This window comes from Streptomyces sp. NPDC047880 (assembly GCF_040706515.1).
Classification (GTDB): Bacteria; Actinomycetota; Actinomycetes; order Streptomycetales; family Streptomycetaceae; genus Streptomyces.
This window is the reverse complement of record NZ_JBEZOK010000002.1, coordinates 284,749-342,419: the sequence shown is the minus strand read 5'-3', so window position 1 is coordinate 342,419 and position 57,671 is coordinate 284,749. Positions and strand designations below refer to the sequence as shown.

At 71.8% G+C, this 57,671-nt stretch carries 52 protein-coding genes and 2 pseudogenes (2 of these 54 only partly in view); 36 read left to right on the top strand and 18 right to left on the bottom strand.

The features are described from left to right. The 4 genes from AB0937_RS05455 to AB0937_RS05440 form a co-directional block, all read right to left on the bottom strand. Positions 1-1,444, bottom strand: the 5' portion of a protein-coding gene (locus tag AB0937_RS05455; RefSeq protein ID WP_366709613.1) for an alkaline phosphatase D family protein. It extends 227 nt beyond the left edge of the window; the window shows 1,444 of its 1,671 coding nt (coding positions 1-1,444); the start codon lies at positions 1,442-1,444; its stop codon lies off the left edge, out of view. A gap of 92 nt (positions 1,445-1,536) precedes the next feature. Next, positions 1,537-2,355: a thioredoxin domain-containing protein gene (locus tag AB0937_RS05450; protein ID WP_366709612.1), complete on the bottom strand. Its 819-nt coding sequence runs from the start codon at positions 2,353-2,355 to the stop codon at positions 1,537-1,539. 118 nt (positions 2,356-2,473) lie between these two features. Then, a complete protein-coding gene (locus AB0937_RS05445) occupies positions 2,474-3,166 on the bottom strand; it encodes a hypothetical protein (RefSeq protein WP_366709611.1) in 693 nt (230 codons plus the stop codon). Positions 3,167-3,235: 69 nt separating this feature from the next. Continuing rightward, complete coding sequence (locus AB0937_RS05440) at positions 3,236-4,561, bottom strand: DUF2252 domain-containing protein (protein ID WP_366709610.1); 1,326 nt, start codon at positions 4,559-4,561, stop codon at positions 3,236-3,238. A gap of 216 nt (positions 4,562-4,777) precedes the next feature. On the opposite strand from AB0937_RS05440, the gene dnaE reads away from it, so the two are divergent. Next, positions 4,778-8,317: a DNA polymerase III subunit alpha gene (gene dnaE, locus AB0937_RS05435; protein WP_366709608.1), complete on the top strand. Its 3,540-nt coding sequence runs from the start codon at positions 4,778-4,780 to the stop codon at positions 8,315-8,317. Between the two features lie 90 nt (positions 8,318-8,407). Here the strand turns inward: dnaE and AB0937_RS05430 are convergent, their stop codons facing one another. Further along, complete coding sequence (locus AB0937_RS05430) at positions 8,408-8,572, bottom strand: hypothetical protein (RefSeq protein ID WP_234845049.1); 165 nt, start codon at positions 8,570-8,572, stop codon at positions 8,408-8,410. A gap of 220 nt (positions 8,573-8,792) precedes the next feature. On the opposite strand from AB0937_RS05430, the gene AB0937_RS05425 reads away from it, so the two are divergent. From AB0937_RS05425 to AB0937_RS05410, 4 genes are all read left to right on the top strand, one after another. Beyond that, positions 8,793-10,004, top strand: coding sequence for an NYN domain-containing protein (locus AB0937_RS05425; RefSeq protein ID WP_366709607.1), 1,212 nt, complete (start codon positions 8,793-8,795; stop codon positions 10,002-10,004). A 123-nt stretch (positions 10,005-10,127) separates the two neighbouring features. Then, a complete protein-coding gene (locus AB0937_RS05420; RefSeq protein WP_366709606.1) occupies positions 10,128-11,102 on the top strand; it encodes an ABC transporter ATP-binding protein in 975 nt (324 codons plus the stop codon). Between the two features lie 103 nt (positions 11,103-11,205). After that, complete coding sequence (locus AB0937_RS05415; RefSeq protein ID WP_366709604.1) at positions 11,206-12,027, top strand: ABC transporter permease; 822 nt, start codon at positions 11,206-11,208, stop codon at positions 12,025-12,027. A 56-nt stretch (positions 12,028-12,083) separates the two neighbouring features. Then, positions 12,084-12,782 (top strand): AAA family ATPase, encoded by a 699-nt coding sequence (locus AB0937_RS05410; protein ID WP_366709603.1) that lies wholly within the window; start codon positions 12,084-12,086, stop codon positions 12,780-12,782. Here the strand turns inward: AB0937_RS05410 and ybaK are convergent. The 4 genes from ybaK to AB0937_RS05390 form a co-directional block, all read right to left on the bottom strand. Continuing rightward, entirely contained in the window at positions 12,769-13,269 is a 501-nt protein-coding gene (gene ybaK, locus AB0937_RS05405) for a Cys-tRNA(Pro) deacylase (protein ID WP_366709601.1), read from the bottom strand. The genes AB0937_RS05410 and ybaK overlap by 14 nt on opposite strands. 10 nt (positions 13,270-13,279) lie before the next feature. Next, on the bottom strand, positions 13,280-14,020 hold the full coding sequence (locus tag AB0937_RS05400; protein ID WP_366709599.1) for an LON peptidase substrate-binding domain-containing protein: 741 nt from the start codon (positions 14,018-14,020) through the stop codon (positions 13,280-13,282). 11 nt (positions 14,021-14,031) lie between these two features. After that, positions 14,032-15,063: a hypothetical protein gene (locus tag AB0937_RS05395; RefSeq protein ID WP_366709736.1), complete on the bottom strand. Its 1,032-nt coding sequence runs from the start codon at positions 15,061-15,063 to the stop codon at positions 14,032-14,034. 121 nt (positions 15,064-15,184) lie between these two features. Then, positions 15,185-16,762 carry an oxidoreductase gene (locus AB0937_RS05390; protein ID WP_366709597.1) on the bottom strand — a complete coding sequence of 526 codons (1,578 nt, stop codon included), beginning with the start codon at positions 16,760-16,762 and terminating at the stop codon, positions 15,185-15,187. A gap of 177 nt (positions 16,763-16,939) precedes the next feature. On the opposite strand from AB0937_RS05390, the gene hisD reads away from it, so the two are divergent. From hisD to hisF, 8 genes are read left to right on the top strand one after another with little or no spacing between them, the layout of a single operon-like run. Then, positions 16,940-18,265, top strand: coding sequence for a histidinol dehydrogenase (gene hisD / locus AB0937_RS05385; protein ID WP_366709595.1), 1,326 nt, complete (start codon positions 16,940-16,942; stop codon positions 18,263-18,265). Continuing rightward, complete coding sequence (locus AB0937_RS05380) at positions 18,262-19,374, top strand: histidinol-phosphate transaminase (RefSeq protein ID WP_366709593.1); 1,113 nt, start codon at positions 18,262-18,264, stop codon at positions 19,372-19,374. The genes hisD and AB0937_RS05380 overlap by 4 nt, the downstream gene beginning before the upstream one ends. Beyond that, entirely contained in the window at positions 19,371-19,964 is a 594-nt protein-coding gene (hisB, locus tag AB0937_RS05375; RefSeq protein WP_053671868.1) for an imidazoleglycerol-phosphate dehydratase HisB, read from the top strand. Before AB0937_RS05380 ends, hisB begins: the two co-directional genes overlap by 4 nt. Next, entirely contained in the window at positions 19,961-20,125 is a 165-nt protein-coding gene (locus AB0937_RS05370; protein WP_234849249.1) for a hypothetical protein, read from the top strand. Before hisB ends, AB0937_RS05370 begins: the two co-directional genes overlap by 4 nt. Beyond that, positions 20,116-20,775, top strand: coding sequence for an imidazole glycerol phosphate synthase subunit HisH (hisH, locus tag AB0937_RS05365; protein WP_366709591.1), 660 nt, complete (start codon positions 20,116-20,118; stop codon positions 20,773-20,775). The genes AB0937_RS05370 and hisH overlap by 10 nt, the downstream gene beginning before the upstream one ends. Beyond that, on the top strand, positions 20,772-21,497 hold the full coding sequence (gene priA, locus AB0937_RS05360; protein ID WP_366709589.1) for a bifunctional 1-(5-phosphoribosyl)-5-((5-phosphoribosylamino)methylideneamino)imidazole-4-carboxamide isomerase/phosphoribosylanthranilate isomerase PriA: 726 nt from the start codon (positions 20,772-20,774) through the stop codon (positions 21,495-21,497). The genes hisH and priA overlap by 4 nt, the downstream gene beginning before the upstream one ends. After that, positions 21,494-21,895 carry a RidA family protein gene (locus tag AB0937_RS05355; protein WP_366709588.1) on the top strand — a complete coding sequence of 134 codons (402 nt, stop codon included), beginning with the start codon at positions 21,494-21,496 and terminating at the stop codon, positions 21,893-21,895. Before priA ends, AB0937_RS05355 begins: the two co-directional genes overlap by 4 nt. A 13-nt stretch (positions 21,896-21,908) precedes the next feature. Continuing rightward, positions 21,909-22,664, top strand: coding sequence for an imidazole glycerol phosphate synthase subunit HisF (gene hisF / locus AB0937_RS05350; protein ID WP_184912460.1), 756 nt, complete (start codon positions 21,909-21,911; stop codon positions 22,662-22,664). Positions 22,665-22,730: 66 nt separating this feature from the next. Here the strand turns inward: hisF and AB0937_RS05345 are convergent, their stop codons facing one another. Further along, positions 22,731-23,366: a TIGR03085 family metal-binding protein gene (locus AB0937_RS05345; RefSeq protein ID WP_366709587.1), complete on the bottom strand. Its 636-nt coding sequence runs from the start codon at positions 23,364-23,366 to the stop codon at positions 22,731-22,733. Between the two features lie 84 nt (positions 23,367-23,450). On the opposite strand from AB0937_RS05345, the gene hisI reads away from it, so the two are divergent. The 11 genes from hisI to lgt all read left to right on the top strand — a co-directional run bounded on the left by hisI (position 23,451) and on the right by lgt (position 32,345). Further along, positions 23,451-23,837 (top strand): phosphoribosyl-AMP cyclohydrolase, encoded by a 387-nt coding sequence (gene hisI, locus AB0937_RS05340; protein WP_366709585.1) that lies wholly within the window; start codon positions 23,451-23,453, stop codon positions 23,835-23,837. A gap of 11 nt (positions 23,838-23,848) precedes the next feature. Continuing rightward, a complete protein-coding gene (locus AB0937_RS05335) occupies positions 23,849-25,330 on the top strand; it encodes an anthranilate synthase component I (RefSeq protein WP_366709584.1) in 1,482 nt (493 codons plus the stop codon). A gap of 41 nt (positions 25,331-25,371) precedes the next feature. Beyond that, a complete protein-coding gene (locus AB0937_RS05330; protein WP_366709583.1) occupies positions 25,372-26,013 on the top strand; it encodes a TIGR02234 family membrane protein in 642 nt (213 codons plus the stop codon). 267 nt (positions 26,014-26,280) lie between these two features. Continuing rightward, entirely contained in the window at positions 26,281-26,532 is a 252-nt protein-coding gene (locus tag AB0937_RS05325; RefSeq protein ID WP_366709582.1) for an HGxxPAAW family protein, read from the top strand. Positions 26,533-26,615: 83 nt separating this feature from the next. Next, the gene (locus tag AB0937_RS05320) at positions 26,616-27,050 is read left to right on the top strand and encodes a DUF2752 domain-containing protein (protein WP_366709581.1); all 435 of its coding nucleotides are present in this window, start codon (positions 26,616-26,618) and stop codon (positions 27,048-27,050) included. A 139-nt stretch (positions 27,051-27,189) separates the two neighbouring features. Further along, the gene (trpC, locus tag AB0937_RS05315) at positions 27,190-27,999 is read left to right on the top strand and encodes an indole-3-glycerol phosphate synthase TrpC (RefSeq protein ID WP_366709579.1); all 810 of its coding nucleotides are present in this window, start codon (positions 27,190-27,192) and stop codon (positions 27,997-27,999) included. A gap of 21 nt (positions 28,000-28,020) precedes the next feature. Beyond that, on the top strand, positions 28,021-28,248 hold the full coding sequence (locus AB0937_RS05310) for a tryptophan synthase subunit(beta) (protein ID WP_366709577.1): 228 nt from the start codon (positions 28,021-28,023) through the stop codon (positions 28,246-28,248). 78 nt (positions 28,249-28,326) lie between these two features. Further along, entirely contained in the window at positions 28,327-29,613 is a 1,287-nt protein-coding gene (trpB, locus tag AB0937_RS05305; protein ID WP_366709575.1) for a tryptophan synthase subunit beta, read from the top strand. After that, on the top strand, positions 29,610-30,428 hold the full coding sequence (gene trpA, locus AB0937_RS05300; RefSeq protein ID WP_366709574.1) for a tryptophan synthase subunit alpha: 819 nt from the start codon (positions 29,610-29,612) through the stop codon (positions 30,426-30,428). Before trpB ends, trpA begins: the two co-directional genes overlap by 4 nt. Before the next feature lie 86 nt (positions 30,429-30,514). Next, on the top strand, positions 30,515-31,291 hold the full coding sequence (locus AB0937_RS05295; RefSeq protein ID WP_366709572.1) for a thioredoxin domain-containing protein: 777 nt from the start codon (positions 30,515-30,517) through the stop codon (positions 31,289-31,291). Positions 31,292-31,376: 85 nt separating this feature from the next. Further along, the gene (gene lgt / locus AB0937_RS05290) at positions 31,377-32,345 is read left to right on the top strand and encodes a prolipoprotein diacylglyceryl transferase (protein WP_366709571.1); all 969 of its coding nucleotides are present in this window, start codon (positions 31,377-31,379) and stop codon (positions 32,343-32,345) included. Between the two features lie 113 nt (positions 32,346-32,458). Here the strand turns inward: lgt and AB0937_RS05285 are convergent, their stop codons facing one another. From AB0937_RS05285 to AB0937_RS05260, 6 genes are read right to left on the bottom strand one after another with little or no spacing between them, the layout of a single operon-like run. Then, complete coding sequence (locus AB0937_RS05285; protein ID WP_366709570.1) at positions 32,459-33,271, bottom strand: CoA ester lyase; 813 nt, start codon at positions 33,269-33,271, stop codon at positions 32,459-32,461. Next, positions 33,268-34,467, bottom strand: a complete 1,200-nt coding sequence (locus AB0937_RS05280) for a CoA transferase (protein WP_366709569.1) — start codon at positions 34,465-34,467, stop codon at positions 33,268-33,270. The genes AB0937_RS05285 and AB0937_RS05280 overlap by 4 nt, the downstream gene beginning before the upstream one ends. Continuing rightward, positions 34,464-35,825 carry an ADP-ribosylglycohydrolase family protein gene (locus AB0937_RS05275; protein ID WP_366709567.1) on the bottom strand — a complete coding sequence of 454 codons (1,362 nt, stop codon included), beginning with the start codon at positions 35,823-35,825 and terminating at the stop codon, positions 34,464-34,466. The genes AB0937_RS05280 and AB0937_RS05275 overlap by 4 nt, the downstream gene beginning before the upstream one ends. Then, positions 35,813-36,982 carry an ADP-ribosylglycohydrolase family protein gene (locus tag AB0937_RS05270; protein WP_366709734.1) on the bottom strand — a complete coding sequence of 390 codons (1,170 nt, stop codon included), beginning with the start codon at positions 36,980-36,982 and terminating at the stop codon, positions 35,813-35,815. The genes AB0937_RS05275 and AB0937_RS05270 overlap by 13 nt, the downstream gene beginning before the upstream one ends. 25 nt (positions 36,983-37,007) lie before the next feature. Beyond that, a complete protein-coding gene (locus tag AB0937_RS05265; protein WP_366709732.1) occupies positions 37,008-38,336 on the bottom strand; it encodes an ADP-ribosylglycohydrolase family protein in 1,329 nt (442 codons plus the stop codon). Positions 38,337-38,362: 26 nt separating this feature from the next. Beyond that, positions 38,363-39,385, bottom strand: coding sequence for an ADP-ribosylglycohydrolase family protein (locus AB0937_RS05260; RefSeq protein ID WP_366709566.1), 1,023 nt, complete (start codon positions 39,383-39,385; stop codon positions 38,363-38,365). A gap of 228 nt (positions 39,386-39,613) precedes the next feature. Between AB0937_RS05260 and AB0937_RS05255 the strand changes: the two genes are divergently transcribed. The 3 genes from AB0937_RS05255 to AB0937_RS05245 all read left to right on the top strand — a co-directional run bounded on the left by AB0937_RS05255 (position 39,614) and on the right by AB0937_RS05245 (position 46,780). Continuing rightward, positions 39,614-40,345, top strand: a complete 732-nt coding sequence (locus AB0937_RS05255) for a VIT1/CCC1 transporter family protein (protein ID WP_366709565.1) — start codon at positions 39,614-39,616, stop codon at positions 40,343-40,345. Between the two features lie 380 nt (positions 40,346-40,725). Beyond that, on the top strand, positions 40,726-45,324 hold the full coding sequence (gene gltB / locus AB0937_RS05250; protein ID WP_366709730.1) for a glutamate synthase large subunit: 4,599 nt from the start codon (positions 40,726-40,728) through the stop codon (positions 45,322-45,324). Beyond that, complete coding sequence (locus tag AB0937_RS05245) at positions 45,317-46,780, top strand: glutamate synthase subunit beta (protein WP_366709564.1); 1,464 nt, start codon at positions 45,317-45,319, stop codon at positions 46,778-46,780. The genes gltB and AB0937_RS05245 overlap by 8 nt, the downstream gene beginning before the upstream one ends. Positions 46,781-46,922: 142 nt before the next feature. Here AB0937_RS05245 and AB0937_RS05240 read toward each other — a convergent pair. After that, positions 46,923-47,580 (bottom strand): annotated as a pseudogene (locus tag AB0937_RS05240) (ATP-binding cassette domain-containing protein); the annotation flags it as partial. On the opposite strand from AB0937_RS05240, the pseudogene AB0937_RS05235 reads away from it, so the two are divergent. The 4 genes and pseudogenes from AB0937_RS05235 to AB0937_RS05220 all read left to right on the top strand — a co-directional run. Then, positions 47,527-47,697: pseudogene (locus AB0937_RS05235) on the top strand (ATP-binding cassette domain-containing protein); the annotation flags it as partial. The pseudogenes AB0937_RS05240 and AB0937_RS05235 overlap by 54 nt on opposite strands. Then, positions 47,694-47,825, top strand: coding sequence for a hypothetical protein (locus AB0937_RS05230; RefSeq protein WP_366709563.1), 132 nt, complete (start codon positions 47,694-47,696; stop codon positions 47,823-47,825). The pseudogene AB0937_RS05235 and the gene AB0937_RS05230, both read left to right, overlap by 4 nt. 87 nt (positions 47,826-47,912) lie before the next feature. After that, on the top strand, positions 47,913-48,647 hold the full coding sequence (locus AB0937_RS05225; protein ID WP_366709562.1) for a VWA domain-containing protein: 735 nt from the start codon (positions 47,913-47,915) through the stop codon (positions 48,645-48,647). A 110-nt stretch (positions 48,648-48,757) separates the two neighbouring features. Further along, positions 48,758-50,410, top strand: coding sequence for a cytochrome bc complex cytochrome b subunit (locus AB0937_RS05220; protein ID WP_366709561.1), 1,653 nt, complete (start codon positions 48,758-48,760; stop codon positions 50,408-50,410). Between the two features lie 24 nt (positions 50,411-50,434). On the opposite strand, the gene AB0937_RS05215 is transcribed toward AB0937_RS05220, so the two are convergent. Then, entirely contained in the window at positions 50,435-51,322 is an 888-nt protein-coding gene (locus AB0937_RS05215) for a hypothetical protein (protein WP_366709560.1), read from the bottom strand. 172 nt (positions 51,323-51,494) lie between these two features. On the opposite strand from AB0937_RS05215, the gene AB0937_RS05210 reads away from it, so the two are divergent. The 5 genes from AB0937_RS05210 to AB0937_RS05190 all read left to right on the top strand — a co-directional run. After that, positions 51,495-51,971: a GNAT family N-acetyltransferase gene (locus AB0937_RS05210; RefSeq protein WP_366709559.1), complete on the top strand. Its 477-nt coding sequence runs from the start codon at positions 51,495-51,497 to the stop codon at positions 51,969-51,971. A 20-nt stretch (positions 51,972-51,991) separates the two neighbouring features. Further along, positions 51,992-52,342 carry a chorismate mutase gene (locus tag AB0937_RS05205; RefSeq protein WP_366709558.1) on the top strand — a complete coding sequence of 117 codons (351 nt, stop codon included), beginning with the start codon at positions 51,992-51,994 and terminating at the stop codon, positions 52,340-52,342. 137 nt (positions 52,343-52,479) lie between these two features. Beyond that, the gene (locus AB0937_RS05200; RefSeq protein ID WP_366709557.1) at positions 52,480-53,031 is read left to right on the top strand and encodes a response regulator; all 552 of its coding nucleotides are present in this window, start codon (positions 52,480-52,482) and stop codon (positions 53,029-53,031) included. A 67-nt stretch (positions 53,032-53,098) separates the two neighbouring features. Continuing rightward, the gene (gene pepN / locus AB0937_RS05195) at positions 53,099-55,591 is read left to right on the top strand and encodes an aminopeptidase N (RefSeq protein WP_366709556.1); all 2,493 of its coding nucleotides are present in this window, start codon (positions 53,099-53,101) and stop codon (positions 55,589-55,591) included. Between the two features lie 829 nt (positions 55,592-56,420). After that, positions 56,421-57,671, top strand: the 5' portion of a protein-coding gene (locus AB0937_RS05190) for an aminotransferase class V-fold PLP-dependent enzyme (RefSeq protein WP_366709555.1). Its footprint extends 132 nt past the window's final position; the window shows 1,251 of its 1,383 coding nt (coding positions 1-1,251); the start codon lies at positions 56,421-56,423; the stop codon falls past the right edge of the window.

The window sequence follows — 57,671 nt, the reverse complement described above, 5'->3', positions numbered from 1 at the left end:
CCGTGCCCTCGGGGACCTTCACGATGTCGTCGAGGTTGTCCGAGGTGACGGACGTGACGACGAACTCCGTGGCGGCCGACGGGGACAGCGGATACGTCCCGGCGTCCACCGGCACGTCGTTGGCCCACGCCATGTGGATGTCGCCGGTGAGGAAGACGGTGTTGCGGATCGCGTTCGTCCGCAGGTGCGCCAGGATCTCGCGGCGGTCGTCGGTGTAGCCGTCCCACTGGTCGGTGTTGAGGGCCAGGCCCTCCTGCGGCAGGCCCAGCAGTTTGGCGAGCGGCTTCAGCAGATCGGCGGAGAGCGAGCCGATGGCGAACGGCGAGATCATCACCGAGTTGCCGACCAGTCGCCAGGTCGTGTCGGAGGACTTCAGCCCGGCCTTGAGCCAGTCGAGTTGGGCGCGCCCGGTGAGCGTGCGGTCCGGGTCGTCGACCTCGCCGTTGCCGACCTTGACCTGCTGCGAGCGGAAGGAGCGCAGGTCCAGCAGCGAGAGGTCGGCCAGCTTGCCGAAGCGCAGCCGGCGGTAGGTGGTGCCCGCGATGGCCGGGCGCACCGGCATCCACTCGAAGTAGGCCTGCTTGGCCGCGGCCTGGCGGGCGGACCAGGCGCCCTCCGCGCCCTCGGTGTGGTTCTCCGCGCCGCCCGACCAGGTGTCGTTGGCGAACTCGTGGTCGTCCCAGATCGCCACGACCGGGGCCGTGGCGTGCAGCGCCTGGAGGTCGGGGTCGGTCTTGTAACGGGCGTGCCGGATGCGGTAGTCGGCGAGGGTGACGATCTCGTGGGCCGGGGCGTGCGGGCGGACGACCTTGCCGCGGGTGCCGTATTCGCCGGTGCCGTACTCGTAGATGTAGTCGCCGAGGTGCAGCCAGGCGTCCAGGTCGCCGCGGGCGGCGAGGTGCCGGTACGGGGAGAAGTAACCGGCCTCCCAGTTGGCGCAGGAGACCACGCCGAAGCGCAGGCCCGGGACGGCGGCGTCGTGGGCCGGGGCGGTGCGGGTGCGCGCGGCGGGGGAGTCGGTGCCGCCGGCGGAGAAGCGGAACCAGTAGTCGGTGCCGGGCTCCAGGCCGCGGACGTCGGCCTTGACGGTGTGGTCGGAGGCCGCCGTGGCGGTGGTGGAGCCCTTGGCGACGACGGTGGTGAACGCCTTGTCCCGGGCGACGACCCAGCTCACCTCGGTGTCCGGGCCGACTCCCGAACCGGGTATCGCCTCGGGCACCGGGGTGATGCGGGTCCACAGCAGGATGCCGTCCGGCAGCGGGTCGCCGGAGGCCACGCCGTGCAGGAAGGCGGGTGCCTGGTCGACGGCGCGCGCCGGCAGGGTCGCCGCCAGCGGCCCGGCCAGGACAGCGGTCGCCGCCGCGGCCTTGACGACCGTACGGCGGCGCGGGGTGAGGGAGTTGAGGCCCTCGGACGTCTTCGATGATCTGTATCGACTGGTCACGACCGATCAGGTTACTGGTCGGTATGCATCGGAGCGGGCGAACTCCGGAAGTTCGCCCGCTCTTCATGTGGTGACCGGTCCCTGACCTGCCGTCACTTCTTGAGGGCCTCGCCCACGACCCGGTTGAAGTCGGCCACATTCAGCAGCGGCGTGCCCTGGCTGTCGGCGGTGAGCTGCTTGCCGTCCATGACGAAGCCCGGGGTGCCCTGCACGCCGTCCTTGTTGTCGTCGAAGGTCTTCGACATGGCCATCGCCCAGGCGTCGTAGGTGCCCTTCTCGACCGCGTCCTGGAACTTCTTGTTGTCCTTCAGCTCGGGGACGGAGTCCGCGACCTTGATGAGGTAGCTGTCGTCCTTGAACTTGTCGGTCGTCTCTTCCGGGTGGAACTTCGCCGAGTACAGAGCGGCCTTGTAGTCGAGGAACGCCTTGTCGCTCACGTTCAGCGCGGCGCCCATGGCGCTCAGCGCGTTCTTGGAGCCCTCGCCGTTGTCCTTGTTGTCGATGAAGGTGGCACCGATGAACTGCATCTTGAACTTGCCGTCGTCGATGTCCTTCTTCACGGTCGGACCGACGGTCTGCTCGAACTGGGCGCAGACGGGGCAGCGCGCGTCCTCGTAGACCTTCAGGGTCTTCTTGGCCGAGTCCTTGCCGATGACGACCGTGGTCCCGTCGGTGCCCGTGGTGTTGGCGGGGGTGACGACCTTCTCGTCCTTCACAGCCTCCCAGTGGGTGGGCTTGTTGGCCTGGACGACTGCGTAGCCGATGCCGCCGGCTATCGCCAGGACGCCGACGATGGAGCAGGCGACGACGACCTGCCGCTTGGTCTTCGCCCGCTTGGCCTCGCGCTCGCGCTCGATGCGCAGCCGCTCACGGGCCGCCGTCTTCGCCGACTGGCTGTTGCGCTTGCTCATGGTGATCTTCTCCGTGGGGGACGCGCACACCTGTGTGTGCGGGATACGTAGGGGACTGCCGGTGCTCGGAAGTGCCGCAGGGGAAGGCGCGGGGCCTCCCGCGGCGGCGGGTGCCTTCTTACGTGAAGGCGGGGGAGCACGGCGGTCCACGCCGTCCCAGGGAGTGCGCGAGGATCCGGTCGCGGGCGGTGGGCGTGCGGTCGGTGGCTCGCGCCGGCAGGTGCCGGCCGGCCGGAGCCCGATCCACCGCGACCGCGGCGACCGCCAGCAGCAGCGGCCGGAACGTGGTGGCCGTCACCGCCCGCAGCAGCTGGGCCAGGGCCCGCTCACCGCGGCGCAGCCAGACGGCGGCCAGGAGCCCGACGCCGATGTGCGCGCCGAGCAGCAGCCAGGCGGTCGCCGGGTCGGCATGGGCGACCGCGGCCGCGAGCCGGTCGCTGCCGGTGGCTCCGGCCATCCGGGCCAGGGGCGTGCCGACCTCGCTGCCGCACAGGACGTCGAGGCCGACCGAGCGCAGGGGGCCGGCGACCGGGCCGCCCGCCCGGCCGTAACAGGCGTGCTGGCCCGTGGTGAACACCGTGTCGGCGGCCAGTTCCAGCGGGATCAGCAGGGCCGCGATCCTCCCGAAGGAGCGCTCGCGGCCCGCCAGGGCGAACGCGATCACGAACACGGCGGCGGCGACCGCGGCCACCGTGCTCACCGGCAGCGGGGCTCCGGACAGCAGCACGTGCGACGCGGTGCTGAGCGTCACGACCACGGCCGTGAACAGCGCCGCGCGTACGGCTCTGAGCGGGATCCCGGATATGTCCATAGCGATAGGAGAGTGTGTCACGGGGGCCTGTAAGGGACCCCTAAAGGATGCCTGTGAGAGGCCTCGCCGTCACAGGCCCGGAATCCGTCCGTTGCGGAACAGGTCCACGAAGGTCTGGTGATCGGCACGGGCGCGGGCGCCGTAGCCGTGCGCGAAGTCGACCAGCAGCGGCGCGAAGCCCTCCTCGTCGGCCGCGATCGCCGCGTCGATGGCCCGCTCCGTGGAGAACGGCACCAGGGACTCGCCGGACTGGTCGTCCGCCGCCGCGTGCATCGCGGCGGTCGCACCGCCCAGGTCGGCCACCACCTGGGCGATCTCCTCCGGGTCGTCGATGTCGCCCCAGTCCAGGTCGACCGCGTACGGCGAGACCTCCGCGACCAGCTGGCCCGCGCCGTCCAGCTCGGTCCAGCCGAGCCACGGGTCGGCGTGCGCCTGGAGGGCCCGCTGGGAGATGACCGTGCGGTGCCCCTCGTGCTGGAAGTAGTCGCTGATCGCCCGGTCCGTGATGTGCCGGGACACCGCCGGGGTCTGGGCCTGCTTGATGTAGATCACGACATCGTTCTCCAGGGCGTCGCTGTGGCCCTCCAGGAGGATGTTGTACGACGGCAGCCCCGCCGAGCCGATGCCGATGCCGCGCCGGCCGACGACGTCCTTCACCCGGTAGGAGTCCGGGCGGGCCAGGGAGCTGTCCGGCAGCGTCTCCAGGTAGCCGTCGAAGGCGGCGAGGACCTTGTAGCGCGTGGCCGCGTCCAGCTCGACCGAGCCGCCTCCCGAGGCGAAGCGGCGCTCGAAGTCACGGATCTCCGTCATCGAGTCCAGCAGGCCGAAGCGGGTCAGCGAGCGGGCGTCACGCAGCGCGTCCAGCAGCGGGCCCTGCGCCGTGTCCAGCGTGAACGGCGGCACCTCGTCGCTCTTCGCGCCCGTCGCCAGGGCGTGGATCCGCCGGCGGTACGCGCCCGCGTACACCCGCACCAGCTCGCTGATCTGCTCGTCGCCGAGCGCCTTCGCGTACCCGATCAGCGCGATGGAGGCGGCGAAGCGCTTCAGGTCCCAGGTGAAGGGGCCGACGTAGGCCTCGTCGAAGTCGTTGACGTTGAAGATCAGGCGGCCGTTGGCGTCCATGTACGTGCCGAAGTTCTCCGCGTGCAGGTCGCCGTGGATCCACACGCGCGAGGTGCGCTCGTCCAGGTACGGCCCGCCCTGCTTCTCTTCGTCCAGATCGTGGTAGAAGAGGCACGCCGTCCCGCGGTAGAAGGCGAAGGCCGAGGCCGCCATCTTCCGGAACTTCACGCGGAACGCGGCCGGGTCGGCGGCCAGGAGCTCGCCGAAGGCGGTGTCGAAGACGGCGAGGATCTCCTCACCGCGGTGCTCCTCGTCGAGCTGCGGGAACGACATCGCTGGGTGCCTCCTGGTGCATGCGTGTCAGGGCGGCTGGTCCGCCCTGACGGCTAACGTGCGGCGGCCCGCGGGAGTGCCCGCGGCCCTTGCCAGAAGGTACGTGGGTCAGGCCTCCGGGTGTCAGTGCCGAGGCATAGACTTCGACGCTGTCCCCCAGGCTGTCCGCAGCCTGCCGGGCCCGTCCGACCCCTGTTCCCCCTGGAGGCCGCAGCCGTGTCAAAGCCGCCGTTCACGCACCTGCACGTCCACACCCAGTATTCGCTGCTGGACGGTGCCGCGCGGCTGAAGGACATGTTCAACGCGTGCAACGAGATGGGCATGACGCACATCGCCATGTCCGACCACGGCAACCTCCACGGGGCGTACGACTTCTTCCATTCAGCGCAGAAGGCCGGGGTCACCCCGATCATCGGGATCGAGGCCTATGTCGCGCCCGAGTCCCGGCGCAACAAGCGCAAGATCCAGTGGGGCCAGCCGCACCAGAAGCGGGACGACGTCTCCGGTTCCGGTGGTTACACCCACAAGACGATGTGGGCCGTGAACAGCACGGGTCTGCACAACCTCTTCCGGCTGTCCTCCGACGCGTACGCCGAGGGCTGGCTGCAGAAGTGGCCCCGGATGGACAAGGAGACCATCTCCCAGTGGTCCGAGGGGATCGTCGCCTCCACCGGCTGCCCCTCCGGCGAGGTCCAGACCCGGCTGCGTCTCGGTCACTTCGACGAGGCCCTGAAGGCCGCCGCCGACTACCAGGACATCTTCGGCAAGGACCGCTACTTCCTGGAGCTGATGGACCACGGCATCGACATCGAGCACCGGGTCCGCGACGGCCTCCTGGAGATCGGCAAGAAGCTCGGCATCCCCCCGCTGGTCACCAACGACTCGCACTACACCTACGCGCACGAGGCGACCGCCCACGACGCCCTGCTGTGCATCCAGACCGGCAAGAACCTCTCCGACCCGGACCGCTTCAAGTTCGACGGCACGGGCTACTACCTGAAGTCCACGGACGAGATGTACGCCATCGACTCCTCGGACGCCTGGCAGGAGGGCTGTGCCAACACCCGCCTGATCGCCGAGATGGTCGACACCACGGGCATGTTCGAGAAGCGCGACCTCATGCCCAAGTTCGACATCCCGGAGGGCTACACCGAGGTCAGCTGGTTCCGCGAGGAGACCCTGCGCGGCATGCACCGCCGCTTCCCGGACGGCATCCCGGACGACCGCATGAAGCAGGTCGAGTACGAGATGGACACCATCATCTCGATGGGCTTCCCGGGCTACTTCCTCGTGGTCGCCGACTTCATCATGTGGGCCAAGAAGCAGGGCATCGCGGTCGGCCCCGGGCGCGGCTCCGCGGCCGGCTCGATCGTCGCCTACGCCCTCGGCATCACCGACCTCGACCCCATCCCGCACGGCCTGATCTTCGAGCGGTTCCTCAACCCCGAGCGCATCTCCATGCCCGATGTCGACATCGACTTCGACGAGCGCCGGCGCGTCGAGGTGATCCGGTACGTGACGGAGAAGTACGGCGCCGACAAGGTCGCCATGATCGGCACGTACGGCACCATCAAGGCCAAGAACGCGATCAAGGACTCCGCGCGCGTGCTGGGCTACCCGTACGCGATGGGCGACCGCATCACCAAGGCCATGCCCGCCGACGTCCTCGGCAAGGGCATCAACCTGGACGGCATCACCAACCCCGAGCACCCCCGCTACTCGGAGGCGGGCGAGGTCCGGGCGATGTACGAGAACGAGCCGGACGTGAAGAAGGTCATCGACACCGCCAAGGGCGTCGAGGGCCTGGTCCGGCAGATGGGCGTGCACGCCGCCGGCGTGATCATGTCCAGCGAGACCATCACCGACCACGTGCCCGTCTGGGTCAGGCACACGGACAAGGTCACCATCACCCAGTGGGACTACCCGAGCTGCGAGTCGCTCGGCCTGCTGAAGATGGACTTCCTGGGCCTGCGCAACCTGACGATCATGGACGACGCCGTCAAGATGGTGAAGTCCAACAAGGGGATCGACATCGATCTCCTGAGCCTCCCGCTCGACGACCCCACGACCTTCGAGCTGCTCCAGCGCGGCGACACCCTCGGCGTCTTCCAGTTCGACGGCGGCCCGATGCGCTCCCTGCTCCGGCTGATGAAGCCGGACAACTTCGAAGACATCTCCGCCGTGTCGGCCCTGTACCGCCCGGGCCCCATGGGCATGAACTCCCACACGAACTACGCGCTGCGCAAGAACGGGCAGCAGGAGATCACGCCCATCCACCCCGAGCTGGAGGAGCCCCTCAAGGAGGTCCTGGACGTCACCTACGGCCTGATCGTCTACCAGGAGCAGGTGCAGAAGGCCGCCCAGATCATCGCCGGCTACTCGCTCGGCGAGGCCGACATCCTCCGCCGCGTGATGGGCAAGAAGAAGCCCGAGGAACTGGCGAAGAACTTCGTCCTCTTCCAGGAGGGCGCCCGCAAGAAGGGCTTCAGCGACGAGGCCATCCAGGCGCTGTGGGACGTGCTGGTCCCGTTCGCCGGCTACGCGTTCAACAAGGCGCACTCCGCCGCGTACGGACTCGTCTCCTACTGGACGGCGTACCTCAAGGCGAACCACCCCGCCGAGTACATGGCCGCGCTGCTCACGTCCGTGAAGGACGACAAGGACAAGTCGGCCGTCTACCTCAACGAGTGCCGCCGCATGGGCATCAAGGTGCTCCCGCCGGACGTCAACGAGTCGATGTCCAACTTCGCGGCCCAGGGCGACGACGTGATCCTCTTCGGCCTCTCCGCCGTGCGCAACGTCGGCACCAACGTGGTCGAGTCGATCATCAGGTGCCGCACGTCCAAGGGGAAGTACGTCTCCTTCCCGGACTACCTCGACAAGGTGGAGGCGGTGGTCTGCAACAAGCGCACCACCGAGTCGCTGATCAAGGCCGGCGCCTTCGACGCCATGGGCCACACCCGCAAGGGCCTCACCGCGCACTACGAACCGATGATCGACAACGTGGTCGCGGTCAAGCGCAAGGAGGCCGAGGGACAGTTCGACCTCTTCGGCGGCATGGGCGAGGCCGAGACCAGCGAGCCGGGCTTCGGGCTCGACGTGGAGTTCTCCCCCGACGAGTGGGACAAGACCTATCTGCTCGCCCAGGAGCGGGAGATGCTCGGCCTGTACGTCTCCGACCACCCGCTGTTCGGCCTGGAGCACATCCTGTCCGACAAGGCCGACGCGGGCATCTCCCAGCTGACCGGCGGTGACTATTCCGACGGCTCCGTGGTCACCATCGGAGGCATCATCTCCGGCCTCCAGCGCAAGATGACCAAGCAGGGCAACGCCTGGGCCATCGCCACCGTCGAGGACCTCGCCGGTTCGATCGAGTGCATGTTCTTCCCCGCGACCTACCAGCTCGTCTCGACGCAACTCGTCGAGGACGCCGTGGTGTTCGTCAAGGGCCGCCTCGACAAGCGCGAGGACGTCCCGCGGCTCGTCGCGATGGAGCTGATGATCCCGGACCTGTCCAACGCGGGCACCAACGCGCCCGTGGTCCTCACCATCCCGGCCACCCGGGTCACCCCGCCGCTGGTCAGCCGCCTCGGCGAGGTCCTCAGCCACCACAAGGGCGACAGCGAGGTCCGGATCAAGCTCCAGGGGCCGACCAAGACGACCGTACTGCGGCTCGACCGGCACCGGGTGAAGCCGGACCCGGCACTCTTCGGCGACCTGAAGGTGCTGCTCGGACCGTCCTGCCTGGCCGGGTGAGACGGGCTCTCGATGCGCTTGAGGGGCGTACCCGCAACCGGGTACGCCCCTCCTGCATGTGCGCGGGATCAACATCCCGTCACACAGGCGTCAGTTGTGGCCGAAGCTGCGCTTTCGCTTGGCCGACGCCATCTCGCCGGGGGTCGTCTCGACCTCGGGCTGGGGCTCGGTCTGCGAGGCGGGGCTGCGGTCGGCCCGCTGGCCACGCTCGGTCGGACGCTGCTGCTTACGGTCACGGTTCTTGTTCTTGGCCATGGTGATGCCTCCTGTGGGGGACTAGGGGCCAGGGCCGCGACCAGATTCACACAGGCCGACAACGATCGCATGTCGGACAATTACCGTGCGTGACAGGGTGGTCGGAGCGGGAGGCGCCGAAACGCCACGCCGAAGATCGAGTTCGGGCCGTTAACCTCCGCGCCGTCGGGCAGACTCGAAGCAAGCCCGAAGCAAACCTCCTGGGAAGAGGGTGAGTCGCGTGGACCGCTGCATCGTCCTGGTGGACGCTGGGTATCTGCTGGGAGCCGCGGCGAGTCTCCTCGCCGGGGAGCCCTCACGGTCCCGCATCACCGTCGACCACACCGCCCTCATCCAGGGGCTGCGTGAGCGCGCCGAATCCGACACCGAGCAGCCGCTGCTGCGCATCTACTGGTTCGACGGCGCCCCCGACCGCGTTCCGCAGCCCGAGCACCGCAGACTGCGCGTGATGCCCCGGGTCACCGTCCGGCTCGGCGCCCTGACCCGCAGCGACGGCCGCTGGGCGCAGAAGGGTGTGGACGCCGCGATGCACGCCGAACTCACCGAACTGGCCCGCAACCGCGCCTGCTCCGACGTCGTCCTCGTCACCGGCGACGGCGATCTGCTGCCCGGCATGATGGCCGCCAAGGAACACGGCGTCGCCGTCCACCTGTGGGCCGTCCAGGCCGCCGACGGCGACTACAACCAGTCCGAGGACCTGGTGGCGGAAGCCGACGAGCGGCGCGTCCTGGACCGTACGTGGATCACCAAGGCCGTCCGCGCCAAGGACCACACCGGGGTGTGCGCACCGCAGCCCGCGCCCCGGCCGGAGATCGCCGCCATCCTCTCCGCGCCGCTGCCCGAGTCCGCCCTCGGCGCCGCGACCGACCGCCCCGCCCCGCAGCCCCGGCACCAGGAGGCCGCCCCCGGGCAGAACGGCACCGAGGAGCGTGTTCCCGCCGCCAAAGGGGTCCCCACGCCCAAAGACCTGGCCGCCCTGCGCGCCCCCGGCACCCAGCCCGCCCAGCACCCCGCCTCCGCCACCCTCCGGTGGTCCTCCGACAAGGGCTGGGTCGACCGGCCCGCGGCCGAGCCCCCCGAGGCCGCCTCGATGCCGACGCTCGCCCAGCTGACCACGGCGGAGCAGCGCTGGGCCGACCGCGAGGAGGACATCACCACCGTCGGCGGTGACCCCTTCGAGGTGGGACAGGTCTTCGCCCGGCGCTGGGTCGAGCGCCTGGGCGACCAGAGCCACCTGCAGAAGCTGTCCGGGATGTACCCGCGCATCCCGCACCGCGTCGACGGTGAGCTGCTGCGCTACGCCGCCCGCTTCGGCCTGCTCGCCCACAAGGACGACCAGATCGACGAGCGGGACCGGTACGCCATCCGGGCCGGCTTCTGGCGGGAGATCAGCGTGCGCACGGGAGTGGAGCACCCGCCCGTCGACGCCTGAGTTCCGTGCCGGCGGATTTCCCGGTACGGACCGCCCCGAGGACGGACCAAGGCCGCCGACCCCGTAGTCTCGTCCCTTGTGAGTACGCGCGCGGCACAGGCATTTCGGCACGATGGTGACGTCGTGTGCGCGGTGCGCGGGCTGACCAAGACCTACCCGGCCGTCCGCAGCCGGCGCGGCACCCCGGGAACACCCGAGGTCCGGGCCACGGACGACGTGACGCTGGACATCCGCCGCGGCGAGATCTTCGGCCTGCTCGGTCCGAACGGCGCCGGCAAGTCCACCCTCGTGCGCCAGCTCACCGGGCTCATGCGGCCCGACCGGGGCGGCGTGGAGATCCTCGGCCACGACATCGTGCGCCATCCCGAGCGGGCCTCGCGGATCCTCGCCTACCTCGGGCAGGAGTCGACCGCCCTCGACGAGCTGACCGTGTCGCTCGCCGCCGAGACCACCGGGCGGCTGCGCGGCCTCGACGTGCGGCAGGCCCGGGCCGAGCGGGACGCCGTCCTCGACGAGCTGGGACTCGCGCCGCTCGCCGGCCGGCCGTTGAAGAAGCTCTCCGGGGGGCAGCGGCGCCTGGCGTGCTTCGCCGCGGCCCTGGTGGGGGAGCGGCCGCTGCTCGTCCTCGACGAGCCGACCACCGGCATGGACCCGGTCGCGCGGCGCGCCGTGTGGTCCGCGGTCGACCGGCGCAGGGCCGAGCACGGGACGACCGTGCTGCTCGTCACGCACAACGTCATCGAGGCCGAGACCGTACTGGACCGGGTGGCCGTCCTCGACCGGGGACGGGTGATCGCCTGCGACACCCCCGCCGGGCTCAAGGAGCAGGTCGCCGGCGAGGTGCGGGTCGACCTGGTGTGGCGGGACGCGGCTCCGCTGCACGTGCCCGAGGTGGCCGCGCTGCGGGACCGTGTCGTGGAGTCGGGCCGCCGCTGGACGCTGCGGCTCGGACCGGAGGAGGCCAGGGCGGTCGTCGCGACCGTCACCGGCGGGTCCGCCTTCGCCGCCCTGGACGACTTCACCCTGGCCACGCCGAGCCTGGAGGACGTGTACCTGGCCCTCGGCGGTGCCGTGCAGCAGGGGCTGGTGAAGGTGTGAGCACCACAGCGCCGGGCGGGCGGGCCGTGAGCACACCGGACGTCGTATCCGTACCGAAAAGGCGACTGCCGCAGTGGACCCGAGCGAAGGGGAGCAGCGCGACGTGAGTGTCGTACCCGCCGAAGTCCTGCCGGGCAGTGCCCTGGCCGCCGACGGGCCCGCCCCGGGCGCTGCCGAGCTCGGGCCCCGGGCGCGGCTCTGGCCGTCGCTGGCGGCCGTGTACCGGGCCCAGCTGTCCCGGGCACGGGTGGCGCGGATCCCGCTGCTGTTCGTGGCGACCTTCCAGTCGGTCGGGATCATGATCCTGATGCGCGGGGTCGTGGACGACGGGGCGGAGGCGCAGGCCGTCGTCGCCGGGTCGTCGGTCCTGGTGGTCGCCTTCGTCGCGCTGAACCTGCTCGCGCAGTACTTCGGGCAGCTGCGGGCCAGTGGCGGGCTCGACCACTACGCGACGCTGCCGGTGCCGCCGGCGGCGGTGGTGCTGGGCGCGGCGGGGGCGTACGCGTCGTTCACCGTGCCGGGGACCGTGGTGACCGCGGTGTTCGGCTGTGTGCTGTTCGGGCTGCCGATGGCCCATCTGTGGGTCCTCATGGCCGTGATCCCGCTCGCGGGCGCCGCGCTCGCCGGGCTCGGCGCGGCGCTGGGCCTGCTCGCGCCCCGGCCGGAACTGGCCACGCTGCTCGGGCAGCTTGGCATGTCGGCGGCGCTGCTGCTGGGTGTGCTGCCTGCGGACCGGATGCCGGAGATCGTGCGCTTCGCGCGGGACCTGCTGCCGTCGACGTACGGCGTGGAGGCGTTCGCGCGTACGTTCGGGCCGCACCCCGACTGGGTCTTCGTACTCGGGGACCTCGCGGTGTGCGGGGCCGTGGGCGTCGTCTCGCTGGCGGTGGCGACCTGGGCGTACCGCCGGGCGGCCGTCCGTTGAGCGCGGAGCGGTCGTCCGGTGACGCGGCGCACAGGCGGGCCTGGCACGATGGCAGGGTGACCGCACCACTGACTCCGCCTCCGCCACCGCACGAACACTCCGCACAGGACGCGTGGCAGCCGCCGGACGCCGGGCCTGCGGCTCCCGGGTCGCAGCACGCCGAGTACGCCGGGCACGGCTGGTACGGACAGGACGGCCCCGGGATGAAGACGGAACTGCGGGAAGCCGCCGTGATCGCGGTGGCCGTGGCGCTCGGCGGCGTGCTGTTCGGAGTGCTGTGGTGGTGGCTCGCGCCGCACGTGCCGCTGGTCGGCGACCTGGTGGAGAAGAACTGGGTCGTCTTCCTCAAGGACACCGAGGGGGAGCAGGCCATCGGCGTCGACGGCACGTTCACGCTGCTCGGGCTGGCCTTCGGGGCCGTCAGCGCGCTGGCCGTCTTCCTGCTGCGGCGGCGCGGGGGTGTGCCGCTGGTGGTGGGGCTGGCCCTCGGCGGACTGCTCGGGTCGTTGCTCGCCTGGCGGATCGGGGTGTGGCTCGGACCCGCCGATGACGTGATCGCGCAGGCGCGGGAGGTCGGACGGGGCGTGACCTTCGACGCGCCGCTGAAGCTGGGCGCGAAGGGAGCGCTCCTGGCGTGGCCACTGGCCGCGCTGGTGCTGCACCTCGGCCTCATGGCACTGTTCGGCCCTCGCGACCCGGAACCGGAGTTCCCGGCCGGGCCGTACCAGGAGTCGTCTGCGGCTAACGGCCGATAGGCGCCAGGACCGCCCCGGTCAGCCGCCGCAGGTCTTCCGGGGCGAGTTCCACCTCCAGGCCCCTCCTGCCCGCCGACACGCAGATCGTCGGGTGGGCCGATGCCGAGGCGTCGAGGACCGTCGGCAGCTTCTTGCGCTGACCCAGGGGTGAGATGCCGCCGCGGACGTAGCCCGTCGTGCGTTCCGCCAGGGCCGGGTCGGCCATCGCCGCGCGCTTGCCGCCGACGGCCGCCGCCAGGGCCTTCAGGTCCAGCTGGCCCGCCACCGGGACCACCGCGACGGTCAGGGCGCCGTCGACGTCCGCGACCAGGGTCTTGAAGACGCGGTCGGGGGAGACGCCCATGGCCTCGGCCGCCTCCTCGCCGTAGGAGGGGTGTGCGGGGTCGTGGTCGTAGGAGTGGACCGTGTAGCTCGCGCCCGCCGCCGTGAGGGCCACCGTCGCGGGCGTGCCGCCCGGCTGTTGCTGCTTCTTCGACTTCTTCGCCATGCCGATCCGCTCAGTTGAGGCTCATCGGGCCGCGCGTCAGCTCCGACGCCGGCAACGACGGCAGACTACGGATGATCGCCGTCTCGGAGCGAAGGAGTTTCAGCTCGTCGCGCAGGCGGGAGGCCGTGTCCGGGGACTGGAGCAGGCGCTGCTTGGTCGGCGTGTCCAGCATCATGGCGGCCGCCACCAGGTACGACACCACGCCCGGCTCGTCCGGCAGGTCGGCCCCCGTCGTCAGGGACCGCTCCCGTGCCCCGGCCAGCCGCTTCTGGTACTGGCGGAACGAGCGCAGCACCCCCTCCGCCAGGGGCGCGGCCTCGTCGCCCGGCTCCTCGTCCAGCGGCTCCAGCTCGGCCGTCAGGAACGGCCCGGACGCCTCCACCGACAGCAGCTTCACCCGGGTTGTGCCGGTCGCCAGCACCTCGAAGGAGCCGTCGGTGCGCTCCCGGATCGTCGCCGCGTCCGCGATGCAGCCGACCCTGTGGAACGCCTTGGCCGGCTCCGCGCCGAAGCCCGCCGCGGGCCCCCGCTCGGGCACGGCCGTCGGGTCGGGCATGCCGGGCGCGCTCGGGGCCACCTCGTGGCCGTCGCGGATCGCCACGACGGCGAACCGGCGCGGCTCGTCCTCGGGCGTCTTCAGCAGCTCGCGCATCATCGCGCGATACCGCTCCTCGAAGACGTTGAGCGGCAGCACGAGCCCCGGGAACAGCACCGAGTTCAGGGGGAAGAGGGGGAGCCGGACGGTGGTCACGACGTAAAAGCCTAATGGTCGCCGGGACGGACTCGTCCGCCCCGTTCACTCCGTGGATGCCCGGACGGGTCCCCGGGCGCTCCGTTCAGGACGTCCTCGCGCACCCGCAGGAAGTGGCCGAGCGGGTCGTCCGACACCTGGTCCCACGGGAAGGAGGTGGCGTACGGGCCGTTCAGGCGCAGTTGCTCCGCGGCGTCGTGCCAGCGCTCAAGGCGCACCAGGACGAACAGCAGCAGGTTGCGCATCCGGGCCGGCCAGGGGTCGGCGGCCGGCAGCGTCGGGGACAGCGCGATCGCCCGGTCGGCGGCCGCGTCCAGCCGCTCGCGGGGCACCTCGGGCCCGCAGCGGTCGGTGAGATAGCCGAAGGCCGCCCGCAGCGGCAGGGCCTGGACGAGCGCACCGGAGGGAGCGTCCTGGGCGGCCCGGTCGGCGAAGTCGAAGCACTCGTGGTGCGAACCGTGCCAGTAGGTGGCCAGGTAGCGCAGGGCCGCCACATGGCAGCCGTAGTGGTGCGGGGCGCGGCGTACGGCCGCCGCCCACAGTTCCTCGAAGTACGTGTGCCCGGCCTGTGCGCCCCGGGCGTGGTCGAGCGCGAGCCGCCAGGGCACCGGGTCCCGCTGGTCGCCCCGGGCGGCGGCCGTGATCAGCGGGCTCACCTCACGCAGCAGCTCGGCCCGGGCCGGTGACCGCCAGGCGCGGTCCACCGCCAGCTGGGCACCGGCCAGCAGTGCGTCGGGGTCCTGCGGAGCGGTCGCGAGCCAGGCGTCCAGCCACTCGGGCCGCGACCGGGCGAAGGCGGCCAGCCGGGTCACGTACCGGTCGCGCCGCTCCCACTCGGAGGCCGCGCGGGTGGCCAGGAGCAGCGTGGCGGCCGGCCCGTGGTCGCCGCGGGCGGCGGCGACCAGCGCCGGGCTCAGCCGGGCGTCGGGCGCGTCGAGCAGCACCTCGTCGTCGGCGTACGGCCTGCCGGCGAAGCGGGAGACGGGCCTTGCCATCCGGGTCGCGCGGATGAACGGGAGCTGCATTGCCATGGTGCCGACCATTGAAAGTCGGCTGGTCATGGCGGCGCCAGACCGTTCATGGAACCTGCGGAAAGTTGTACATCCGATGGTCAAGAGAGCGTAAAACCGCGACAGTTCGACAACTGTGGTCACATCAGCACCATCAGTTGCGCCGCAGCAGCCGCGTGGCCCCCGCGGCCACCGTCGTGGCCAGGATCCAGCCCAGCAGGATCATCGCCGTCGCCAGCCATTGCCAGGCCCCCCGGAGCTGCCAGAAACCCGTCTGGCCCAGGTCTATGACCGGAAGCAGCAGATCGAGGGTGAACAGCGTGGGGTTCCACTCCGGGTGCTCGCCCCGCTTCATCGGCGGATGGCCCGCCTGCGCGAAGGCGAGGGAGCCCGCCGCCCACAGCACCGCCATCCACACCGCGGCCCGGCCCGGCCGGTATCCGTAGGCGACCGTCCAGTCCTGCGCGTAGCCCCACAGCTTGGCCGCCATCGGCAGGCTCTCCCGGTGCCGGCGCTGCTTGGCGAGCAGCACCTCCCGGGCGTCCTCGTCCTCACCGCCCGCCCGCAGCACCGCCGCGAGGCGCTCGTACGGCTCCGGGTTGTACTCGGCGGTCGCGGCCGCCACCCAGTCCAGCCGCTCGGCCAGCGGGAACGGCCCGCGCGGCACCAGGTTCTCGTAGGCGAAGCCGCCCATGTGCAGCCGCCCCGGGCCCGGCCAGGCGTCCGACCGGTCCATCAGGTTGACGACCTTCGCCCCGGACAGCACCACCCGCCCGCGCGCCGGCCGCTCCCCGAGGAACCGCAGCTCCGGCGTCTGCACCCGGCGCAGCGACAGCTCCTGGTCGTCCGTGAGGGTGAACCGGGCCCGCTCGAAATCGACGGCGTCCCCGAACCGGCCGTCGTCCAGGCGGACCCCGCCCGCGCACGCGAAGCGCTGGATCCGCGTCCCCTGCGCCGGGGTCATCCCGCTCATCGCATGGGCGCCGACCCCCGCGGGCGTGAGATACAGACTGCGCTCGACGGTCAGCTGCGGGGCGTTCAGCGCGAGCCGCTCGTAGGGGTTGGACAGACGCGCCCCGCGCAGGCTCAGCGAGACGCCGACGGTGGCGGCGCGCAGGCTCAGCTCGCCGTGCGACTCCAGCAGCTCCGCCTGTAAGTCCTGGCCTACGGTCATGCCGTCCGCGGCGATCGAGCGGCCGCTGTGGTCCCGGTGCACGATCGCCTGGTTGAGCATCAGGTCCGTGCCGATCTGCGCGTCCGTGAGCCGGATGCCGTGGTGGAAGCGGCAGCGCGGCAGATGCAGATCGCCCTCGGTGTGCACCCGGGCCGCCTCCAGCCGGGGCACCGAGCAGTCCACCATCCGCAGCGTCGTGAAGCGGGCCTCCGGCAGCAGCACGTCCCGCTCGAAACGGCACCGGCGCATCTCCACGTACGGCACCACTGTGCCGCCCGCGAGGTCGAGCGAGCCGCTGACCTGCACACCGACCAGCTTCAGCGAGGAAACGCGGCCGGCCAGCGCGGGCGGGCCGTCCAGGAGCAGCCAGCAGACGATCCTGGCCCGAACGGTCCGCTCCACGCCCCAGGGGTGGCCGCCGTGCGGATCGTCCACCACGGCGTCGCCGCTGGTCAGGTCGTACACGGTGCCGTTGCGGAAGGCCTGCCACATACCGGCCTCGGCCGCGGTCAGGTCCTCGGGCAGCTCCCCGGCACGCACGCCGGCCCCCTCGGTCACAGCTCTTCCTTCCTCCCCGGGTACTCGTGAGTCACTTCCTCGTACACCTGTTCATGCCCGCTGAGTGATGTACCGAACACACCACGTGAGGGTGATCTTCCGGCTCCCTGCGGCGTTCTGTATCAGCCATTGATACGCGCGAACGACGCCTCACCGGGTTCTGAGAGAATTGAGCACGTGATCTCCCGAATCGACCTGCGTGGCGACGCCCTTCCCGAGGGCCCCGCCCTGCGCGACCTGCTGCCCCGAGCCGACTTCGACGTTGCGGCCGCCCTGGAGAAGGTGCGTCCGATCTGCGAGGACGTGCATCATCGGGGCGACGCGGCGCTGATCGACGCCGCCGAGCGGTTCGACGGGGTCAGGCTCGACCAGGTGCGCGTGCCCGCCGCCGCCCTCACCCGCGCCCTGGAGGAACTCGACCCGGCCGTGCGCGCGGCCCTGGAGGAATCCATCCGCCGCGCCCGGACCGTCCACCGCGCGCAGCGCCGCGAGACCCACACCACCCAGGTCGTGCCCGGCGGCACCGTGACCGAGAAGTGGGTGCCGGTCGACCGCGTCGGGCTGTACGCGCCCGGCGGCCGGTCGGTGTACCCGTCCTCCGTGATCATGAACGTGGTGCCCGCGCAGGAGGCCGGCGTCGGATCCGTCGCACTCGCCTCACCCGCCCAGGCCGACTTCGGCGGCCTGCCGCACCCCACGATCCTCGCCGCCTGCGCCCTGCTCGGCGTCGACGAGGTGTACGCGGCCGGCGGTGCCACGGCTGTCGCGATGTTCGCCTACGGCACCGAGTCCTGCGCGCCCGCGAACATGGTCACCGGCCCCGGCAACATCTGGGTCGCCGCCGCCAAGCGCTACTTCACCGGCAGGATCGGCATCGACGCCGAGGCCGGCCCGACCGAGATCGCGGTCCTCGCCGACGACACGGCCGACCCGGTCCACGTCGCCTCCGACCTGATCAGCCAGGCCGAGCACGACCCGCTGGCCGCCGCCGTCCTGGTCACCGACTCGACCGAGCTCGCCGACGCCGTCGAGAAGGAACTGGCGCCGCAGGTCGCCGCCACCAAGCACGTCGAGGACCGGATCATCCCGGCCCTGTCGGGCAGGCAGTCCGCGATCGTCCTGGTCGACGGCATCGACGAGGGCCTGAAGGTCGTCGACGCGTACGGCGCCGAGCACCTGGAGATCCAGACCGCCGACGCCGCGGCCGTGGCCGACCGGGTCCGCAACGCCGGCGCGATCTTCATCGGCCCCTGGGCGCCCGTGTCGCTGGGCGACTACGCGGCCGGGTCCAACCACGTCCTGCCCACCGGCGGCTGCGCCTGCCACTCCTCGGGCCTGTCCGTCCAGTCCTTCCTGCGCGGCATCCACATCGTCGACTACACCGAGGACGCGCTGGCCGAGGTCGCGCACCACGTGGTGACGCTGGCCGAGGCGGAGGACCTGCCGGCCCACGGGGCGGCGATCAAGGCGAGGTTCGACTGGAAGGTTCCCCAGGGCAAGTGAACGACGTACGCATCGACGATCTCCCCGTACGGGACGAGCTGCGCGGCAAGTCCCCCTACGGCGCGCCCCAGCTGGACGTCCCCGTACGGCTGAACACCAACGAGAACCCCTACCCGCTGCCCGAGCCGCTGGTCGAGCGGATCGCCGAGCGGGTCCGTGAGGCCGCCCGCAACCTCAACCGCTACCCGGACCGGGACGCGGTCGAGCTGCGCACACGGCTGGCGGAGTACCTCACCGACACCTCCGGACACGAGGTCGGCCTGGCCAACGTCTGGGCGGCCAACGGCTCCAACGAGGTCATCCAGCAGCTGCTGCAGACCTTCGGCGGACCGGGCCGCACCGCCATCGGCTTCGAGCCGTCGTACTCGATGCACGGCCTCATCTCGCGCGGCACCGGCACGGGCTGGATCTCCGGCCCCCGCAACGAGGACTTCACGATCGACGTCGCCGCCGCCGAGAAGGCGATCGCCGAGAACCAGCCGGACGTCGTCTTCATCACCACCCCCAACAACCCCACGGGCACCGCCGTACCGCCCGAGACGGTCCTCGCGCTGTACGAGGCCGCCCAGGCGGCGAAGCCGTCGATGGTGGTGGTCGACGAGGCGTACATCGAGTTCAGCCATGGCGACTCGCTGCTGCCGCTGCTTCAGGGCCGCCCGAACCTCGTCGTCTCCCGCACCATGTCGAAGGCGTTCGGCGCGGCGGGCCTGCGCCTGGGCTACCTCGCGGCGCACCCGGCCGTCGTCGACGCCGTCCAGCTGGTCCGGCTGCCCTACCACCTGTCGGCCGTGACCCAGGCGACCGCCCTGGCCGCCCTGGAGCACACCGGCACGCTGCTGGGCTACGTCGAGCAGCTCAAGGCCGAACGGGACCGCCTGGTCACCGAACTGCTCGCCCTCGGCTACGAGGTGACCGCGTCCGACGCGAACTTCGTGCAGTTCGGCCGGTTCGAGGACTCCCACGCGATCTGGCGGAAGATCCTCGACCGGGGTGTCCTGGTCCGGGACAACGGCGTGCCCGGCTGGCTCCGGGTCACCGCCGGAACCCCCGAAGAGAACGACGCGTTCCTCGACGCGGTACGTGAACTGAAGAAGGAGCAGAGCGCATGAGCCGCGTAGGCCGCATAGAGCGGGTGACCAAGGAGACCTCGGTCCTCGTCGAGATCGACCTCGACGGCACCGGCAAGACGGACATCAAGACCGGCGTCGGCTTCTACGACCACATGCTCGACCAGCTCGGCCGGCACGGCCTGTTCGACCTGACCGTGAAGACCGAGGGCGACCTCCACATCGACTCGCACCACACCATCGAGGACACCGCCCTCGCCCTCGGCGCCGCCTTCAAGCAGGCCCTCGGCGACAAGGTGGGCATCTACCGCTTCGGCAACTGCACGGTCCCGCTGGACGAGTCCCTCGCCCAGGTCACCGTCGACCTGTCCGGCCGGCCCTACCTCGTGCACACCGAGCCCGAGAAGATGGCGCCGATGATCGGCGAGTACGACACCACCATGACCCGGCACATCCTGGAGTCCTTCGTGGCCCAGGCGCAGATCGCGCTGCACGTGCACGTGCCCTACGGGCGCAACGCGCACCACATCGTGGAGTGCCAGTTCAAGGCGCTCGCCCGGGCCCTGCGCTACGCGTCCGAGCGCGACCCGCGCGCGGCCGGCATCCTCCCCTCCACGAAGGGCGCCCTGTGAACGGCACCTCGACCCTGCTGATCGTCGTCGGCCTGTTCCTCGTCGGCGGGATCTACTCCTTCGTCAAGCAGAAGATGCCCAAGGGCCTGATCGTGCTGCTGTCGATCGGCGCCGCGATGTGCCTGACGGCCGGTGTCGTGAGGCTGGAGGTGTGGAATTGAGCGGCTCCCCGGGCAAGCAGAAGAAGGTCGTCGTCTTCGACTACGGCTTCGGCAACGTCCGTTCCGCCGAACGCGCCCTCGCCCGCGCCGGGGCCGACGTCGAGATCACCCGTGACTACGACAAGGCCATGAACGCCGACGGCCTGCTGGTGCCCGGCGTCGGCGCCTTCGCCTCCTGCATGACGGGCCTGCGCGAGGCACGCGGCGACTGGATCGTCGACCGCAGGCTCTCCGGCGGCCGCCCCGTCATGGGTATCTGCGTCGGCATGCAGATCCTCTTCGCGCGCGGCATCGAGCACGGCGTGGAGAGCGAGGGCCTCGACGAGTGGCCCGGCTCGGTCGAGCCGCTCCAGGCCGATGTCGTGCCCCACATGGGCTGGAACACCGTGGAGGCGGCGCCCGGTTCGCGGCTGTTCGCCGGCCTCGACGCGGACGCCCGCTTCTACTTCGTGCACTCCTACGCCGTCCACGACTGGTCGCTGGAGACGCACAACCCGGCCATCGAGGCCCCCAAGGTCACCTGGTCCACGCACGGCAAGCCGTTCGTCGCGGCCGTCGAGAACGGCGCCCTGTGGGCCACGCAGTTCCACCCCGAGAAGTCCGGCGACGCCGGAGCCCAGCTCCTCACCAACTGGATCGGAACCCTGTGAGCAAGCTCGAACTCCTCCCCGCCGTCGACGTCCGTGACGGCCAGGCCGTGCGTCTGGTGCACGGCGAGTCCGGTACGGAGACCTCCTACGGCTCCCCGCTGGAGGCCGCCCTCGCCTGGCAGCGCTCCGGCGCCGAGTGGCTGCACCTGGTCGACCTGGACGCCGCGTTCGGCACCGGCGACAACCGCGAACTGATCGCCGAGGTCGCCCGGGCCATGGACATCAAGGTGGAGCTGTCCGGCGGCATCCGCGACGACGACACCCTCGCCGCCGCCCTCGCCACCGGCTGCACGCGCGTCAACCTCGGCACGGCCGCCCTGGAGACGCCGGAGTGGGTCGCCAAGGTCATCGCCGAGCACGGCGACAAGATCGCGGTCGGCCTGGACGTCCGCGGCACCACCCTGCGCGGCCGCGGCTGGACCCGCGACGGCGGCGACCTCTACGAGACGCTTGAGCGCCTCAACAAGGAGGGCTGCGCGCGGTACGTCGTCACCGACATCGCCAAGGACGGCACCCTCCAGGGCCCGAACCTGGAGCTGCTGAGGAACGTCTGCGCCGCGACCGACCGCCCGGTCGTGGCCTCCGGCGGCGTGTCCTCGCTGGACGACCTCCGCGCGATCGCCGACCTCGTCCCGCTCGGTGTCGAAGGCTCGATCGTAGGGAAAGCGCTGTACGCGAAGGCGTTCACCCTGGAAGAGGCCTTGGAGGCTGTGTCGTCATGACCGTGCGGCGTGTGCAGAGCGGAAGTCCCTGGGAAGAGTCCTTCGGTTTTGCACGTGCCGTCGCGGCGGGCGACCGTGTACTGGTCGCGGGCACGACCGCTTTCAAGGGCGACGTGCTCTACGGCGAGGGCGACCCCTACGAGCAGGCCAAGGTCGCCTTCACCACCGCCCTGGAGGCGATCGCCGAGTTCGGGCTCGCACCCGAGTCCGTGATCCGCACCCGGGTGTGCCTGGCACACGCCCGGGACGTCGACGCCGTGGGCCGGGCGCACAAGGAGATGTTCGACGCCGTACGCCCGGTCACGACCCTGCTGATCGTGCAGGGCTTCATGGACTCCCGGGTCCTGGTGTCGGTGGAAGTGGAAGCATTCAGAGGGACACCCTCCGAAGAGCACTAGAGGAGCGCGATTCATGACCCTGGCGGTCCGAGTCATCCCCTGCCTGGACGTGGACAACGGCCGGGTCGTCAAGGGCGTCAACTTCCAGAACCTGCGCGACGCGGGCGACCCCGTCGAGATGGCCAAGGTGTACGACGCCGAGGGCGCCGACGAGCTGACGTTCCTGGACATCACCGCCTCGTCGGGCAACCGCGAGACCACCTACGACGTGGTGCGCCGCACCGCCGAGCAGGTGTTCATCCCGCTCACGGTCGGCGGCGGCGTCCGCACGGCCGAGGACGTGGACAAGCTGCTGCGGGCCGGAGCGGACAAGGTCGGCGTCAACACGGCCGCGATCGCCCGCCCCGACCTGATCCGCGAGATCGCCGAGCGTTTCGGCCGTCAGGTGCTGGTGCTGTCGGTCGACGCCCGCCGCACCGAGTCGGGCTCGTTCGAGGTCACCACCCACGGCGGCCGCAAGGGCACCGGCATCGACGCCGTCGAGTGGGCCCACCGGGCCGCCGAACTGGGTGCCGGTGAGATCCTGCTCAACTCGATGGACGCCGACGGCACCAAGGACGGCTACGACCTGGAGATGATCCGGGCCGTCCGCAAGCACGTCACGGTCCCCGTCATCGCCTCGGGCGGCGCGGGCCGGCTGACCGACTTCCCCCCGGCCGTCGAGGCCGGCGCGGACGCGGTCCTGGCCGCGTCGGTGTTCCACTTCGGGGACCTGCGGATCGGGCAGGTCAAGGAGACGCTGCGGGAGGCGGGGCACCCGGTGCGGTGACGCCCCGTCTGCCGAGAGCCCCGGCCGCGTGGTGCGGCCGGGGCTCTCGCCTGTCCCTCGGATCCCTCAGATCCCGAGCTGCTTCGACTCGTGCAGCTTCGCGATCGCGTTCTCGTCACCGTCCAGATCGACCTTGGCCGCGCTCTGACGGCCGTAGGAGAACAGGACCAGCTCGGACGGCTCGCCGGTGACGGTGACCACCGGGGTGCCGCGGTGGGCGACCGCCGTCTGGCCGTCGGGGCGGCGCAGGACCAGGCCGGTCGGAACGCCGCGGCCCATCAGACGCGCGGTGCGCTCCAGGCGGGACCACAGGGCGTCCTGGAAGACCGGGTCGAGATCGCGCGGCGACCAGTCGGGCTGAGCGCGGCGCACGTCCTCGGTGTGGACGTAGAACTCGATGATGTTCGACGCCTCGTCGACCGGCTTGAGGGAGAAGGGGGAGAACCGCGGGGGACCCGTACGGATCAGCTGGATCAGCTCCTCGTACGGCTTGTCGGCGTACTCCGCCATCACCTTTTCCAGGCGGGGCGCGAGCTGCTTGATCAGCATCCCGCCGGCGGCGTCCGGGCGGCGCTCGCGCACCACCACGTGCGCGGCGAGGTCCCGGGTCGTCCAGCCCTCGCACAGGGTGGGCGCTTCCGGGCCCGCGGTCTCCAACAGGTCGGCGAGGAGAAGTCGTTCACGCTTGGCATGGGTCGACATGCGGCCCAGCCTACGGCCGCGCCGGGAGTCCGCCCAGCGGACACTCCACCAGCCCTGTCCGTGGCGCCCGGCACAATGGTCACCATGACCAGCACGCCCAGCCCTCTCGACCCGGAGATCGCCGCGCGCCTCAAGCGCAGCCCCGACGGTCTCCTGCCCGCCATCGCCCAGCAGTACGACACCGGAGAGGTGCTGATGCTCGGCTGGATGGACGACGAGGCGCTGCACCGCACCCTCACCACCGGCCGGTGCACCTACTGGTCGCGCAGCCGCCGGGAGTACTGGGTCAAGGGCGACACCTCCGGCCACGTCCAGTGGGTGAAGTCCGTCGCCCTGGACTGCGACGCCGACACCGTGCTCGTCAAGGTCGACCAGGTCGGCGCCGCCTGCCACACCGGCGCACGCACCTGCTTCGACGAGGACGTGCTCCTCAAGGACGGCGGCACCGACCGCCCCGCCCGGGATCAGTAAGGTCAGCGGCCATGGACCTCGAGACGTTCCGCAAGCTCGCCACCGACCGGCGGGTCATCCCCGTCACCCGCAAGCTCCTCGCCGACGGCGACACCCCGGTGGCGCTCTACCGCAAGCTCGCCGCCGAGCGGCCCGGCACCTTCCTGCTGGAGTCCGCGGAGAACGGCCGCTCGTGGTCCCGGTACTCCTTCGTGGGCGTGCGGTCCGCGGCGACCCTGACCGCACGCGACGGTCAGGCCCACTGGCTCGGCGCCCCGCCGGTCGGCGTCCCCACGGACGGTGACCCGCTCGCCGCCCTGCGCGCCACCATCGAAGCCCTGCACACGCCCCACCAGGAGGGCATGCCGCCCTTCACCGGCGGCATGGTCGGCTACCTCGGCTACGACATCGTCCGCCGCCTGGAGAAGATCGGCCCCGGCGAGCGCGACGACCTGAAGCTGCCCGAGCTGACCATGCTCCTCACCAGCGACCTGGCCGTCATGGACCACTGGGAGGGCTCGGTCCTGCTGATCGCCAACGCGATCAACCACAACGACCTGGATACGGGCGTCGACGAGGCCTACGCCGACGCCGTCGCCCGCCTCGACGCCATGGAGGCCGACCTCTCCCGCGCCGTCGCCCAGCCCCCGGCCGTCCTCCCGCCCTCCGAGCTCCCGGAGTACACCGCGCTGTGGGGCGGCCCCGACTTCCAGGTGGCCGTCGAGGACATCAAGGAGCGCATCCGGGCCGGCGAGGCCTTCCAGGTGGTCCCCTCCCAGCGCTTCGAGACGCCGTGCACCGCGAGCGCGCTGGACGTCTACCGGGTCCTGCGGGCCACCAACCCGTCCCCGTACATGTACCTGTTCCGCTTCGACGGGTTCGACGTCGTCGGCTCGTCGCCCGAGGCCCTGGTCAAGGTCGAGGACGGCCGGGCCATGGTGCACCCCATCGCCGGCACCCGCTGGCGCGGCGCCACGCCGCAGGAGGACCAGGCCCTCGCCGAGGAGCTGCTCGCCGACCCCAAGGAGCGTGCCGAGCACCTCATGCTCGTCGACCTGGGGCGCAACGACCTGGGGCGGGTCTGCGAGCCGGGCTCGGTCGAGGTGGTGGACTTCATGTCCGTCGAGCGGTACTCGCACGTCATGCACATCGTCTCGACGGTGACGGGCCGCGTCGCCGCAGGACGCACGGCGTTCGACGTCCTCACCGCCTGCTTCCCGGCCGGCACCCTCTCCGGCGCCCCGAAGCCCCGCGCCATGCAGATCATCGACGAACTCGAACCCTCCCGGCGCGGCCTCTACGGCGGCTGCGTCGGCTACCTGGACTTCGCCGGCGACTCCGACACGGCCATCGCCATCCGCACGGCCCTCCTGCGCGACGGCACCGCGTACGTGCAGGCAGGCGCCGGCATCGTCGCCGACTCCGACCCGGTCGCCGAGGACACCGAGTGCCGCAACAAGGCGGCCGCGGTGCTGCGGGCCGTGCACACGGCGAACCGGCTGGGAAAGGCATGAGATGAACCCCGGGTGACGGTTCGCCCGGGGTTCAGGCGATAGTGGGGTACGTGACTGCTGTACCTCACCCCCGTTCCGAAGCCCCCGGATCCGCCCGGGCCGGCCGCCTGAGCCTCGCCGTCGCGCTGCTGAGCGGCGCACTCGGCGCTGCCGTGGCGCTGCTCGCCACCCGGCAGCAATGGTCGCAGGGCACCGCGACGGTGGCCGGTGGCTCCTTCCCCCTGACCGCCAAGGGCAGCGACGTCACGGGCGTTCCCGCGGCGCTCGCCATAGTGGGCCTCGCCGCGCTCGTCGCCGTGTTCGCGGTCCGCCGCGCCGGCCGTGTGGTCGTGGCGGCGCTGCTGGCGCTGTCCGGCGCGGGCATCGTCGCCGCGGCCCTGCTGGGCGCCTCCGACAGCTCCGCGCTCGACGAGCAGGCCGCGCAGGCCTCCGGCGACACCTCGGCCTCCGTCGACGCCCTCAGCCACACCGCCTGGCCGTACGTCGCGGTCGTCGGCGGCGTCCTGATCCTCCTGGCCGGGCTGCTCGCCCTGCGGTTCGGCCGGCTGTGGCCCGGCATGTCCGGCCGCTACGAGCGGTCCAGCACGCCCCAGCCGCGCCGCAGGGCCCCCGCCGTCGACCCCGACCGGCCCGAGGACCTCTGGAAGGCACTCGACCGCGGCGAGGATCCGACCGGGGCCTAGTGCCGCGGCAGGCGACGTTTGCCCGTGAAGGAGCGGCGTCCGGTGCGTGCTCTCGGCGTGCCGGCCGGAAGCCCGACCCGCGCCCCGTACTCAGGTGCCCTTCCACCGGGCCCGCCCCGGTCGCGTGGTCCGGCCGCTCGCACTGACGGAGCCCTGAGCCGCACGAGTGAGCCGGGGGAGCACCCCGGGTCACCTCCCGGGTACCCGTGCGGGACAATGGGCCCGAGCGTCCTGCTCAGACACGCACACAGCAACGAGGAGCAAGCAATGGCGGGCAGCAGCCACGGTCACACCCCGGCCGCCTGGACCGGTGTCACGATCGCCTTCATCGGTTTCTGCGTCGCGGGCGCGTTCATGGTGATGGACCAGCCGGTGGGCTTCTGGGCGGGCATGGTGGTCGTGCTGCTCGGCGGTGTCGTCGGCGGCATCATGCGGATGATGGGCCTGGGCCAGCCCAAGGACCTGCACCAGCCGCACCAGATGACCGGCGAGCGCGCACCGGCCCGCGCCGAGGGCTGACCCCCGCGGAACACCGCGTTGTCGCGTGAGGGGCGGCCGGCACCGGGGTGCCGGGACCGCCCCTCACGCGCGTGAGGGGCACAATGCCTGGCGTGAACGCCGAGAGCCGAAGGGTGACGCAGAGCGTCCCGAGCCGTCTGGCCGTCCCCGCCGGGGTCCTCGCCGCCGTCGGCGCCGCCTTCGCCTACGTGGGCGCCGTGGACCCCAACCGGCCCGGCCACTACCCCGTCTGCCCGCTGCTGCACTACACCGGCCTCTACTGCCCGGGCTGCGGCGGACTGCGCAGTGCGCACGCCTTCGTCCACGGGGACGTCCTCACCGCGCTGCAGGCCAACGCGCTCGCGACCCTGGGCTACCTGGGCTTCGCCGTGCTGTGGACCGTATGGGTGGTGCACGCGGCCCGGGGGCGCCCCCTGCGGATCGACCCCCGCCCGGGCCTGGTGTGGAGCCTCGGGGCATTGCTGCTGGTCTTCTCGGTTGTCCGGAACCTGCCCTTCGGCGGCTGGCTCCATCCTTGATCGACGGGCGGATGTCCAGGTACTGGGACCGGCGTCAACCGGATGCGGGGCCTACGCCCCGCTACGGATACCATCGCTATGACCATCGGTTTCCGATCGGTCGCTGGAACTGTCAAGAGTCTGGAAGGGGGCCGCTCGCGTGAGTGTGCTCGACGAGATCATCGACGGAGTCCGTGCCGACCTCGCGGAGCGGCAGGCGCGCGTCAGCCTCGACGAGCTCAAGGAGCGCGCGGCGAAGGCTCCCGCGGCGAAGGACGGCGCTGCCGCCCTGCGCGGCGAAGGCGTCAAGGTCATCTGCGAGGTCAAGCGCTCCAGCCCCTCCAAGGGCGCGCTGGCCGCGATCGCCGACCCGGCCGGTCTCGCCGCGGACTACGAGGCGGGCGGCGCCGCCGTCATCTCCGTCCTCACCGAGGAGCGCCGCTTCGGCGGCTCGCTCGCCGACCTGGAGGCGGTCCGCGCCCGCGTGGACATCCCGGTCCTGCGCAAGGACTTCGTCGTCACGTCGTACCAGCTGTGGGAGGCCCGCGCCTACGGCGCCGACGTCGTGCTGCTGATCGTCGCCGCCCTCGAACAGACCGCCCTGGAGTCCCTCATCGAGCGCGCCGAGTCCATCGGGCTCACCCCGCTCGTCGAGGTGCACGACGAGGACGAGGTCGAGCGCGCGGTCGACGCCGGTGCCCGCGTGATCGGCGTCAACGCGCGCAACCTCAAGACCCTCGAGGTCGACCGCGGCACCTTCGAGCGGGTGGCGCCGGAGATCCCCGACCACATCATCAAGATCGCCGAGTCCGGCGTCCGCGGCCCGCACGACCTCATCGCCTACGCCAACGCCGGCGCCGACGCGGTGCTGGTCGGCGAGTCCCTCGTCACCGGCAAGGACCCCAGAACGGCGGTCTCGGACCTGGTGGCGGCCGGCGAGCACCCCGCACTCCGGCACGGCCGGAGCTGATCTCCCGCTAGGCTTGGCCCGATGACTCCCACCATGACGACCGTGGACCGGTACGCCCGCCTCGCGCGCGGCTGCCGCCCCCGCGGCTGCCGCGCACCCGCCCGCCGGGTCCACGGCCGCCGCGTCCGGTACGTCATCGGTGACGAGCCGGGCCAGGTGAACGGCATGCGATGGCAGCAGCGCCCCGCAAGGGGCGCGGGGCTCTTTCTGATGTGCGGCTACCGCCGCGCGGGCGCGACCAGCCACTGACGGCTCGCGGCCGACAGCAGAGCCCCGTCCCCACGGCGACTAGTGCACTCACACACAACTCACCGTGAAGGTTTCCGCATGCCCAGCCAGTTCTTCATCCCCGACCCCGAGGGTCAAACACCCAGCCCCGAAGGCTACTTCGGGGCCTTCGGCGGCAAGTTCATCCCGGAGGCCCTCGTCGCCGCCGTCGACGAGGTCGCCGTCGAGTACGACAAGGCCAAGCACGACCCCGAGTTCGCCAGGGAACTCGACGACCTCCTGGTCAACTACACCGGCCGCCCCAGCTCCCTCACCGAGGTGCCGAGGTTCGCCGAACACGCCGGTGGCGCACGGATCTTCCTGAAGCGGGAAGACCTGAACCACACCGGCTCCCACAAGATCAACAACGTCCTCGGCCAGGCCCTGCTCACCAAGCGCATGGGCAAGACCCGCGTCATCGCCGAGACGGGCGCCGGCCAGCACGGCGTGGCCACGGCCACCGCCTGCGCACTGTTCGGTCTCGACTGCACGATCTACATGGGCGAGATCGACACCCAGCGCCAGGCCCTCAACGTCGCCCGCATGCGCATGCTCGGCGCCGAGGTCATCGCCGTGAAGTCGGGATCGCGCACCCTCAAGGACGCCATCAACGAGGCGTTCCGCGACTGGGTCGCCAACGTCGACCACACCCACTACCTCTTCGGCACCGTCGCCGGACCGCACCCCTTCCCCGCCATGGTCCGCGACTTCCACCGCGTCATCGGCGTCGAGGCCCGCCGCCAGCTCCTGGAGCGTGCCGGACGCCTGCCCGACGCGGCCATCGCCTGCGTCGGCGGCGGCTCCAACGCCATCGGCCTGTTCCACGCGTTCATCCCGGACGCCGACGTCCGCCTCATCGGCTGTGAGCCGGCCGGCCACGGCGTCGACACCGGCGAGCACGCGGCGACCCTGACCGCCGGCGAGCCCGGCATCCTGCACGGCTCGCGCTCCTACGTCCTCCAGGACGACGAGGGCCAGATCACCGAGCCGTACTCGATCTCGGCCGGTCTCGACTACCCGGGCATCGGCCCCGAGCACTCCTATCTGAAGGACTCCGGCCGCGGCGAGTACCGCGCGGTCACCGACGACGCGGCCATGCAGGCCCTGCGCCTGCTGTCGCGCACCGAGGGCATCATCCCGGCCATCGAGAGCGCCCACGCCCTCGCCGGAGCCCTCGAGGTCGGCAAGGAGCTCGGCAAGGACGGGCTGATCGTGGTCAACCTGTCCGGCCGCGGCGACAAGGACATGGACACCGCCGCCCGCTACTTCGGCCTGTACGACACCGACGCCGAGGTCGCCGCCGACGCGGACAGCGACACCGCCGAGATCGAGGGGGACGCCAAGTGAGCGGGAACATTGAGCTGTTGAGCGACACCCTCGCCGCGGCCCGGTCCGAAGGGCGCTCGGCCCTCATCGCCTACCTCCCGGCCGGGTTCCCCACCGTGGACGGCGGCATCGAGGCCGTCAAGGCCGTCATCGACGGCGGCGCCGACGTCGTCGAGGTGGGCCTGCCGCACAGCGATCCCGTCCTCGACGGCCCCGTCATCCAGACCGCCGACGACATCGCGCTGCGCGGCGGCGTGAAGATCGCCGACGTGATGCGCACGGTCCGCGAGGCCCACGCCGCCACCGGCAAGCCGATCCTCGTCATGACGTACTGGAACCCCATCGACCGCTACGGCGTCGAGCGGTTCACCGCCGAGCTCGCCGAGGCGGGCGGCGCCGGGTGCATCCTGCCCGACCTGCCCGTGCAGGAGTCGGCGCTGTGGAGGGAGCACGCGGAGAAGCACGGTCTCGCCACCGTCTTCGTCGTCGCCCCCAGCAGCAAGGACGAGCGGCTCGCGCAGATCACCGCGGCGGGCAGCGGCTTCGTCTACGCCGCCTCCCTCATGGGCGTCACCGGCACCCGTGCAAGCGTCAGCTCGCAGGCCCAGGACCTGGTGGAACGCACCCGGGCCACCGGCACCGGCCTGCCCGTCTGCGTCGGGCTCGGCGTCTCCAACCCCGCCCAGGCCGCCGAGGTCGCGGGCTTCGCCGACGGTGTGATCGTCGGCTCGGCCTTCGTCAAGGCGATGCTGGACGCGCCGGACGCGGCGGCCGGGGTGGAGGCCGTACGGGCGCTCGCCGGTGACCTCGCCAAGGGCGTGCGCCGGCAGGCGTAGCAAGCCGGGAAGTCATACAGATCCCTCGTACGGGTGGACCTGGGGCCGGGGAGGCGCGGTGCGCCTCCCCGGTTCGTTTCCGGGGTGTGAGCGAGAAGAACCGTGAGGGAAAGCGCACCGCCCGGGAGAAGCTGGCGGTCGAGCGCGAGAAGCAGAAGTCCGCGGACAAGCGCCGGCGCGCGCTGATCGTCGGCGGCGCCGTCGTCGGCGTCCTGGGACTCGCGGCGGTGATCGGCGTCGTGGCGGCCAACGCCGGGAAGGACGACGGCAGCGAGGCCTCGGGCCCGGTCGTCGCGCCCTCCGGAGCCCAGGGCAAGGACAGCCTCGCCATCCCGGTCGGCAAGGACAGCGCCAAGTCCACGCTCACGGTGTGGGAGGACTTCCGCTGCCCCGCGTGCAAGTCCTTCGAGACGGCGTACCGGCCGGTGATCCACGACCTGACGAACGCCGGCGAGCTCAAGGTCGAGTACCACCTGGTCACGCTCATCGACGGCAACATGCGCGGCACCGGCTCCCGCAACGCGGCCAACGCGGCTGCCTGCGCCCAGGACGCCGGCAAGTTCCCCGCGTACCACGACGTGCTCTTCGACAACCAGCCCTCGGAGGTCGACGACGCCTACGCTGACAACGCCAAGCTGATCGAGCTGGCCGGCAAGGTCGACGGCCTGGACACCCCCGCCTTCCGCACCTGCGTCGAGAAGGGCACGCACAACGGCTGGGTCGCCAAGTCCCACCAGGCCTTCGACAAGGGCGACTTCTCGGGCACGCCCACGGTGCTGTTCGACGGCAAGAACATCTACCAGGACCGGACGATGACCCCGGCCAAGCTGAAGCAGATGGTGCAGGAGGCGAACCAGGGGTGAGGGAAAATTCTCACGCCCCCGTTATGGACCCGTAGCCGGGCCGCCCGGCGCGGGCCCGGTGCGGCACGGTAGCGTCGACCTTGCCATGGAACTTGCCTTCATTCCCAGCCCGTCACGCGGGGTGCTGTACCTCGGCCCCATTCCGCTGCGCGGCTACGCGTTCTGCATCATCATCGGCGTCTTCGTTGCCGTCTGGCTCGGCAACAAGCGGTGGATCGCCCGGGGCGGGCGGGCCGGCACGGTGGCCGACATCGCTGTCTGGGCCGTGCCGTTCGGCCTGGTCGGCGGCCGGCTCTACCACGTGATCACGGACTACGAGCTGTACTTCAGCGAGGGCCGCGACTGGGTGGACGCCTTCAAGATCTGGGAGGGCGGCCTCGGCATCTGGGGCGCGATCGCGCTGGGCGGGCTGGGCGCCTGGATCGGCTGCCGCCGCCGTGGCATCCCGATGCCCGCCTACGCCGACGCCGTCGCGCCGGGCATCGCCTTCGCCCAGGCGATCGGCCGCTGGGGCAACTGGTTCAACCAGGAGCTGTACGGCAAGCCCACCGATCTGCCGTGGGCCCTGGAGATCACCTCCTCCTCCGACGGGCGGGTGCCGGGCACCTACCACCCGACGTTCCTGTACGAGTCGCTGTGGTGCATCGGCGTGGCACTCCTGGTCATCTGGGCCGACCGCCGCTTCCGGCTCGGGCACGGCCGGGCGTTCGCCCTGTACGTCGCCGCGTACTGCACGGGCCGGGCGTGGATCGAGTACATGCGCGTCGACGACGCCCACCACATCCTGGGCCTCCGGCTGAACGTCTGGACCTCGATCCTCGTGTTCGTGCTCGCTGTCGCGTACCTGGTGGTGTCGTCGAAGAAGCGGCCCGGGCGGGAGGAGATCGTCGAGCCGGGTGCGCAGGCCTCCGGCGGCGAGACCGACGGTGCCGAGCCGGCCGATGCGGCGGGCAAGGCCGACCGGGCCGAGGACGCCGGTGAGGACGACGAGCCCGCGGACGAGGCCGGGGCGGACGATGCCAGGAACGAGGCCGGGTCGGGGAAGAAGACCTGACGGTTCACCGCATGTGACGTGCCGAGGGCGCCCGGGACTCTCCCCGGGCGCCCTCGGTGTGTCAGCGGTGGCGGGCCGAGGACGGGGTGGGTCGGGTCGCGGGCTTCGGTGTGTCAGCGGTGGCGGGCGATGGAAAGGATGCGGCGGGCCGCCGTGACCATCGCCGCGTCGATGAAGCGGCCGTCCGGCAGGGCTTGGGCACCCTGCTCGGCGGCGGCCGCCTTGAGGACCGTTTCCGCCTGCTCGATCTCCTTCTCACCGGGAAGATAGGCCCGCTCGATCACCGGCAGCTGGCGGGGGTGGATCGCGGCCCGGCCCAGGAAGCCCAGGGCGCGGCCGTGCGCGCAGGACGCGGCCAGGCCCTCCTGGTCGCGGATGTCCGGGTGGACCGACTGGGCCGGTGGCGGCAGGCCCGCCGCGCGGGCGGCCACGACCACCCGGGAGCGGGACCAGTCCAGGCCCGTGCCGTCGCGAACGCCGAGGTCGGCACAGAGGTCGGCCTCCCCGAGGGAGATGCCCCGCAGACGGGGATGGGCGGTCGCGACGGCGTAGGCCCGCTCCACGCCGAGGGCCGTCTCCAGGAGCGCATACAGGTCGGTCCGGGCCGTGCGGCGGGCCACGTGGACGACCTCGGCGGCCGAGGCCACCTTGGGCAGCCGCAGCCCGGACAGGCCCGGCGTTCCCACGAGGGCGGCGATGTCCTGCTCGCCCCAGCCGCCCAGCGCGTTGACGCGGACGTGGACCGGCACCGGGGGCCGGTCCGTGAGCAGCTCCGCGGTGGCGCTGCGGGCGTAGGCCTTGCGATCCGGGGGGACCGCGTCCTCGAGGTCGACGACGACGACGTCGGCGCCGCTGGTGAGGGCCTTCGTCACCACGTGGGGGCGGTCGCCCGGTGCGTAGAGCCAGGTGAGCGGGTACGCCGTCACAGGGCGCCCTCCGCGCGCAGCGCCGTGAGGTCGTCCGCGGTCAGGCCCAGTTCGGTGAGGACCTCCTCGGTGTCGGCGCCGTGGGGACGGCCGGCCCAGCGGATCGCGCCGGGCGTCGCGGAGAGCCGGAAGAGGACGTTCTGCATGCGCAGCGGGCCGAGTTCGGGGTCGTCGACGGTGGTGATGGTGCCGAGGGCCTGGTACTGCGGGTCCGCCATCACGTCGCGGACGTCCTGGACCGGGGCCACCGCCGCCTCGGCCTTCTCGAAGGCGGCCATGACGTCGCCGCGGGTGCGCGCGGCGATCCAGGTACCGACCGCCTCGTCCAGGACGTCGGCGTGGCGGGCACGGCCGGCGCCCGTGGCGAACCAGGGCTCGTCGATCAGTTCCGGACGGCCGACCAGGTGCATCACGCGTTCCGCGACCGATTGGGCCGAGGTGGACACGGCGACCCAGGTGCCGTCCGCGGTGCGGTAGACGCCGCGCGGGGCGTTGTTGGGGGAGCGGTTGCCGGTGCGGGGCTGGACGTGCCCGAGCTGGTCGTACCAGAGGGGCTGTGGGCCGAGGGCGGCCAGGATCGGTTCGATCAGCGCCATGTCGACGACCTGGCCCTCGCCGGTGCGCTCGCGGGCGGCGAGCGCCGTCATCACGGCGTACGCCGTCGTCAGGCCCGCGATGGAGTCTGCGAGGCCGAACGGCGGGAGGGTCGGGGGCGAGTCCGGTTCGCCGGTGATCGCGGCGAAGCCGCTCATCGCCTCGGCGAGGGTGCCGAAGCCGGGCCGGTGGGCGTAGGGGCCGAACTGGCCGAAGCCGGTGACGCGGGCCAGGACCAGACGGGGGTTGGCCGCCGACAGCTCCGGCCAGCCGAGGTCCCACTTCTCCAGGGTGCCGGGGCGGAAGTTCTCGATGATCACGTCGGTGCCGGCGGCCAGGCGCAGGAGGGTGGCGCGGCCCCCGGGCTTGGACAGGTCGAGTGTCATGGTCCGTTTGTTGCGGCCGAGCATCTTCCACCACAGGCCCACGCCGTCCTTCGACGGGCCGTGGCCGCGGGAGGGGTCCGGCTTCCCCGGGTGTTCGATCTTGACGACCTCGGCACCGAAGTCGCCGAGCAGGGTGGCGGCCATCGGGCCGGCGAAGAGGGTGGCGAGGTCGAGGACACGCAGGCCGGTGAGGGGCGCGGTCGTGGGCGCGGTCATGGGCGGCGGGTCTCCCGGTGCGTGAGGTGGGCGAGGGTGTCGAAGCCGATGCCGTTGAAGTCGCCGATGGACGTGGCCAGCCGGTTCTTCAGGGGAGCCGTCCAGCGGCCGGGGAGCGCCGCGGGGTCTCCGGCCAGCAGTCCGGCGACGCTGCCGGCCGTCGCGCCGACCGAGTCGGTGTCCCAGCCGCCGCTCACGGCACGGCAGATCGCGCCGGTGAAGTCACCGTTCGCGTGGGTGAGGGCGGCGGTGATCAGAGCCGTGTTGGGGACGGCGTGCACCCAGTGGTGGGTGGCGCCGTGGGCGCGGTGGAGTGCGTCGACGACCGCGTCGAAGTCCTGGTGTTCGTGGGCGAGCCCGACGGCTTCGCGGACGGCCCGGGCGAGGCGGGAGCGGGGTGGGACGACGGTCAGGCCGGTGCGCACGCAGGCGTGGACGTCGTGGCCGCCGGTCGCGGCCGTCGCGATGACGGCCGCCGTGAACATCGCGGCGTAGACGCCGTTGGCGGTGTGCGTGAGGGTGGCGTCCCGGTGGGCCTGCTCGGCTGCGGCGGCCGGGTCGCCGGGGTTGGTCCAGCCGTGCACGTCGGCGCGGATCAGGGCGCCGATCCACTCACGGAACGGGTTGCGGTGGCGGGCGGTGTGCGGGGGCTCCACGCCGGTCAGCAGGTTGCGGTACGCGATGCGTTCGGCGGTGAAAGTCCGCCCGGCGGGGAGTTCGTCGAGCCAGGTCCGGGCCAGGTCCGTGAGGGTGAAGGCCCTGCCGTGCCGCTGGAGCAGGACGAGGTTGAGCAGGGGGTAGTCGAGGTCGTCGTCCTCGGGCATGCCGTCGATGTTCTCGGCGAGGGAGGTGGCTGCCGAGCGGCGGTTCCAGGGGTGCTGCCGCAGGAGGTCCTCGGGGACGCCCCGGGCGGTGAAGTAGGTGGTGAGGGGCCAGTTGCCGGTGGCCCGGGCCAGTCGGCGGATGGCGTCCAGAGGCAGTTTCTCAACGGGTTTGCCCAGGAGACAGCCGGCGGCCCGGCCGAGCCAGGCGGCTTCGAGGCGCTGCGGGGTCGTGACCCGGACCTCCACGGGCCGCGGCCACGCGGGGCAGGAGGCCCTGATCCTGTCCAGGTCGGTCGGTTCGTCGTCCGCCAGCCGGCTCGGAAGATCGGCCAGTTCGTCCAGGAGGTCCGAGGCCAGCCGGCGCAGGTAGCGGGACGCCGGGGTGGGGGACGCGCCGGCGGCGGCCGGGGCCTCCGGTCCGCCCGCCGCTCGCCAGCGGGCCGCGATCGCCTTCGGCTCGCGGCCGTCCAGGACCGCCTGGCGGAGTTCGTGGCCGATCAGGTCTTCCGGCTGGACCCAGGTCAGTCGGAGCATGCCGAGCCTCCGAGGGAGGCGAAGGCCTGCTCGTGGGCGCGGCGGCGGGCCACGTCCCGGCCGAAGATCTCGCGGGCCACGGCGGTGAGGGTGGCCGCAGGCTCCCAGAGGTCCAGCCGGCTCGCCTCCGCGACCGTCTTGGCCCAGTCCTCGGGGACCGGTGAGCCCAGGGCACCCGCCAGCGCACCGGCCATCGTGGCGATGGAGTCGCAGTCGCGGCCGTAGTTCACCGCGCCGAGCACCGCGTGCCGGTAGTCGCCCCGCGCCACCACCAGCATGCCCAGGGCGACGGGCAGTTCCTCGATAGCGTGCAGGCGGGAAGGGCGGCGGGCGCCGAGCGAGGGGGAGCGGTAGTCGGGGCCCACCGTGTCGTAGGGGGCCACCGCCTCGCGCAGCGGGCGCAGCGCCGACTCGAAGTCCGTGTGGCGGGACGCCTCCTCGCAGACCCGCTCGATCGCGGCCCGGGTGCCGTCCTTCGCGAGGGAGAGGCACCGGGAGACCACCGAGTCCGGGGTCGCGCCGGGGGTGCACGCCGCTGCCACGGCCGCGGCCAGGACGCCCGCCGCCTCACGGCCGTACGACGACTGGTGCGCGCCCGCGATGTCGAGGGCCTCGGCGTAGGCCGCGCGGGGGTCGGCCGCGTTGACCAGCCCGACGGGGGCCATGTACATCGCCGCCCCGCAGTTGACGATGTTGCCGGTGCCGGCCTCGCGCGGGTCGGCGTGGCCGTAGTGGATCCGCGTGACGAGCCACTTCTCCGCCAGGAAGACGCGCTGCAGGGGGAGTGCTTCGGCCTCCAGTTCCGGGATCCAGCGTGGTGCGGTCATCAGGTCGGGGACCAGGTGGTCGGCGATGGCGTAGGCGTCGAGGTGGTCGCGGACGCGGGCGTAGACGCGGACCAGGGCGTGGGTCATCAGGGTGTCGTCGGTGACGTGGCCGTCGCCCTTGTGGTACGGGGCGAGGGGGCGGGCCGTGCGCCAGTCGTCGCCGTGCCACGGGCCGACGACGCCGTGGACGCGTCCGCCGTGGCGTTCGAGGATCTGCTCGGGTGAGTAACCCTCGACGGGGCCGCCGAGCGCGTCGCCGACCGCGGCCCCGACCAGGGCTCCGGCGATTCGCTCGTCCAGTGGGGTGTTTTGATCAGCTTTGGGCTGCATGGGGGATTTGGGCTGCATGGCCGCATCATCCACCCGGACGGGCCGGTTGCACGGCTTCCAGGAGCTCGGCGAGTTCCACGAGGTCCGTGCCGGTGAGGCGGGGGAGGGCGCAGCCGGAGAGGGTGCGGCAGGTCTCCCGCCAGGACTCGGGGATCGACGCGCCGCCGCCCAGGGCGCCGGTGAGGGCGCCCGCCAGGGCCGGGGCGGAGTCCGCGACGCGGGACAGGCAGGCCGCCGCGGGGATCGCCTCCGCGATGCGGCCGCGGGCGGCGGTGGCCAGGGCGAGGGCGACCGGGACCGTCTCGGCGGCTGCGATGCCGTAGCTGTAGACGTGGTCGACGATCTGGTGCTCCAGGGGCGGGACCAGGGCGAACGCGCTCTCCGCGGCGGCGGCCAGGCGGAGGGCGTGGCGGGCGTTGCGGCCGATCTCCGTCTCCTCGGGGAGTTCCGCGAGGGCGGCGGTGACGCAGGCGTCGACGTGTGCGCCGGCCAGGGCGAGGGCGAGGGCCGCCGCCATGGCGCGGGCGCCGTGCACGCCGTCGTCGTCCTGCGTGTAACGGGCGTCGAACTCGGCGAGGTTCGCGGCGCTGCGAGGGTCGCCGGGGTGGGCCACGGCCAGGACGCAGGCGCGTACGCAGGCGGCGTCGTCGAAGTAGTGGGGGTTGTCGTGGCCGGTGGCGGGCGGGCGCAGGCCGGTGGCGAGGTTGCCGAGGCCGGCGCGGACGGAGATGCGGGCGCGCAGGGGGAGGACGGCGGACTCGATCTCGGGGGCGCGGTCCGTTGCGGCGGAGACTTCGGCGGCGAGGGCGTTCCAGGTGAGGTCGATGGCGGCCCGGGTGCGGCGCTCTCGGCCGAGGTCGTTCAGGACGGTGTCGTCGCCGGCGCGCAAGAGGGCTTCCGCGGCGAAGGCCGCCCACTCGGCGTCGTCGGAGGGGCCGAGGCGGAGGGGGTCGGGGGGTTGGTTGAGGGCGATGGGGACGGGGAGGGTGGTGGTGGCGTTCTGTTCGGCGAACGTGTCGAGTTCGCGGGTGAGGCGGCGGGTCCAGTCGGGCATGCGGGCGGCTCTGTGGCGGGCGGCGGGCCAGCCGGCCGCGTCGCCCGCGGCGAGTCCGAGCAGGAGGCCTTCGGCCTTTCTGTCTCCCACCCGCGCACCGCCCGTGAGCGTCACGCGAGGGGGCCTGGTCTCCCGTGGGGCGGTGTCGCCGCCGGCGGCCGCGGGTTCGTGTGCCTTCACGCAGTGTGTCGCCGCGCCGAGTGCTGTCACGCCGGGTGTCGACCCGCCGTGTGTCGTCACGCCGGGTGTAGACCCGCCGTGTGTCGTCACGCCCTGCGTTGTCCCGTGGTCGGCCGTCATGTCGCGTGCCGTCACCTCGTGTGTGGTCATGAGGGGGTCTCCGTTCCGTCGCCCGCCAGGACGAAGTCCGTCGGTTCCGGGTCTGTGCCGCAGGGTGCCGGTGTCAGCAGGTCCGCGACCTCCAGGACGTGGTGGCCGGCCATCGCCGGGAGGCATCTGCCGTGGACCGGGCCGATGGGGGTCGCCCAGGTCCCGGGGATCGCCGACACGCCACGGGTCGCTCCCGCCAGTGCTCCCGCCACCGCTGCCGTCGTGTCCGCGTCGCGGCCCATGTTCACCGCGGTCAGGACCGACTCCTCGAAGTCGCCGTCGGCCGCCGCGTACGCGCCGAAGGCGAGGGCGACCGCCTCGGGGGCCAGGTCGGTCCAGGGGTAGCCGCCGATGACGACCGCGGAGCGGACCGCGCGTTCGCCGTGGTGGGCGACGGTCACGGCGCGGCGCAGGCTGCGGGCCGTCCAGGAGTCGTCGGGGACGACCGCGAGGGCCGCCGCCACGACCGCGTCCGACGGGGCGCCCGCCATGGCCGCCGCGACGCCCGCGGCCACGGCCTGGCCGCCGTAGATGCCCTCGCCGTCGTGGCTCACCGAGCCGTCGATCGCGACCAGCCGGGCCGCCTCCGCCGGGCGGCCCGCCGCGAACACCCCGAAGGGGGCCGCGCGCATCGCCAGACCGTCGCTCCAGGCGTGCCGGTGCTGGGCGGAGATCGGGGCGGCCAGACCCCGGCGAAGGTTTTCCAGCGTGCCGCGTTCACTGAAACCGGCGCCCCGGAACCGGCCCTCGTCGCGGTCGGCGATCCACTCGTGCCAGGCCGCTTCCACATGGGCGGGGGTGAGTGCGGAGCCGTGCCGGGCCAGCAGCAGACCGGAGAAGATCGCGTACTCGGTGTCGTCCGTGCCGGCCGGCCTCTCGGCGACGTACCCGGTGATCCGGCCCCACCGCGCGCGGATCTCGGAGGGCTTCATGTTCTCGGCAGGGGCCCCGAGCGCGTCACCGACGGCCAGGCCCAGCAGTGCGCCCCGTGCCCGTGCGCGGAGCCCGATCGATGCCATACGGCATGTGTCCCACTCCGGTGACTCCGCCGAGCCTCGCGAGCCCCAGCATCACCCGGTCGACATCTGTGCGCACTGATGATCAAGTGAGCGACAAATGGTAAAACCGCAGGTTAGCCCAGCCTTTCCTTGCTGGCGGGGAAGGAATCCGGGGCGTAGTTTTTGCGTTGTAAAACTCTGGAACTTGTCCAAAGAGCATTCAGGACTGTGGGGAGTGGGGTTCTTTTCATGGCCATCATCGAGACCGAGGCGACGCTGCACGAGGCGCACCGGGACAACCACACGCACCGGGACGTGAACGGCGGCTGGCTGCGTCCCGCGGTGTTCGGCGCGATGGACGGCCTCGTCTCCAATCTCGCCCTGATGACCGGTGTCGCGGGCGGTGCGGTCAGTCAGCACACCGTGGTCCTGAGCGGGCTCGCGGGCCTCGCCGCCGGCGCCTTCTCCATGGCCGCCGGCGAGTACACCTCCGTCGCCTCGCAGCGCGAACTCGTCGAGGCCGAGCTGGACGTGGAGCGGCGGCAGCTGCGCAAGCACCCCAAGGACGAGGAGGCCGAGCTCGCCGCGCTCTACGAGTCGAGGGGAGTCGAGCCGCGGCTGGCCCGGGAGGTGGCCCGGCAGCTGTCGAAGGACCCCGAGCAGGCGCTGGAGATCCACGCCCGGGAGGAACTGGGGATCGACCCCGGCGATCTGCCCTCGCCCACCGTGGCCGCGGTGTCGAGCTTCGGCTCCTTCGCGCTGGGCGCGCTGGTTCCCGTCCTGCCCTATCTGCTGGGGGCGAGCAGCATGTGGCCGGCCGTACTGCTGGCGCTGCTGGGGCTCTTCCTGTGCGGTGCGGTGGTGGCCAAGGTGACGGCGCGCACCTGGTGGTACAGCGGTCTGCGGCAGCTGTTCCTGGGTGGCGCGGCGGCCGGTGTGACGTACGCCCTGGGCACCTTGTTCGGAACGGCCGTAGGATAGCGCGACCTGAACTTATGCAAGGGATCGCATAAGTAGTCGTTACTCGTTGGTTTCGGGTGTGCGACCACCGGGCATGAGCCGTAAGCGCTGCGGGCAACGACGCTCGCCGCGCACCCAGCGGGTGGGCGAAGAGGCCCGTCCCGCTCCCCGGGCCGACGGAAAGCGATCTGACCCGATCGTTCCGTGCGGCCCCTCCATAGCTTCCACTGCTGGCGCGGTACCCCCGCCGCGAACCCCGCAGTGTCCGCATGCTGGAACGGATTATCCCGGTTCCCGAGAACCGCTCCATCATGTAACCTGCACGAAATTTTGCGATCACGCGAGGGCCAACGTCGTCCCTCGGCACTTGCATATGCCACATGACGACGACGGGAGAGCCGATGCGTACGCCGCGCCAGCCGTCCCAGCATTCCGCGAATGGCCAGAACTGGTCGTTCATGGATGCTCGCCCTGCTGCGCAGGGTATGTACGACCCCCGCAACGAGCACGACGCCTGTGGCGTCGGCTTCGTCGCCACCCTCACCGGCGAGGCGTCCCACACCCTGGTCGAGCAGGCTCTGACCGTTCTGCGCAACCTCGAACACCGTGGTGCCACCGGCTCCGAGCCCGACTCCGGCGACGGTGCCGGCATCCTGTCGCAGGTCCCGGACGCCTTCTTCCGTGACGTGGCCGGATTCGAACTGCCCGACGCCGGTTCCTACGCCGTCGGCATCGCCTTCCTGCCGGAGGACTCCACCGCCGACGCCGTCTCACAGATCGAGACGATCGCCGCCGACGAGGGCCTCACCGTCCTCGGCTGGCGCGAGGTGCCGGTCGCGCCCCAGCTCCTGGGTGCCACCGCCCGGTCGACCATGCCGGTCTTCCGTCAGATCTTCGTCGGTGACGGCGCCTCCCAGGGCATCGCCCTCGACCGCAAGGCCTTCGTGCTGCGCAAGCGCGCCGAGCGCGAGGCCGGCGTCTACTTCCCGTCGCTGTCCGCCCGGACGATCGTCTACAAGGGCATGCTGACCACCGGCCAGCTGGAGCCCTTCTTCCCAGACCTGTCCGACCGCCGCTTCGCCTCCGCGATCGCGCTCGTGCACTCCCGGTTCTCGACGAACACGTTCCCGTCGTGGCCGCTGGCCCACCCGTACCGGTTCGTCGCGCACAACGGTGAGATCAACACCGTCAAGGGCAACCGCAACTGGATGGTGGCCCGCGAGTCGCAGCTCGTCTCGGACCTGTTCGGCGGCGACGACAAGGCCATCGACCGGATCTTCCCGGTCTGCACGCCCGACGCCTCCGACTCTGCCTCCTTCGACGAGGTCCTGGAGCTCCTGCACCTGGGCGGCCGCTCGCTGCCGCACTCGGTGCTGATGATGATCCCGGAGGCGTGGGAGAACCACGACTCCATGGACCCGGCCCGTCGCGCCTTCTACCAGTTCCACTCCACGATGATGGAGCCCTGGGACGGCCCGGCCTGCGTCACCTTCACCGACGGCACCCAGGTCGGCGCGGTCCTCGACCGCAACGGCCTGCGCCCCGGCCGCTACTGGGTCACCGACGACGGCCTCGTCGTCCTCGGCTCCGAGGTCGGCGTCCTGGACATCGACCCCTCCAAGGTCGTCCGCAAGGGCCGCCTCCAGCCCGGCCGCATGTTCCTCGTCGACACGGCCGAGCACCGCATCATCGAGGACGACGAGATCAAGGCCGAGCTCGCCGCCGAGAACCCCTACGCGGAGTGGCTCGAGGCCGGCGAGATCGAGCTCGAGGACCTGCCCGAGCGCGAGCACATCGTGCACACGCACGCCTCCGTCACCCGCCGCCAGCAGACCTTCGGCTACACCGAGGAGGAGCTGCGCGTCATCCTCGCGCCGATGGCCAAGGCCGGTGCCGAGCCGATCGGTTCGATGGGCACCGACTCGCCGATCGCCGCCCTGTCGGACCGCCCGCGGCTGCTCTTCGACTACTTCACCCAGCTGTTCGCGCAGGTCACCAACCCGCCGCTGGACGCGATCCGCGAGGAACTGGTCACCTCCCTGCGCAGCTCGCTCGGCCCGCAGGGCAACCTGCTGGACCCGAACGCGGCCTCCTGCCGCAGCGTCCTGCTGCCCTTCCCGGTGATCGACAACGACGAGCTGGCCAAGCTCATCCACATCAACGCCGACGGCGACATGCCCGGCTTCAAGGCCGCCACGCTCTCCGGCCTGTACCGGGTGCACGGCGGCGGTGACGCCCTGGCCGCCCGCATCGAGGAGATCTGCGCCGAGGCCGACGCCGCCATCGAGAACGGCGCCCGCCTGATCGTCCTGTCGGACCGTCACTCGGACGCCGAGCACGCGCCGATCCCGTCGCTGCTGCTCACCGCGGCCGTCCACCACCACCTCATCCGCACCAAGCAGCGCACCCAGGTGGGCCTGCTGGTCGAGGCCGGTGACGTCCGCGAGGTCCACCACGTCGCCCTGCTCATCGGCTACGGCGCCGCCGCCGTCAACCCGTACCTGGCGATGGAGTCCGTCGAGGACCTGGTCCGCGCCGGCACCTTCCTGCCCGGCATCGAGCCCGAGAAGGCCATCCGCAACCTGATCTACGCCCTCGGCAAGGGCGTGCTGAAGGTCATGTCGAAGATGGGCATCTCGACCGTCGCCTCCTACCGCGGCGCCCAGGTCTTCGAGGCCGTCGGTCTCGACGAGGCCTTCGTCGAGAAGTACTTCAACGGCACGGCCACCAAGATCGGCGGCGTGGGCATCGACGTCGTCGCCAAGGAGGTCGCCGCCCGGCACGCCAAGGCCTACCCGGCCTCCGGCATCGCCCCGGCGCACCGCGCGCTGGAGATAGGCGGCGAGTACCAGTGGCGCCGCGAGGGCGAGCCGCACCTGTTCGACCCCGAGACGGTCTTCCGCCTCCAGCACTCCACGCGCTCCGGCAAGTACGACATCTTCAAGAAGTACACCGAGCGCGTGAACGAGCAGTCCGAGCGCCTGATGACGCTGCGCGGCCTGTTCGGCTTCAAGTCGGACCGCAAGCCGATCTCCATCGACGAGGTCGAGCCCGTCTCCGAGATCGTCAAGCGCTTCTCCACGGGCGCCATGTCGTACGGCTCCATCTCCCAGGAGGCGCACGAGACCCTCGCCATCGCCATGAACCAGCTGGGCGGCAAGTCCAACACCGGTGAGGGCGGCGAGGACCCGGAGCGCCTGTACGACCCGGCGCGCCGGTCGTCCATCAAGCAGGTCGCCTCCGGCCGCTTCGGTGTGACCTCCGAGTACCTGGTCAACTCCGACGACATCCAGATCAAGATGGCCCAGGGCGCCAAGCCCGGCGAGGGCGGCCAGCTGCCCGGCCACAAGGTCTACCCGTGGGTCGCCAAGACGCGTCACTCGACGCCCGGTGTCGGCCTCATCTCGCCGCCGCCGCACCACGACATCTACTCCATCGAGGACCTCGCCCAGCTGATCCACGACCTGAAGAACGCGAACCCGCAGGCGCGGATTCACGTCAAGCTGGTCTCCGAGGTCGGCGTCGGCACGGTCGCCGCGGGTGTGTCCAAGGCGCACGCGGACGTCGTGCTCATCTCCGGCCACGACGGCGGTACGGGCGCCTCGCCGCTCACCTCGCTGAAGCACGCCGGCGGTCCCTGGGAGCTCGGCCTCGCCGAGACCCAGCAGACGCTGCTGCTCAACGGCCTGCGCGACCGCATCGTCGTCCAGACCGACGGCCAGCTGAAGACCGGCCGTGACGTCGTCATCGCCGCGCTGCTCGGCGCCGAGGAGTTCGGTTTCGCGACCGCGCCGCTCGTCGTCTCCGGCTGCGTCATGATGCGCGTCTGCCACCTGGACACCTGCCCGGTCGGCATCGCCACGCAGAACCCGGTGCTGCGCGAGCGCTACTCCGGCAAGGCCGAGTACGTCGTGAACTTCTTCCAGTTCATCGCCGAAGAGGTCCGCGAGATCCTCGCCGAGCTGGGCTTCCGCTCCATCGAGGAGGCCGTCGGCCACGCCGAGGCGCTCGACGTGACCCGCGCGGTCGACCACTGGAAGGCGCAGGGCCTGGACCTGGAGCCGCTGTTCCACGTGCCCGAGCTGCCCGAGGGCGCGGTCCGCCACCAGCTGATCGCCCAGGACCACGGTCTGGAGAAGGCGCTCGACAACCAGCTGATCAAGCTGGCCGCCGACGCGCTCTCCGCAACCGGTGCCCATGACGCCCAGCCGGTGCGCGCCCAGGTGGAGATCCGCAACATCAACCGCACGGTCGGCACCATGCTCGGCCACGAGGTGACGAAGAAGTTCGGCGGTGCGGGCCTGCCCGACGACACCATCGACATCACCTTCACCGGCTCCGCCGGCCAGTCCTTCGGCGCGTTCGTGCCGAGCGGTGTCACGCTCCGCCTGGAGGGCGACGCCAACGACTACGTCGGCAAGGGCCTGTCCGGCGGCCGGATCGTCGTCCGCCCGGACCGCGCGGCCGACCACCTCGCCGAGTACAGCGTCATCGCCGGCAACACCATCGGCTACGGCGCCACCGGCGGCGAGATGTTCCTGCGCGGCAAGGTCGGCGAGCGGTTCTGCGTCCGCAACTCCGGTGCCACGGTCGTCTCCGAGGGCGTGGGCGACCACGGCTGCGAGTACATGACCGGTGGTCACGCGGTGGTCCTCGGCGAGACGGGCCGCAACTTCGCGGCCGGCATGTCCGGCGGTATCGCCTACGTGATCGACCTGGACCGCGACAACGTCAACGTCGGCAACCTGGACGCCGTCGAGCCGCTGGACGACACCGACAAGCAGTGGCTGCACGACGTGGTCCGCCGCCACCAGGAGGAGACGGGCTCCACCGTCGCCGAGAAGCTCCTGGCCGAGTGGGACACCGCCGTCGAGCGCTTCAGCAGGATCATCCCCAGCACGTACAAGGCAGTGCTCGCCGCCAAGGACGCCGCCGAGCGAGCCGGTCTCTCCGAGACCGAGACCCACGAGAAGATGATGGAGGCGGCGATCAATGGCTGACCCGAAGGGCTTCCTGAACCACGGGCGCGAGCTCGCCAAGTCCCGCCCCGTCGAGGAGCGCGTCAAGGACTGGAACGAGGTCTACGTCCCCGGCTCGCTGCTGCCCATCATCAGCAAGCAGGCCAGCCGCTGCATGGACTGCGGCATCCCGTTCTGCCACAACGGCTGTCCGCTCGGGAACCTGATCCCCGAGTGGAACGACTACGCCTACCGCGAGGACTGGGCGGCGGCTTCGGAGCGTCTGCACGCGACGAACAACTTCCCGGAGTTCACCGGCCGTCTGTGCCCCGCTCCCTGCGAGGCGGCGTGTGTGCTCGGCATCAACCAGCCGCCGGTCACCATCAAGAACGTCGAGGTCTCGATCATCGACAAGGCGTGGGAGACCGGGGACGTCGCCCCGCAGATCCCGGAGCGCCTGTCCGGCAAGACCGTCGCCGTCGTCGGCTCGGGCCCGGCCGGCCTCGCCGCCGCCCAGCAGCTGACCCGCGCCGGTCACACCGTCGCCGTCTACGAGCGCGCGGACCGCATCGGAGGCCTCCTCCGCTACGGCATCCCCGAGTTCAAGATGGAGAAGCGGCACATCAACCGCCGCATCGAGCAGATGCGCGCGGAGGGCACCCGCTTCCGCACGGGCGTCGAGATCGGCCGCGACCTGAAGGCCACGGACCTGAAGAAGCGCTACGACGCGGTCGTCCTGGCCGTCGGCGCCACCACGGCCCGTGACCTGCCGGTGCCCGGACGCGAACTCAAGGGCATCTACCAGGCCATGGAGTACCTGCCGCTGGCCAACAAGGTGCAGGAGGGCGACTTCGTGGCGCCCCCCATCTCCGCCGAGGGCAAGCACGTCGTGGTCATCGGCGGCGGCGACACCGGCGCGGACTGCGTGGGCACCGCCCACCGCCAGGGCGCGGCCTCCGTCACGCAGCTGGAGATCATGCCCCGCCCGGGCGAGGAGCGGCACCCGGTCAACCAGCCCTGGCCGACCTTCCCCATGCTGTACAAGGTCACCTCGGCGCACGAGGAGGGCGGCGAGCGGGTCTACTCCGTCTCGACGACCCACTTCGAGGGCGACGAGGACGGCAACGTCCAGTGGCTGCACCTCACCGAGGTGGAGTTCATCGACGGCAAGCTGACCCCGAAGCCGGGCTCCGAGCGCAAGATCCCCGCGCAGCTGGTCACCCTCGCCATGGGCTTCACCGGCACCGACCGGGACAACGGTCTGGTCGAGCAGTTCGGCCTGGAGCTCGACGAGCGCGGCAACATCGCCCGCGACGCCGACTTCCGGACCAACGTGCCGGGCGTGTTCGTGGCCGGTGACGCCGGCCGCGGTCAGTCGCTCATCGTCTGGGCGATCGCGGAGGGCCGCTCGGCGGCGCGCGGAGTGGACCGTGCCCTCACGGGCGCGAGCGAGCTGCCGGCGCCGATCCGCCCGACGGACCGCGCGCTGATGGTCTGACCGCACCTCACCCGCGGTCCGACCACCTCACCCGTGGTCCGACCGCACCTCACAGGACGTCCCGCACAAAGGCGTGCGGAACACTGACGGCGCCTGCCCCTTGTCCCCGACCGGACGACTGGGCGGGCGCCGTCGCACGTCCTCAGCCGTTCCCGGTTCCGGGTGCGTTCGCGTGCCCGTCCGGCCACACCTGGAGGTGGTCCTCCTCCAGCTCCTGCAGCACCCGGTCCGCCATGCCCAGGGCCCGCGGTGTACTCGGCCGGCAGCTGGAGACGGCCCGCGCTGTCGAGCATCGCGTACTCACGGGCCACCAGGGACTCCCGGCCCGTCTCGTCGACCTCCGTGCGGCGCAGCACCTCCGTCGAGGTGCGGCCGTCGCGGATCGCGACCGTGCGGCGGACCTCGCCGGCGACCGCCTGGTCGTGCGTGACGATGACGATCGTCGTCCCCAGCTCCTCGTTGGCCCGGCGGAACGCCGCGAAGACCTGCTGCCCGGTCGCCGAGTCCAGCTCGCCGGTCGGCTCGTCGGCGAGGAGGACGGCGGGGGCGTTGGCGAGGGCGACGGCGATCGCGACGCGCTGCTGCTGGCCACCGGACATCGCCTGCGGACGACGGTCCCGGCAGTCGGCGACGCCGAGCAGGGACAGCAGGTCGTCCACGGCACGGGGGCCGCGGCCGTGCACGCGCTGCGCGGGGCCTCCTTCGCCGTCCGGCGCGGTGAACTCGTCGCCCTCAAGGGCCGTTCGGGCTCCGGCAAGTCGACGCTGCTCCACCTGATCGGCGGCCTCGACTGCCCGCAGCGCGGCCGTGTCGTGGTGGACGGGACCGACCTGTCCGCGCTCGGCGAAAGCGAGCTGCCCTGCTGCTCGCCGACGAGCCGACCGGCCGGCTCGACGCCGCCACCGGCCTGGCGGTGATGGAGCTGCTGCGGGCCGTGGTGCTCAGCGAGCGTGTCACGGCCCTCGTCGCCACCCACGACCCCCAACTCCTCGGCCTGGCCGACCGGGTGCTGGAGCTGAGCGACGGTGCGGTCGTGGAGGAGTGACCGGAGCAACGGTCCGGTCCAGGAGTGAACGGGGCGGTGGTCCAGGAGTGATCGGAGTGGTCGTCGAGGAGTGAGAGGATGCGACCCATGGTCGCGATCAGTCTGAGCAAGGTGCAGGAGACCGCTCCCGCCCTGGTGAACCTCTACAAGAGCGCCGGGGTGTCCCTCACCAAGCACGGCCTCGACGGGCTGCGGGCCGCGGTCTACCTCGTCATCGACTACTCCGGCTCGATGAAGCCGTACTACCGGGACGGCAGCGTGCAGGCGCTGGCGGACCGGGTGCTCGGGCTGTCGGCCCACCTCGACGACGACGGCAGCGTGCCCGTCGTGTTCTTCTCCACCGATGTCGACGCCGAGACCGAGATCGCCCTGGCCGGGCACGAGGGGCGGATCGAGCGGATCGTGGCCGGCCTCGGGCACATGGGGAAGACCAGCTACCACCTGGCGATGGACGCCGTGATCGACCACTACCTCGAAAGCGGCTCGACGCAACCCGCCCTGGTGGTGTTCCAGACCGACGGCGGGCCGATCAACAAGCTCGCCGCGGAACGCTATCTGTGCAAGGCGGCCAGGCTGCCGCTGTTCTGGCAGTTCATCGGGTTCGGCGACCCCGGCAGCAAGCAGTTCGACTTCCTGCGCAAGCTGGACGAGCTGGCCGTGCCCGCCAAGCGGGTCGTCGACAACGCCGGGTTCTTCCACGCGGGGCAGGACCCGCGAAAGGTCCCGGACGCCGAGTTGTACGACCGGCTGGTGGGCGAGTTCCCGAAGTGGCTCGTGGCCGCCCGGGCGCAAGGGATCGTCAGGGACCCCGGCAGCCGCTGACCGGCCCTCGCCCCCCTGGCCCAACCGGCCCGCCCCTTGGCCCACGCCCCGTTTGCACGGCCGCGCCGCCGTGCCACGCTGGGAAGGATCCGACGGGGAGGCGACGACGTATGGGCGACGACGGCGCACGACGGGTGTACGGGACGGACTCCGACCGGAGACCTCCCACCGGCAAGGGCGAGAAGCTCGCCGACTGGGCGGACGGGCGGCTCGGGCTCTACGGCCTGGCCAAGGCCAACATGCGCAAGGTCTTCCCGGACCACTGGTCCTTCATGCTGGGCGAGGTCACCCTCTACAGCTTCGTCGTGCTGATCCTCACCGGCGTCTACCTCACCCTGTTCTTCGAGCCCAGCATGCAGGAGGTCGTCTACCACGGCTCCTACACGGAGCTCAACGGCGTCCTCATGAGCAAGGCGTTCGAGTCCACGCTGGACATCAGCTTCGACGTGCGCGGCGGGCTGCTGATCCGCCAGATCCACCACTGGGCGGCCCTGGTCTTCATCACCGGCATGCTGGTGCACATGATGCGGGTGTTCTTCACGGGCGCCTTCCGCAAGCCGCGCGAGCTGAACTGGCTCTTCGGCTGGAGCCTGCTGATGCTCGGCATCATCACCGGCCTCACCGGCTACTCCCTCCCCGACGACCTGCTGTCCGGCACCGGCATCCGCTTCGCCCAGGGCGCGATCCTGTCCATCCCGATCGTCGGGACGTACCTGTCGTTCTTCCTGTTCGGCGGGGAGTTCCCGGGCGAGGACATCATCTCGCGGCTGTACCCCGTCCACATCCTGCTGCTGCCCGGGATCATGCTGGGCCTGGTCACCGCCCATCTGATCCTGGTCTTCTACCACAAGCACACCCAGTTCCCCGGCCCCGGACGCCAGGAGCGGTCGGTCGTCGGCATGCCGTTCCTGCCGGTGTACATGGCCAAGGCCGGCGGCTTCTTCTTCCTCGTCTTCGGCGTCCTGACGGTGATGGGCGCCATCGCCCAGATCAACCCCGTGTGGGCCTTCGGCCCCTACCGCCCCGACCTGGTCACCACCGGCGCCCAGCCCGACTGGTACCTCGGGTTCTCCGAGGGCCTGATCCGGGTGATGCCGGGATGGGAGATCAACTTCTGGGGGCACACGCTCGTCCTCGGCGTGTTCATCCCCTTCTCGCTGTTCCCGCTGATCCTGCTCGCCCTGGGCCTCTACCCCTTCATCGAGGCGTGGATCACCGGCGACAAGCGCGAGCACCACATCCTGGACCGGCCGCGCAACGCGCCCGTGCGCACCGGCCTCGGCGTGGCCTGGCTGACCCTGTACGCGGTGCTGCTGATCGGCGGCGGCAACGACATCGTCGCCACCCACCTCCACCTGTCCATCAACGTGATCACCTGGTTCGTGCGGATCGGCGTCTTCGTGCTGCCGGTCGCCGCGTTCATCGTCACGAAGAAGATCTGCATGGGCCTGCAGCGCCGCGACCGCGCCAAAGTGCTGCACGGCAGGGAGACCGGCACCATCAAGCGGCTGCCCACCGGCGAGTACATCGAGGTCCACGAGCCCCTCACCCAGGCCGAGCTGTTCACCCTCACCCAGCACGAACAGCGCCCGCCCCACGAGATCGGGCCCGAGATCGACGCGGCGGGCGTGCGCCGCAGGATCAAACGGTCCGAGCGGCTGCGCGCCCGGCTCGCGAAGGCCATGTACGGACCCGACGCCCGCATCGAGAAGCCGACCGTGGAGCAGTACCGCGAGATCACCAGCGGCGACCACCCCCACTGACCGCCGGGATCCGGCACGCACCCGCTACGTATCGCACTCCAGCACGCTCCGGCACAGCGCACACCGTGCCCGGACCCGCCCCCGCACCGGCACCCTGATCCGCTGGTGACACGTGGGGCACGGGAACGACACCCGCAGCCGGCCGCCCCCGTCGGGGGAGAACGCGTAGCGCACCCCCGGCTGCGGCGGACCCGCCGGCGCGTGCCGCCGGTCCCGGGCGTACCGCCGCCGCCCCGCCCACCCCGCCGCCGTCAGCGGAGGCTCCTGCCCGTCACGGCGGGCCAGCTCCCTCCCCTTCACATACGCCGTGTACGCCTGCGCACTGGTGAACCACACCGACGGGTCCTCCCCGAAGACCAGCGCCCGCTTGGCCAGCACGTACCCGAACTCCTCCGGCGTGAGATACCCCAGCTTCTGCGATGACGCGCCGTCCTCCCGGAACGCGTCCAGCAGCAGCCACCCCGCTCCCAGGTACGTCGTCGCGGTGTCGGTGAGGATCTCGTTGTCCCGCACGCCCGGGAACGACAGGCCGAGGCGATGCAGGTACACGTGCATCACCTCGTGCGCCAGAGCCGCGCCGATGTCCCGCCGATGCGTACGGAACCGGTCGTTCAACTCCACGAAGTACTCCGGCCCGGGCGTGAGCTCCACGTTCGCCGCGTGCCGCATCTCCCGGAAGCTCACGATCAGCCGGGCGTCCGGCAGCCGGTAGTGCCGCACCAGCTCGTGCGCCACCCGCTGCACCCCCGGATGCAGGTCGTCGGTGTCGCAGAACGCCACGTCGACGGGGAGCACGCTGGTCTCGAACGTCCGGACCGTGTCGTACGACAGTCGTCTGTACAACGCCGTGATGGCCGCCCGCACCGTCTCCAGATGCGGGTAGCCGTGCTCGACCGGCCCGTCCTTCGCCACGCCTCACCCCCAAGACGCCCCTGAACCCGGTTCCACTGTACGAGGGCACGCCCCGCCGCGGACGGGCCCCGGCGCGGCGAAATCCGGTCGCCGCCGCCCTGGCCGCCCCGGCACACTCCGGGCGGCGAAATCCGGTCGCCGCCGCCCTGGCCGCTCCGGCAGACTCCGGGCCGTGACCAGCGAACAGCACACCCCAGCGGGCTCGCTCCGGGTCGGCGGCCGGGACGACGACCTCGAGAGACGGCTCGACGAGGAACTGACCGCCTTCAACACCGCCGCCGCCGGCGGGGCCGTGACCGAGCCCCTCTCCGTCTCCGTCACCGACGACAGCGGCGACCTGGTCGGCGGGCTCACCGCCTGGACCTGGGGCACCCTGTGCTCGGTGGACCTGCTGTGGGTGCGCGAGGACCGGCGGCACTGCGGCTGGGGCGGCCGGCTCCTACGAGCGGCGCAGGACGAGGCCGTCCGACGCGGCTGCACCGACATGATCGTCTCCACGTACAGCTTCCAGGCGCCCGGCTTCTACCCGAGGCTCGGCTTCCGGGAACGGGCCCGCATCGGGGGCGTCCCCGGCGGCCACGAGGACGTCCACTTCCACAAACGACTCACACCGCCGAAGGATGAGACGGCCCTCGGCGACCCGGCGTGATCCCCGTAGGCTGACGCCCCATGACCACCAGCACCACCGGTTCCCCCGACGTCGACCCCGCCGTCCGCGCAGAGCTCGCCCGGCTGCGCGACAGCATCGACAACATCGACGCGGCCGTCGTCCACATGCTCGCCGAGCGCTTCAAGTGCACCCAGCAGGTCGGACACCTCAAGGCCCAGCACCAGCTGCCGCCCGCCGACCCGGCCCGCGAGGCCCGCCAGATCGCCCGGCTGCGGTCCCTCGCCGAGAACGCCAAGCTAGACCCGGCCTTCGCCGAGAAGTTCCTGAACTTCATCGTCGCCGAAGTCATCCGCCACCACGAGCGCATCGCGGACGAGGCGCTCAACGGCGCCGCCCCAGGCGGCAACTGACCTCGCGCGCGCCCCGGGGGAGTGACACGGCGGCCCGCCGGGGGCATGCTGCGCTGTACACAGCATGTCAGCTGACGAGCACTCCGCGTCAGTGTCCCGGACTACTCTGGACCTCCACGAGGGAGGGGCGTCGGGCCATGCCGTCGGATACCAGGATCCTCATCGTCGACGACCACGAGGACACGCTGTACGCGCTCGAAAGCGCCCTGGCCCCGCTGGGCTACCTGCTCGGCCGGGCCACCAGCGGCGACGAGGCGCTCAAGCAGGTGCTCCGCGGCCAGGTCGGCCTGCTGCTGCTCGACGTGCGCATGCCGGGCGTCAGCGGGCTGGAGGTCGTGCGCTACATGCGGCGTGTGGAGCAGACCCAGCACATCCCGGTGATCCTGCTCACCGGCTTCGGAGCCGACCACGAACTGACCACCACCGCCTTCCGACTCGGCGTCGCCGACCTCGTCCTGAAACCCGTCGACCCCTGGGCCCTGCGCACCAAGGTCCGCTACCTCTACGACGCCCACCGGCGCCGGCTCGCCCTGGAACGGGAAGTGCACCGCCTGCGCGCCCTCGTGGGGGAACACACCGGGACCGCCGCACACTCCACGCGCCCCGCACTGCCGCACCCCGACGCGCGCGTGCCGACGCAGCGGCCCATGGGGGCGCACGCCGGGGAGCTCGAAAAGGACCGCACCTAGACGGGACATTGGGCACGTACCGATCCGCCTCTGTGCCTTCCCGACGGCATCAGGCAGCATGTCACGCATGTCCGTACTGACGCGCGACGAAGCGCAGACCCGAGCAGAGCTCCTCGACGTCCACCGCTACACGATCGAACTCGACCTGACCGGCGGAGACGAGACCTTCGACTCCCACACCCTGATCAGGTTCGCTGCCCGCGTGGACGGGGACACCTTCGTCGAGCTCAAGCCCGCCGAGCTGCGCTCCGTCACCCTCGACGGACACCCCCTGGACCCGGAGTCCCTGGACGGCAACCGGCTCGCCCTGCCGAACCTCACCGCCGGCGAGCACGAACTGCGCGTGGACGCGCGGATGCGCTACTCCCGCACCGGTGAGGGCATGCACCGCTTCACCGACCCCACCGACGGCGAGACCTACGTCTACACCCAGCTGTTCATGGAGGACGTCCAGCGGGTCTTCGCCGCCTTCGACCAGCCCGACCTGAAGGCCGTCTTCGACCTGTCGGTGAAGGCCCCGCAGAACTGGACCGTCCTCGCCAACGGCATCACCGAACAGGCCGACGGCGTATGGACGGCGGCCCCCACCCCGCGCATCTCCACCTACCTGGTCGCCGTCGCCGCGGGCCCCTGGCACTCCGTGCGCACCGAGCACCGCGGCCTGCCCTTCGGCCTGCACTGCCGCCGCTCCCTCGCCCCCTACCTGGACGCCGACGCCGACGAACTCCTCGACGTCACCCGCGCCTGCTTCGACCGCTACCACGAGAAGTTCGACGAGCCCTACCCGTTCGACTCCTACGACCAGGCCTTCGTCCCCGAGTTCAACGCCGGCGCCATGGAGAACCCGGGCCTGGTCACCTTCCGCGACGAGTTCGTCTACCGCTCCGCCGTCACCGACACCGAACGCCAGACCCGCGCGATGGTCATCGCCCACGAGATGGCCCACATGTGGTTCGGCGACCTCGTCACCCTCAAGTGGTGGGACGACATCTGGCTGAACGAGTCCTTCGCCGAGTACATGGGCTACCAGACCCTCACCGAGGCCACCCGCTTCACCGACACGTGGACCGACTTCGGCGTCACCCGCAAGTCCTGGGGCTACGACGCCGACCAGCGCCCCACCACCCACCCCGTCGCCCCCGAGGCCGTCGACGACACCGCCTCCGCGCTACTCAACTTCGACGGCATCTCCTACGCCAAGGGTGCCGGCGCACTGCGGCAACTGGTCGCCTGGCTCGGCGAGAAGGACTTCCTCGCCGGCATCAACGCGCACTTCGCCCGGCACAAGTTCGCCAACGCCACCCTCGCCGACTTCATCGACAACCTCGCCGGCGCAACCGACCGCGACGTCCACGCCTGGGCCGACGCCTGGCTGCGCACCACCGGCGTCGACACCCTCACCCCGCGCGTCGCCCCCGGCGAGCACGGCACCTGCGCCCTCACCGTCGACCGCACCGGCAGCCGCCCCCACCGCATCGCCGTCGGCCTCTACGACCGGGACCTCGGCGACGACGGCGGCCAGCTCGTCCTGCGCGAACGCCTCCACCTCGACCTCCCGCACAGCGACGCCCACCCCATCGGCAAGCGCCCCGCCCTGCTCCTCCTCAACGACGGCGACCTCACCTACGCCAAGGTCCGCTTCGACCCCGAGTCCTTCGAAACCGTCCGCAAGGACCTGTCCGGCCTGCCCGAGCCGCTGACCCGCGCGGTCGTCTGGAACGCCCTCCGGGACGCCGTCCGCGACGGCGAACTCGCCCCCCAGGCCTACCTGGAGACCGCTCGCGCCCACCTGCCGCTGGAAACGGACCTCGCCATCGTCCAGGGTGTGCTCGCCTTCGCCACCACGTACCTCGCCGACCGCTACGTCGCCCCCGGGGAGCGGCCAGCCGCCCTCGCGACCCTCTCCGAACTGTGCCGCGACCTCATCCGCCGCACCGAGGACGGCGACAACCCCGGGCTGCGCCTGATCGCCGTACGCCACCGCATCGACGTGGCCGCCCACCCCGACACCATCGCCGCCTGGCTCGCCGACGGCACCGTCCCCGGCGGCCCCGAGCTCGACCCCGAGCTGCGCTGGCGCGTACTCGCCCGGCTCGCCGCCCTCGGCGCGACCGACGAGACCGCCATCACCGCCGAACTGGAACGCGACCCGAGCGCCACCGGCCAGGAGGGCGCGGCCCGCTGCCGGGCCGCCCTGCCCGACCCGGACGCCAAGGCCCGCGCCTGGCAGGCCATGTTCGGCTCCGACGAGCTGTCCAACTACCTCTTCACCGCCACCGCCCGCGGCTTCTGGCAGCCCGAACAGGCCGACCTGGTGCGCGAGTACGTCCCGCGCTACTACGCCGACGCGGTCGCCGTCGCCGACCGCCGCGGCCCGGCCATCGCCGACGCCGCAGGCCGCTGGGCCTTCCCCGCCCACGCCGTCGACGCCGACACCCTCCGCCTCGGCGAGGAATGCCTGCGCGACGCCGGCCCGATCCCCGCGCTGCACCGCAAACTGGCGGATCAACTGGACGACCTGGCACGGGCGTTGCGGGTCCGGGGAGCCGCCGGTCACTAGTGCCGCGGCGGGCAACGTTTGCCCGTGGAGGAGCGGCGTCCGGTGCGTGCTCTCGGCGTGCCGGGCGGAAGCCCTCGTACGGGGCGTACTCGGGCTTTCGGGCGGTGCGGCGAGAGGGCGTGCCGGGGGTCGCGACGGGGCGAACGTTGCCTGCCGCGGCACTAGGGTCAGTCGTCGGCACGCGGCCGCACCGGTACCGGCATCGGGGTCCCACTCCTGATCGGCATGTCACGGCGACATCGCACCCCGCGATGATCCCGGTGCTCCCTGAAGACGGACCCAGGACCGGCGAGAGCCGCGGGCGGCAGGGCGGGGCGGGGGAGAACCGGAATCGGTGGCAGGGGGTGCTGGTCTGGCGGCTGGTCGCGGTCGGGTGGTAGGGGGTGCTGGTCTGGCGGCTGGTCGCGGTCGGGTGGCAGGGGGTGCTGGTCTGGCGGCTGGTCGCGGTCGGGTGGCAGGGGGTGCTGGTCTGGCGGCTGGTCGCGGTCGGGTGGTAGGGGGTGCTGGTCTGGCGGCTGGTCGCGGTCGGGTGGTAGGGGGTGCTGGTCTGGCGGCTGGTCGCGGTCGGGTGGCAGGGGGCGCTGGTCTGGCGGCTGGTCCGGGTCGGGCGATAGGGGGCGCTGGAGTGGTGGCTGGTCCGGGTCGGGTGACAGGGGGGCGCTCGTCGGGCGGTTGACCCCTGTCGGGCGACACGGGGCGCTCGACGGGCGGCCGGCCCCGGTCGGCGGCCGCGCCGCTGCGAGCGGATTCCCCCGTGGGAGATACCTCCACCCGGGTCGGGTCGTTGAGCCGTGCGGGTGTATCGCCCCGCTCCCCGGAGGTCAGCCCCATGAGCACGCCGCCCCTTGCCTCAGGCCCCGAAGGGCCCCACGCCCTCCGGCCGTTGCTCGGCACCGTCCTCGATGCGCTGGACACCGGCGCCCGGGCACGGGGCGGGCCGCTGCCGGCGGGCGGGCCCGGGGCAGTCGCCACGCGGCTCCGTGAAGCGGTGGGGGAGATCCTCCCCGAGCAAGGCGACCCGCACGCCCTGCACACCCTGGTCCGGGCCTTCGCGGAAGGCGCCGCCGACCCCGCCCACCCTCTGTGCGCGGCCCACCTGCACTGCCCGCCCCTCGCCGTCGCCACCGCCGCCGACCTCGCCGCCTCGGCCCTCAACCCGTCCCTGGACTCGTGGGACCAGGCCCCGGCCGCCACCGAACTCGAATCGATCGTCACACGGACGCTGGCCCAGCGGGCAGGGGCCGCAGACGCACTCGTCACCACCGGCGGCACCGAATCCAACCAACTCGCCCTGCTCCTCGCCCGGGAGAGACACCGCGGAACCGTCCGGCTCGTGCACGGGGCCAACGCCCACCACTCGCTTCCCCGCGCCGCCTGGCTGCTCGGGCTGCCCGAACCCGTCGTCGTACCCGCCCCGGGCGGCACGCTCGACCCGGACGCCCTCGACGAGGCCCTCACCGGCCTGTCCGGCCCGCTGCTCGTCGCCGCCACCGCCGGTACCACCGACGCCGGACGCATCGACCCGCTGCCCGAGATCGCCGCCCGCTGCGCCGCCCACGGCGCCCGGCTGCACGTGGACGCCGCCTACGGCGGCGGCCTCCTCTTCAGCGACCGGCACCGCGCCCGCCTCACCGGGCTCGCCGCCGCCGACACCGTCACCCTCGACCTGCACAAACTCGGCTGGCAGCCGGTCGCCGCCGGCCTCCTCGCCGTCCGGGACGCCCGCGACCTCGCCGCCCTGCGGCAGCACGCCGACTATCTCAACGCCCCCGACGACACCGAGGCCGGACTGCCCGACCTGCTCGGCCGCTCCCTGCGCACCACCCGCCGCCCCGACGTCCTCAAGGTCGCCGTCACCCTCAAGACCCTGGGCCGCAGCGGCCTCGGCGCCCTCGTCGACCAGGTCTGCGACCACGCCCGGCAGTTCGCCGCCCTCGTCGACCGGCACCCCGACTTCGAGCTGCACGCCCCGCCCGTCATCAGCACGGTGCTGTTCCGGCCCACCGGCGCCACCGACGCCGTCGTCGCCGCCGTGCGCCGCGCCCTGCTCACCGACGGCTCCGCCGTCCTCGGCCGGGCC

Bases quoted from the DNA above. Each gene is read 5' to 3' on its own strand.
- AB0937_RS05335 (WP_366709584.1), top strand. From the start codon at position 23,849: ATGGACCTCGAGACGTTCCGCAAGCTCGCCACCGACCGGCGGGTCATC.
- AB0937_RS05255 (WP_366709565.1), top strand. From the start codon at position 39,614: ATGGCCATCATCGAGACCGAGGCGACGCTGCACGAGGCGCACCGGGAC.
- AB0937_RS05200 (WP_366709557.1), top strand. From the start codon at position 52,480: ATGCCGTCGGATACCAGGATCCTCATCGTCGACGACCACGAGGACACG.
- ybaK (WP_366709601.1), bottom strand. From the start codon at position 13,269: ATGGCGAAGAAGTCGAAGAAGCAGCAACAGCCGGGCGGCACGCCCGCG.
- AB0937_RS05345 (WP_366709587.1), bottom strand. From the start codon at position 23,366: ATGTCGACCCATGCCAAGCGTGAACGACTTCTCCTCGCCGACCTGTTG.
- gltB (WP_366709730.1), top strand. From the start codon at position 40,726: ATGCGTACGCCGCGCCAGCCGTCCCAGCATTCCGCGAATGGCCAGAAC.
- pepN (WP_366709556.1), top strand. From the start codon at position 53,099: ATGTCCGTACTGACGCGCGACGAAGCGCAGACCCGAGCAGAGCTCCTC.
- lgt (WP_366709571.1), top strand. From the start codon at position 31,377: ATGGAACTTGCCTTCATTCCCAGCCCGTCACGCGGGGTGCTGTACCTC.
- hisB (WP_053671868.1), top strand. From the start codon at position 19,371: ATGAGCCGCGTAGGCCGCATAGAGCGGGTGACCAAGGAGACCTCGGTC.
- AB0937_RS05325 (WP_366709582.1), top strand. From the start codon at position 26,281: ATGGCGGGCAGCAGCCACGGTCACACCCCGGCCGCCTGGACCGGTGTC.
- AB0937_RS05355 (WP_366709588.1), top strand. From the start codon at position 21,494: ATGACCGTGCGGCGTGTGCAGAGCGGAAGTCCCTGGGAAGAGTCCTTC.
- AB0937_RS05265 (WP_366709732.1), bottom strand. From the start codon at position 38,336: ATGACGGCCGACCACGGGACAACGCAGGGCGTGACGACACACGGCGGG.
- AB0937_RS05395 (WP_366709736.1), bottom strand. From the start codon at position 15,063: ATGGTCGGCACCATGGCAATGCAGCTCCCGTTCATCCGCGCGACCCGG.
- AB0937_RS05280 (WP_366709569.1), bottom strand. From the start codon at position 34,467: ATGACCGCGCCCACGACCGCGCCCCTCACCGGCCTGCGTGTCCTCGAC.
- AB0937_RS05205 (WP_366709558.1), top strand. From the start codon at position 51,992: ATGACCACCAGCACCACCGGTTCCCCCGACGTCGACCCCGCCGTCCGC.
- hisF (WP_184912460.1), top strand. From the start codon at position 21,909: ATGACCCTGGCGGTCCGAGTCATCCCCTGCCTGGACGTGGACAACGGC.
- AB0937_RS05225 (WP_366709562.1), top strand. From the start codon at position 47,913: ATGGTCGCGATCAGTCTGAGCAAGGTGCAGGAGACCGCTCCCGCCCTG.
- AB0937_RS05320 (WP_366709581.1), top strand. From the start codon at position 26,616: ATGCCTGGCGTGAACGCCGAGAGCCGAAGGGTGACGCAGAGCGTCCCG.
- AB0937_RS05275 (WP_366709567.1), bottom strand. From the start codon at position 35,825: ATGCTCCGACTGACCTGGGTCCAGCCGGAAGACCTGATCGGCCACGAA.
- hisI (WP_366709585.1), top strand. From the start codon at position 23,451: ATGACCAGCACGCCCAGCCCTCTCGACCCGGAGATCGCCGCGCGCCTC.
- AB0937_RS05270 (WP_366709734.1), bottom strand. From the start codon at position 36,982: ATGCAGCCCAAAGCTGATCAAAACACCCCACTGGACGAGCGAATCGCC.
- AB0937_RS05430 (WP_234845049.1), bottom strand. From the start codon at position 8,572: ATGGCCAAGAACAAGAACCGTGACCGTAAGCAGCAGCGTCCGACCGAG.
- AB0937_RS05245 (WP_366709564.1), top strand. From the start codon at position 45,317: ATGGCTGACCCGAAGGGCTTCCTGAACCACGGGCGCGAGCTCGCCAAG.
- AB0937_RS05260 (WP_366709566.1), bottom strand. From the start codon at position 39,385: ATGGCATCGATCGGGCTCCGCGCACGGGCACGGGGCGCACTGCTGGGC.
- AB0937_RS05440 (WP_366709610.1), bottom strand. From the start codon at position 4,561: ATGTCGTTCCCGCAGCTCGACGAGGAGCACCGCGGTGAGGAGATCCTC.
- AB0937_RS05220 (WP_366709561.1), top strand. From the start codon at position 48,758: ATGGGCGACGACGGCGCACGACGGGTGTACGGGACGGACTCCGACCGG.
- AB0937_RS05450 (WP_366709612.1), bottom strand. From the start codon at position 2,355: ATGAGCAAGCGCAACAGCCAGTCGGCGAAGACGGCGGCCCGTGAGCGG.
- AB0937_RS05310 (WP_366709577.1), top strand. From the start codon at position 28,021: ATGACTCCCACCATGACGACCGTGGACCGGTACGCCCGCCTCGCGCGC.
- AB0937_RS05445 (WP_366709611.1), bottom strand. From the start codon at position 3,166: ATGGACATATCCGGGATCCCGCTCAGAGCCGTACGCGCGGCGCTGTTC.
- trpB (WP_366709575.1), top strand. From the start codon at position 28,327: ATGCCCAGCCAGTTCTTCATCCCCGACCCCGAGGGTCAAACACCCAGC.